Genomic DNA, 55,892 nt, shown 5'->3' with positions numbered 1-55,892 from the left:
GCCAACTGCACGCGCCCACGAGCAGGGCGCCGATCACGATGCCGGTCATCACCATGGTGTTCCTCCCGATCCCACCGGCGCGTTCGGCCGGTACACGGACAAGAGGCGGCGAGCCCCGAAAAGGATTCACCCCACGATCCGGTTCCCGCTGCCCGGCTGGGACACCGGCCCGCTGCTCGACACATGGGACCACGTCGTCCGTACGGGAGACGTGTCCGCGCGGCACCGCTTCTTCGCCCGGGTCGAGGCCGTGGCCCGGCGGGCGGGTCGGGGCGGGGCGCTGGACGCGTGGGGCGAGGACCCGCTGCTGATGGCGGCCGCAGGAGCGCTCCCTCCGCGTGCGTTCACCCGGGGATCGCCCGGACGTCATGTACGCGTCGCCCTTCGTTGCGCGGGGGCGCCGATCATGGCGCTGTCGCCGTGGGCTTCCACCATGCGCGAGGTGCTGCGAAGCACGAAGGAAGTGCCTGGGAAGTACCTGGGAAGTACGAGGGAGTTCTCCTGATGAATCCGCGTCCCCTGCGCCGGCCCGCCGTCGCCGTGGTGCTGCCGCTGTCCACCGTGCTCGCGCTCACCACGGTCGTGGGCACCGCCGACGCGGCGGCTCCCGCCCGGCACCGCCCGGACGGCGCGCGGGTCGTGTCGACGGCGACGCTGCCCGACATCCCGCTCGGCGCCTTCAGCAACCGCATGCTGCCCGGCACCGTCCACAACGACCGGGGGGTCGACCTCGGCGGCATCGGCAGCGACCTGTACCCGGCCGAGCGGCGCGGCGAGTACTGGACGGTCACCGACCGGGGCCCCAACGGGCAGATAGAGGTGGGCAAGGAGAAGCGGCGCACCTTCCCGGTGCCGGGGTTCAACCCGGCCATCGTGAAGATCCGCGCCGTGGGCGGGCGCGTCCAGGTGCTGAAGTCGATTCCGCTGACGACGGCGGGCGGCGCTCCCGTCACCGGGCTGCCGAACCGGGCGGACCGCGACGAGGCCCCGTACAACTACGACGCGTCGAAGCCGCTCACGTACAACCCGAACGGTCTGGACACCGAGGGCCTGGTCCGGGACCGGGACGGCAGCTTCTGGCTGGTCGACGAGTACGGGCCCTCGCTCGTCCACGTCTCCCCGCACGGCCGGGTCCTCGCCCGGCACGTGCCCAAGGGGCTGAAGCTGCCCGGGGCCGGATACCCGGTGGTCGAGTCGCTGCCGTCGGTCTTCCTGAAGCGGAAGCTCAACCGTGGTTTCGAGGGTCTGGCGCTGCTGCCGGGCGGCGATCTGGTCATCGGCTTGCAGAGCCCGCTGCTCAACCCGGGCAAGCAGGCAGGGGAGGAGTCGCGCACGACGCGGCTGCTGCGCTTCTCGCCCAAGAAGGCCAAGGTCACGGCCGAGTACGCGTACCGGTTCGACCCGGTCGGAGTCGTCGAGCCCGGTCAGAAGAAGACGTCCGAGCTGAAGCTCTCCGCGCTGGTGGCGCTCGGCGGCGACCGGCTGCTGGTGCAGGAGCGCACGGACAAGTCCACCCGGCTGCACGAGGTGCGGCTGCGGCCCGGGAACGACATCCTCGGCTCGCGGTGGGACTCCGCCGCGAAGCCCTCGCTGGAGGAGCTTCCCGACCCGGCCGCCGCCGGGGTTCCCGTACTGCGCAAGCGTCTGGTCGTCGACCTGAACACGGTCAAGGGCGTACCCGGCAAGATCGAGGGCATCGCGGTCGAGGGCTCGTCGACGCTCGTCCTGCTCAACGACAACGACTTCGGGATGACGGACGGCCCGAAGGCGTTCAACGCGAAGGGCCGACTTGTCGACAGCGGCATCGAGACCACGCTCGTACGGGTGAGGCTGCCGCACCCGGTGCGCTGACGGGTCCGCGGGCCCACGCCGCGCGGCGTGGAACGACACTGCCGCGCGGCGTAAATCGCTTTCTTCCGCATCATCGGGCACGAGAGGATACGAGGACCTAACCAGGAGAAATCCATGTCTTCGTCCCGTATTCGTCTCGACCACCTCATGCAGCCCGACGACCTCGCCAAGGCCGTCGAGATCGGCCACGTCACGCGCAGGACCCACCCGGACCTGCCGCTGTCGATCTACGCGTACACCCGTTCCTGCCAGTACGAACAGGCATGGACCGACGTGACCTCGCGCTGCCGGGGGCTGGTCGTCGACGACGAGACGGGCGAGGTCGCGGCCCTGCCGCTGCCGAAGTTCTTCAACGCGGCCGAGCACGCGCAGGACCGGCCGTACGCGCCGCCGCTGCCCGACGAGCCCTTCGAGGTGTACGACAAGGTCGACGGCAGCCTCGGCATCGTCTTCCACCACTCGGGCCGCTGGCACGTCGCGTCCAAGGGCTCCTTCACGAGTGAGCAGGCGACCTGGGCGGGCCGCCTGCTCGCGGGCAAGGACACCAGCGGACTCGTCCCGGGGACGACGTACCTGATGGAGATCATCTACCCGGAGAACCGCATCGTCGTGAACTACGGCGACCGGCGCGACCTCGTCCTGCTCGCCGCGTACGGCCCGGACGGCACGGAAGTGCCGCTCGCCGAGGCCGCCGGGGCGTGGGAGCCGATCGGCTCCGTCGTCCGGGTCTGGCCCGCGATGCCCCTCGCCGAACTCCTCGCGCTCAGCGCGTCCAACACGCTGCCCGGCGGCGGGACCTCCACCGGCACCGACGCCGAGGGCTTCGTGATCCGCTTCGCGTCCGGTCTGCGCGCCAAGGTCAAGATCGCGGAGTACGTACGGCTGCACAAGGTCCTCACCGGGGTCACCGAGCGGGACATCTGGCGGGGTTACGGAATCCAGCGCTTCCGGGAAGCGGGCCGCTCGCCGCGCCTGGTCGCGCAGGCCGTCGGTTCCCCCATCGAGGAGGCGACCGGCGGCACCCCGCTGGACGACCTGCTGGAACAGGTGCCGGACGAGTTCGACGCGTGGGTACGGGGAGTGATCACCCGGCTGGAGGAGGCCCTTTCCGAGCGGGAACGGGCCATCGACGCGGCGTATGCGACGATCAGCCACCTCGGCGGAGACCGGGCGGCGTTCGCCCGCGCCGCCCAGGCGCTTCGGGACCGCGCGGTGAAGGCGGCCATGTTCCAGCGTCTGGAGGGGAAGCCGACCGACCTGGTGGTGTGGCGCGCCCTGAAGCCGGTGGCCGCCGACCCGTTCAAGACCGATGAGGACAGCTGAACCATGCCCGAAGCAACTGAGCCCGTGACAGCCGCTCCCGACGCGGCCGTGTCCGACACTCCTGTGCCCGACGCTCCTGTGCCCGACGCGGCTGTGTCCGACGCGCCCGCAGCCCCGCTGCCCGTCGTGCACGTGATGACCGGTCTCCCGGCGTCCGGCAAGACCACCGCCGCCCGCGCCCTCCAGGCCGCGTCCGACGGCGGACTGCGCCGGGTCAACCTGGACGACCTGCGCGCCATGCTCGACCTCCCCGCCACCCGCGCGGGCGACCGCAACCGCGACGCGTCGCCCGAGGGCCGGGCGCGCTCCTGGGCCCGTGAGCAGACCGTGCTCGCCGTCCAGGACGAGGCGGTCCGCGCGGCCGTCGACGCCGGTTTCGACGTGGTCGTGGACAACACGCACCTCACCCCGCACATCCCGAAGCGGCTGAAGGCGGCGGTGGCGGGCCACGCCACCTTCGTGGTGCACGACTTCACCGACGTACAGGTGGAGGAGTGCGTACGACGGGACGCCGCCCGCGCGAACCCGGTCGGCGAAGACGTCATCCGCATCCTCGCCGACAAGCACCTCAAGGCCACCAAGGGCGGCTGGCGGCTCACCGCCGACTGGTTCAACGACCAGGTGGAGGTGGCCCCCTACGTCCCGGACCCGGCCCTGCCCTCCGCCGTGATGTGCGACATCGACGGCACGCTCGCGCTGACCGGCGACCGGGGCCCGTACGACTTCACGCGCTGCGGGCTCGACGTGCTGAACCCGTCCGTGCGGGACGCGCTGCTCGCGTTCCGCCAGACGCACGGCGACGCGCTCATCCTGCTGTCGGGCCGGAGCGAGGAGTTCCGGGAGCAGACAGAGGAGTGGCTGAAGCGCAACGACGTACCGTACGACGAGCTGTGGATGCGCGCCGCCAAGGACCAGCGGCGGGACGACGTCGTCAAGGCCGAGCTCTTCGACGCGCACGTGCGCGAGCGGTTCGCGGTACGGGTGTCGCTGGACGACCGGGACCGGGTGGTGGAGCTGTGGCGCCGGATGGGACTGCCCACCTGGCAGGTGAACTACGGCAAGTTCTGACCGGGGCGGGTTCGGCGTGAGCCTGCGGGCGGGCGCGGCCGGCGTGCGCCCGTAGGCGCGCGCGGCCGGTCTGCTCCTGCGGGCGGGCGCGGCCGGTCAGGCGCTCCAGGGCCGGTGCGAGGTCACAGCATGCGGTCGACCAGCCCGTCGACGTAGTCCGGGGTGAGCTCCATGCCGAACAGGACGCGGATGTACATCGGGGCCAGGACGTGGTCCAGCACGCCCAACGCGTCTGGTGCGGGTTCGCCGCGTTCGCGGGAGCGGTCGAGCATGGACTGGAGTTGCCGGGTCCGTTCGTCGCGCAGGTCGTCTCGCGCCTGGAGGCCCTGCTGACCGTTGCTCGACAGGGCGACGGCCAGGCGCACCAGCAACAGCCCGTCGGGTCCGGTGATCTCACGGGCCACGTTGGCCGCGTAGAGGCGCAGGTCCCCGGCCAGGCTCCCGGTGTCGGGCATCGGCGACCGGGCGTTGAGGCGGGTGAGCGCCACGTCGGTGAGCAGGGTTTCCAGGCCGCCCCACCGACGGTAGATGCTGCTGTCGGCCACGCCCGCGCGGGCTGCGACCTCGCCGACGGTGAAGTTGCCGTAGCCGCGCTCGTTGATCAGGTCGGTGACGGCCCGGTGCACCTCCGCGCCGACGCGGGCGCTGCGCCCGCCGGGCCGCCGGGACGGCTGTCGCTCACTCATTCCCCCACCTTAACGCAGTCAGCACTTGCGTTTACGAGGCGACCCTCCCTACAGTCCCCTAACGCAGTCGCTGACTGCTTTAGCGTGCCCGGTGGCTGACGACGTCGGCCGTGGAGAGGCGCGACCAACGAGGGAGAGGGATCCCCATGGCGGCATCGCCCGCGGCCGTAGGCAGTCCACCGAACCGGGCCGTGCTGCTCGCGGTGACCTGCCTGGGCCAGTTCATGGTCCTGCTCGACAACACGATCGTCGGAGCGGCGTTGCCCGACATGCAGCACCGGCTGCACACGCAACTGACCGGTCTGCAATGGATCGTCGACGCGTACGTCCTGCTGGTCGCCATGCTGCTGCTGTCCGGCGGTGTCTTCGCCGACCGGTTCGGCCGCAAGCGGGTGTACCTGACCGGCGTCGCGGTGTTCACCGTCGCGTCGGTGCTGTGCAGCCTCGCACCCTCGGTCGGCTGGCTGGCCGCCGGGCGGGTGCTCCAGGGCATCGGGGCCGCGGCGCTGAGCCCCGCCTCGCTCGCTCTGCTCGTCGCCGCCCATCCCGAGCCGCGAGAGCGCGTCAAGGCGATCGGACTGTGGGCCGGATTCAGCGGAATCGGTCTGGCAGCGGGCCCCGTGGCCGGTGGCGTGCTGACCGAAGCCTTCGGCTGGCCCGCCATCTTCCTGGTCAACCTGCCCATCGGCGGGTTCCTGCTGCTGGTCGGTCTGCGCGGCCTCGAAGAGTCCCGCAATCCGAGCGCCCCCGCGATCGACGTCCCGGGGACGGTGCTGTCCGTTCTGGGGGTGGGGACGCTGACCTTCGGGCTGATCGAGGGAGGCGCCCGAGGCTGGACGTCACCGGTGATCCTGGGCAGTTTCACCGCCTCGGTGATCCTCCTCGCCGCCTTCGTCGCCGTCGAAGCGCGTCGCCGCGCTCCGATGCTGCCGCTGCGGCTGTTCCGGCAGCGCCTGTTCACCGTGTCCAACACCGCCATGGTCGTGGTGGGGTTCGCACTCATGGGTTCGTCGTTCTTCTTCTCCCAGTTCTTCGTGTACGTCCAGGGCAGCTCGGTCCTGCGCGCGGGCCTGCAGACCCTGCCGGTGTCCGTCGCCATGGTGATCGTCAGCCCGTACGCGGGCCGGCTCGCCGCCCGGTACGGCTTCCGCGTCGTGGTGACCACGGGCCTGGCCCTGGCCGGACTGGGACTGCTGGCGCTCGGTACGGTGCACGCCGACACCGGTTACGGGAACGTGTGGTGGCGGCTGGGGGTCGTCGGCATCGGCTTCGCCCTGACCATGTCTCCCCTGACGGGGGCCGCCATCCAGGCAGTCGACCCGCAGGAAGGCGGCCTCGCGTCAGGCATCAGCAGCACCACCCGGCAGATCGGCGCGGTGCTCGGCGTGGCGGTGCTCGGCGCCGTCGTCCGCACCCGGCAATCCGACGGTGCCTCCTTCGAGACCGGCCTCAACAGCGCCTTCCTCGCCGCTGGCGCGGTCACCGTGGCCACCGCCGTGTTCACCGGCCTGTGGCTGGTGAGGTCCCGGCCAGGGGAAGGCTCCGCGACGCCGCGGCGTTCCACCGATCCAGGTGCGCTCACCACCTCGAACGAGGCGTCAACGATCAGCCGTTGACGGCGACGTGCTCCTTCAGCTCAGCCTGCTTCAGGTCAGTCTCTTTCAGCTCAGCGCGCGCACGACCAGTTCGGTGATGCGGGCCTCGGTGGCGGCGTTCATCTCCGTCACGGCGTACGTGGTGGGCCACAGGGTGTCCTCGTCCAGCCGGGCCTGGTCGCTGAAGCCGATCGTCGCGTAGCGGGACTTGAACTTCGCCGCGCTCTGGAAGAAGCACACCATCTTGCCGTCCTTGCAGTAGGCGGGCATCCCGTACCAGAGCTTGGAGGTCAGGTCCGGAGCGACCTTCTTGAGCAGCTGGTGGAAGGCTTCGGCCAGGACCCGGTCGGTGCCGGCCAGTTCGGCGATCTTCGCGACGACGTCCTGCTCCGCCGCCGCTTCCTTGTCCGCCCGCGAGAGGCGGCGCGACTCCGCCTTCAGCTCACGGGCGTGGTCCTTCATCGCGGCGCGCTCCTCCTCGCTGAACCCGTCGAAGGACTTGGCGGCGGTGGCGGGGCGCTGGGCAGACTTGGTCATGGTGACTCCCGTGGAGGTGAGTTGCGGGGTGCGGTCCCGGCGGTGGTGCCGGGCTCCTCGCTGTGGTCACAGCCTCCCTCGTACCGCCGCCGGGCACCTCCGTGGTGGCCACGGAGAGCACTACGGATTGCCTTCTCCGTGTCTCGGCGTCTCGGCACTTCTCCGCCCCGCCCGCACAACCCTCACCTCGCGGCACGCGTCTCCCGTGTGGTACCGCTACGCACCGGACGCACACGGCGTCCGCCGTGAACGGTGACGGGCCCGTGGGCGAGTCGGGCAGGACGATGCAAGGGGGCAAACTCGGATGGTGGGAATGACGCGTGAGCAGGCGGGCCTGCTGACGCAGTGCGCGGTGGTCTTCGAGCCGGGCGATCCGGCGCGGACCGGGCGGCTGGCGTTCTGGTGCCCCGAAGGCGCCGGAGAACTGCCCGAACTGCCCTTCGGCGAGCACGGCGAGGCGGCTTTCGCCGTACCCGACGGGGCATCGGTGGCCGTACGGAAGTTCCCCGTGGTGTGGCTGACCGTCGACGAGGCGCTGCCCGCCCTCACCACGGCCCGTCGGCGCTACGACGAGGAGACGGCGGGCCGTGCGGTGCGTCCCTCGGCCGCGTTCTGGGGGGCGGCCACCGCTCTCGCGCTGCAACTCGTCGCCCGGGAGCGGCTGCTGCCCGGCGTGTCCGACGGCGGTTACGACGCCTGGCGGGCCGGGCCGCTGGACCTGGACGACGTACGGCAGGTGCGGGCGCTGGCCGCCGCCATGCCCGCCGAGGCGCGTGCCCTGCCGGTTCCGGTTCCGCAGGGCGGACCACTGCTGCTGCCGGACACGGCCGATCTCGTACGGGACTTCCTCGCGGCGGTCGCGGACACGCTGCCGCGCACTCCCTCGGCGGCGACGGCCACCGGCCGCGCGGCCTTCGCCGCCGTCGAGCCGCAGCACGTACCGCAATTGCGGGACTGGGCGAGGGAGTTGTCGGCCGGTCTCGATTCCGGGCTACGGATGGCGCTGCGCGTGGACGTCGCGCAGGTGCGGGACGGGAACGCGCCCGTGCCCGCGCAGGACGGGGGCGAACCCGCGCTGCTCCTCGTCCCCCACCTGTCCAGCCTCGCCGACCCGACCCTCTCCGCCGACGCCGCCGAACTCTTCGCCGGGGCCGACGCCGCCGGGTTCGGGCCGCGCGCCCAGGCCGACACCGTCCTCGCCGTGCGCCGGGCGGCCGAAGTGTGGCCCCCGCTGGCGCGGCTGCTGCCGGTGCCCTCCGCGCTCGCTCTCACCGGCCGCGAGCTCCAGGATCTGCTGGGCGACGCCGCTTCGCGGCTGCGTACGCACGGGGTCGAGGTCCAGTGGCCCGAGGACGCGTCCCGTTCCTTGTCCGTACGGGCGGTCGTCGGCGCGGAGCGTACCCCTCCGTCGGATCTGCGGTCCTTCCTCGGCGGTGGCGGTGGCGGTGACGGCACGGTCGACCTGCGCTGGGCCCTGTCCCTCGACGGCGAACCGCTCACCGAGGAGGAGACCGCCGCCGTCGCCTCCGCCCCTCACCCCCTGGCCCGGTTGCGCGGGCGCTGGGTGCTCGTCGACGCCGACACCGCGCGCAAGGCCCGTGACCGCGACCTCAAGCCGCTCACCGCCATCGAGGCGCTCAGCGTCGCCCTCACCGGGTACACCGACATCGCGGGCACGCAGGTGAAGGTCGCGCCGAGCCCGTGGCTGGACGCGTTGCGGCTGCGCCTCGCCGACCCCGACGGCGGCACCGAACCCCTCCGCCCGCCCGCCGCGCTGAACGCCACCCTGCGCGACTACCAGTTGCGCGGGCTGCGCTGGCTGGACCGCATGACCTCGCTCGGCCTCGGCGGCTGTCTCGCCGACGACATGGGCCTCGGCAAGACGGTCCAGCTGATCGCCCTGCACCTGCTGCGCCAGGAGCACCCGGACAGCAGCGGCCCCACCCTGGTGGTCTGCCCCGCCTCCCTCCTCGGCAACTGGCAGCGCGAGATCAACCGCTTCGCCCCGGGCACCCCCGTGCACCGCTACCACGGCCCGGGCCGCACCCTCCAAGGCTCGGGATTCGTCCTCACCACGTACGGGACGATGCGTCTGGACGCCGGGCTGCTCGCCACGCACGGCTGGGGCATGGTCGTCGCCGACGAGGCCCAGCACGTCAAGAACCCGCACTCCGGCACCGCGCAGGCGCTGCGCGCGATCCCCGCCGACGCGAAGATCGCCCTGTCCGGCACCCCCGTCGAGAACAACCTCTCCGAGCTCTGGTCCCTCCTCGACTGGACCACCCCGGGCCTCCTCGGAAGCCATGCGCACTTCCGCCGCCGGTGGATCGCCGCGATCGAGGCGGAGCGCGCGGAGCGGGCCGAGTTCGGGCCGCCGCCCGGGGAGAGCGGTGCGTACGGTTCGACCGCGCAGCGTCTGGCGGAGCTGGTACGCCCCTTCCTGCTGCGCCGCCGCAAGTCCGACCCGGGCATCGCCCCCGAACTGCCGCCCAAGACCGAGACGGACCGCCCCGTCGCCCTCACCGCCGAGCAGCAGGCGCTGTACGAGAAGCAGGTGCGCGACGTCATGGGGCAGATCCGCTCCAGTGACGGCATCGCGCGCAGCGGCCTCGTGCTGAAGCTCCTCACCGGACTCAAGCAGATCTGCAACCACCCGGCCCAGTTCCTCAAGCAGGAGACTCCTGACCGGCTCGCGGGCCGCTCCGGCAAGCTGGAGCTGCTCGACGAGCTCCTGGACACCATCACCGCCGAGGACGGCGCCGCCCTCGTCTTCACCCAGTACGTCACGATGGCGAAGCTCCTGGAACGCCATCTGCGCGAACGCGGCGTACCGACACTGCTGCTGCACGGCGGGACACCGGTGGCGCGCCGCGAGGAGATGGTGCGGCGCTTCCAGGACGGTGAGGTGCCGGTCTTCCTGCTGTCGTTGAAGGCGGCGGGCACCGGCCTCAACCTGACCCGGGCCGACCACGTCGTGCACTACGACCGCTGGTGGAACCCGGCAGTGGAGGCGCAGGCCACCGACCGCGCGTACCGCATCGGCCAGACCCGGCCCGTGCAGGTCCACCGGATGATCGCCGAGGGCACGGTCGAGGACCGCATCGCCGCCCTGCTCGAAGCCAAGAAGGGCCTCGCGGACGCCGTCCTGGGCGGCGGCGAGCAGGCCCTGTCGAACCTGACCAACGACGAACTGGCCAACCTGGTCGAGCTGAGGACCCTGTGATGAGCCACGCACACGACGACCACGCAGCACCCGACGACCACGCGGCACAGGGCACCGCGGCGCGGGGCTTCGCCGCCTTCGCCGCCCGCAGGGGCGGCCGCACCCGGGCCCAGTCCTGGTGGGGCCAGTCCTGGACCGAGGCGGTCGAAGACACCTCGCTCAGTACCGAGGCTTTGAAGTCCGGCCGCGCCTACGCCCGTTCGGGACGGCTGGGCCCCATCACGGTCAGCCCCGGCCGCATCGCCGCTCAGGCGTACGAGGACGACACGGCCTTCGACACCGTGGTGACCTTCACGGAACTGGACGAGGGCGAGTGGGAGCGCCTGTGGGAGCGGACCGCCGAACGGCCCGCCGTGCTGAACGAGCTGCTGGCCGGTGAGCTGCCGCCCGACCTGCTGGAGGCTTCCGAGGACGCACGGGTACGGATCCTCCCGGGCTACGGGGACCTCGAAGCGGAGTGCGACTGCGACGAGTTCGAGGACCCGTGCTCTCATGCCGCCGCGCTCTGCTACCAGGTGTCCTGGCTCCTGGACGCGGAGCCGTCGCTGCTGCTGCTGATCCGGGGGCGCGGCACGCACGAGGCACGGGAGGAGCTGAAGTCGGTCGTGCTGATGCAGGCGATGACCGGCGCGGCCGAGGAGGAGGGCGAGGGGGACGGCGTACCCGAACCGCTCCCGGACGGCACTCCCGCCCAGGATGCCTACGACCGGGCCCCGGCCTCCCTGCCGCCGCTCCCGCCCCTTCCTGGCCCCTCCGCCCGGCGGTCCGGGCCGTTGTCGGGCGTCGGGGCGGACCCCCTGTCTCCGCTCGTCGCCGGGGCCGCTGCCCGGGCCCGTGAACTCCTCGCCCACGTCCACGGTTTCCGTCCCGAACCGCCCGCGCCGCTCGACACCTGGCAGGACACGGTACGGATCGCGGCCACGCACCCCGACCCGCGGGCCGTGGCACGCCTGCGTGAGGCGTGCGGCGCTCCGGAGCGGCTCGACCGGGCGGCGCGGGCCTGGCAGTTGGGCGGCAGCGGCGGGCTCGACGTACTGGAAGAGTCCTGGACCCCGCCGCACCAGGACCTCGCGCGAGCCCGCACGACGCTCGCCGCGGACTGGGCGGAGGACGAACTGCCCGCGATGGAGCTGGCCGACAACCACGTGACGCTCACCGGCCGGGGCCTCCAGCTCCGGTACGGGCGTGACGGGCGCTGGTACCCCTACCGGCAGCAGGGGACCGAGTGGTGGCCGAGCGCGCCCCCGCAGACCGACCCGGCCGCCGCCCTCGCCGACCTGCTGAACGCCTGACGGCGATCATGACGGGTGCGGGCCGCACCGAGCGGCCCGCACCCATGCCCCCGTACCGAGGACGCCCCCATGCGCACCCTGTACGTCGTCACCCACCCCGAAGCCACGCACCACGTCGAAGGCGTCGTCGGCGGCTGGTACGACTCGCCCCTCACTCCCGCCGGATTCCGCGACGCGGACTCCATCGCCCGGGAGCTGCGGTCCCGTGTCCCCTCAGGCACGGAGGTGGAGCTGTACTCCTCCGACCTGCGACGCACCCGGCAGACAGCCGATGCGGTGGCCGCGATGTTTCACGTGAAACCTCACCTGGACCCCCGCCTGCGGGAGAAGTCCTACGGGGAGGCGGGCGGCCGACCGCAGGAATGGCTGGACCGGAGCTTCGTCCCGCCGCCCGCCGTCGGGGAGCGCATGGACCACGACGAGGGCGTGCCCGGTGCCGAGACCAAGGGCGCGTGGGCGCAACGCCTCTACGAGGCCACGGACGCCATCCTGGCCAGCCCCTGCGAGCACCAGATCGTCGTCACGCACGGCGGCTCCATCACCTTCGTCGTGGCGTCCTGGCTCAGGATTCCGCTCGCGTCGGCGGACTACGTCAGCTTCCGCGCACCGTCCGGCAGCATCACCGTGCTCCGCGAGGACGACTACTTCCACAACCGCCAGCTCACCAGCCTGGGCGAAACCGGCCATCTCTCCCCCGGCGCATAGGGCGTAGAACGGGGCGAACAGGGCTGCGAGACAACCTGATCGCGATCCGGAACATCTCCTCTCACAAGTCCGCACCGAGCCGGTGCGGGACGGTGAACGAGGAGCTGACCCCCAGCATGGCTCGACGTCCCAACCGACCCACCCGCCTTCGTGGCCTGCTCAGGCGCCCCCGCCCGGGCAGTCGCCGTGTCGACTACCCCCGCCGGGGGAAGACCGGTTGGCGGCGCTGGGTGCCCTCCTGGCGGCAGACGGGGAGTGGGGCACTGCTCGGACTCGCCGTGTTGGCCGGTTTGTTCGGCGTCGTGTACGCATCGGTCGACATACCGGACGAGAACGCCGAGGCGCGTCAGCAGGGCACCGTCTACTACTGGGCGGACGGCAGCCAGATGGTGAGCGTGGGCACGGTCAACCGGCAGAACGTCACGCTCGCCGAGATACCCGACGCGATGGAGCACGCGGTCATCGCCGCCGAGAACGAGACCTTCTACGACGACTCCGGGGTGTCCCTGAAGGGAATCGCCCGCGCCGCCGTCAGCATCGTCAAGGGCGGTGACACGCAGGGCGGTTCCACCATCACGCAGCAGTACGTGAAGAACACGTACCTCAGCCAGGAGCAGACGGCGACACGCAAGCTGCGGGAGTTCGTCATCTCGCTGAAGCTCAGCAACGAGCGGAGCAAGGAGGAGATCCTCCAGGGGTATCTGAACACCAGTTGGTTCGGGCGCGGCGCCAACGGCATCCAGGCCGCGGCCCAGGCGTACTACGGCGTCCCCGCCAAGGACCTCGACCCCAGCCAGGCCGCGCTGCTCGCGGCGCTGCTCAAGGGGGCGGAGGAGTACGACCCGGCGGGCGGCGGCGGCAACCACGCACGCGCCGTGGAACGTTGGAAGTGGATCCTGGACCGGCAGGTGGAGACCGGGACGATGACGCAGGCCGAGCGGAACACGTACCTGGAGTTCCCCGAGCCCCGCAAGACGGCCAAACCGACCAGCCTCGGCGGCCAGACGGGCTACCTCGTCGACATCGCCAACAAGTACATCAAGAAGCGTTCCGGCCTCACCGACAAGGACCTCGCCCGGGGCGGCTACAAGGTGCACACCACCTTCGACAAGGCCAAGGTGCACCTCCTGGAGAAGTCCGTGCGGACGGTACGGGAACGCGACCTGGACCCCGGCAAGCGCGAGGAGGACAAGCACGTCGAGATCGGCGCGGCCTCCGTGCGCGCCGACGGGGCCGTGGTCGCCGTGTACGGCGGGGCCGACGCGATCACCCGCTTCACCAACAACGCGGACACGGCGGGCGTCCCGGTCGGCTCCGCCTTCAAGCCCTTCGTGGCGGCGGCGGGCCTCCAGCACGGCGACGGGATCACCATGGACAGCGGCTACGACGCGCAGGGCCGTCTGGTCATGATCCCCGCGGGCGGTGGTGCCGTGACCCCGCCGGGCGTCACCCCCGGCGGTGCCGGCGCCTCGGGGCCGACGACCCTGCGCGACGCGCTGGTCGCGTCCGGGAACGCCACCTTCGTGCAGCTCGGCAAGCAGGTCGGGCTGAAGAAGGTGAAGGAGTTCGCGGTCAAGGCGGGGCTGCACGAAGCGAGCCTGGCCCGCCTGGACAAGTCCTTCGTGCTCGGTACGTCCACGCCGAGCGCGGTCAGGATGGCCGACGCGTACACCGCCTTCACCAACGAGGGCATGCGCTCCGACCCGTACTCGGTGACGGAGATGACCAGGGACGGCGAGCCGGTCGAGGACTTCGAGAAGCCCGTTGCGCAGCGCGTGATGAACGCCGAGGTGGCGCGGGAGGTGAACAACACCCTGAGCGTGGTGGCCTGGACGAAGCTGGCGCAGAACCAGCTCTTCAACTCCTCGGGCGGGTTCGCCGCCCCCGGCAACCTCTCGGCGGGGGCGACGGGCCCGAACGACCGGATGCGGTCGGCCTGGTTCATCGGGCACTCCCAGGGGCTGACGACGGCCGTCACCATGTTCCGCACCAAGCCCGACGCCCCCCAGTTGCTGGGGATGCAGGGTGTGGGCGGACCCGGCTCGCAGCACGGCACCGTCTTCCCGGTGCGGATCTGGAGCGCGTACGCCACGGGGAAGTGACCAGCGGCTCCGCTTCCGGTCCGGCTCCACGCGGCCTCCGCCCGGTCCACCTCCGAGGTAGTGCCGGCTCCGCCTCCCTTCCCCCGGCTGCCGGGCTACCGTGCTCCCATGCATCCCACGACGGCCTGGCAGGCCATGGCTCAGCGCCCCGTGAGCTTTCTGACCTCGGTCTGGCCCTGGCGGTCGCTGGCCTATCTGGCCGGAGGTGTCCTCTTCGGGGCGGCCGTCGTCGTGGTCTTCGGTCTGGTACTCGCGGCCGGGCTCGCGCTGCTCCTGGTGCTGGTGGGCGTCGTGGTGCTCGCGGGGCTGGTCCTGGCCTCGACCTGGGTGGCTTCGATGGAACGCCGACGGCTGCGCCTGGTGGACCTCGACCACGTGCCCGACCCGCACCGCCGTCCGGACGCCCCCGGCCTCAGGGCCCGGGTGCGGCACCGGCTCACGGAGCAGGTGACCTGGCGGGAGCTGGCGTTCACGCTGATCTCGGCCACCGCCCTGTGGTGGCTGGACCTGCTGGTGCTGGGCTTCTCCTTCGGGCTGCCCGCGCTGTTCTTCGAGGCGACGGACGCGACCACCTGGCCCTGGACGGTCTTCGGCGCGCTCATCCTGCTGGCGTCTCCGTACACGGTGACCTCCTGGGCGGGCGCGCGGGCCGCCATGACCCGTACCTTCCTCGCCCCCCGCGACCAGGAACTCAGGGAGGAACTCCGGGAGGTACGCGCCTCGCAGGCCCGCTTCCTGGAATCCTTCGACGCGGAACGCATACGCATCGAGCGCGACCTGCACGACGGCGCCCAACAGCATCTCGTCTCCCTCGGCATGACCCTGGGGATGCTCCGCCTCGACACCCCCGCCGACTCCCCGCAGTCCGGCCTGCTCACCGAGGCCGAGACGCAGCTCGCCACCGCGCACCGGGAGTTGCGAGCCCTCATCCGCGGCCTCAACCCGCCCGTCCTCGCCGACCACGGCCTCGTCGCCGCCATCGAGGACTACGCGGGGCGCTTCCCGATCCCGGTGACCGTCGACCTCGCTTTTCCCGAACGGCTGCCCAGGAAGCTGGAGTCGACCCTGTACTACCTGATCAACGAGGCCATGACGAACATCGCCAAGCACAGCGGCGCCACGACCGCATCCGTCCAAGGCCGTTACCATTCCGACGTGTTGATCCTCGACATCACCGACGACGGCCACGGCGGCGTGGACCCCGAGGCGGGCACCGGAGTCACCGGGCTCGCCGACCGGGTCGGCGCGCTCCAGGGCCGGATGCGGGTGTCGAGTCCGGTCGGTGGTCCCACCCTGCTGCACGTGGAGGTCCCTTGTCGCTTCGCCTGATCGTGGCGGAAGACGCCGTTCTGCTGCGCGAGGGCCTGGTCGGCCTGTTGCAGCGGGTCGGGCACGAGGTGGTGGCGTCGGTCGGCGACGCCGACGCCCTGGTCGCGGCCGTGCGCGCCGACCGGCCGGACCTCGTCGTCACCGACGTACGGATGCCTCCGACGCTGACGGACGACGGCCTCAGGGCGGCGGTGGCGCTGCGCGAGGAGTACCCCGGCCTCCCCGTTCTCGTACTGAGCCAGTACGTGGAACGGTCGTACGCGCTGGGTCTGTTGGACTCGGGCGGCGGCACGGGCGTCGGCTATCTCCTCAAGGAGCGGGTGGGCGCGGTCGCCGACTTCATGGGTGCCGTCGACCGGATCGCCGCCGGGGGCACGGTCGTCGACCCCGAGGTCATCCAGCAGCTCGTACGGTTGCGTCAGGACCCCCTGGAACGGCTCAGCCCCCGCGAGCGCGAGGTACTCGGCCTGGTCGCGGAGGGCCGCTCCAACGCCACGCTCGCCTCGCAGCTCTTCATCAGCGAGGCGGCCGTGAACAAGCACATCGGCAACATCTTCACCAAGCTCGACCTCCCGGCGAACACCGAGGGCCACCGGCGGGTGCTGGCGGTCCTGGCGTTCCTCCGGGCCTGACGCGGTCACCGCCTTCCGGGGTTACCGCCTTCCAGGGGTACTGCCTCGCAGGGGTACTGCCTCGCAGGGTCACCGCCTTCCCGGGTCACCGCCTTCCGTGAGCCCCGCTCTTCCCCGGCCCCGGGCGGAACGGCCACCACAGGGCGCGCCCGAGCAGCGCGGCGAGCGCGGGGACCAGTACCAGCGACAGGACGAGCGCGGAGAGCAGGATGCCGAGCGTCATCGCGAAGGCGATCTGGGCGTTGCCCGGGGTGGTGGCGAGCGTGGCGAAGGAGCCCGCCAGCACCATTCCGGCCGTCGCGACGGCGGGCGTCGTGTGCCGCACGGCGCGGGCGACGGCGGCGCGGGCCGGGCCCGGCTGCCGCATCTCCTCCCGTATCCGGTCGGCGATCAGGATGTTGTAGTCGGTGCCGAGGGCCACGACGAACAGGAACAGCACCAGCGGCAGCGTGAAGTCGACACCCGGCTCGCCGAGCGCGCGCTGGAAGAGCAGGGTGGCCGCGCCGAGGGTGGCGGCGAACCCGAGCCCGACGGACAGCATCAGGACCACCGGGGCGAGCAGGCTCCGCAGGAGCAGCAGCAGGATCAGGGTGATCAGCGCGGCGGCGACCGGGAACACGATCCTCAGGTCCTTGTCGACGGCGGTCGCCACGTCCGCGAAGATCGCTGCCGTGCCGCCCACGCGGGCCGTCGTCCCGTCGGGCGCGTGCCGTGCGGCCGTGTCCCGGATCGGGCCCGAGGCCAGGTCGCGGGCCTGCTGGCTCTGCGGGTCCGCGGTCGGGTAGAGGTCGATGCGGGCGGCGCGGCGGTCCTCGCTGAGAACGGTCGGCGCGGTCTTGCCGACGCCTTCGACCTGGGTGAGCGCACGGACGAGGCCGCCGAGCTGTCCGGTGGTGAGGGTGCCGCCGCCGTCGGCGGTGACGAACACGGTGGTGGGGTCGGACACTCCGGCGGGGAGGGCGCGCGCGATCTCCGCGGCGGTGGCCGAGGCGGCGGTCTGTCCGCCGGAGGCGTCCCGGCCATAGTCCATGCGCATGCCGACCAGGCCCGCTGCCAGCGCGCCGAGCAGGGCGATCGAGGCGGCGAGCATCAGCAGCGGACGTCGGGTGACCAGTTCCCCGAAGCGGGCGGAACGGCCGCGCTCGTCCGGGGTGCGTTCCAGGGCCTTGGACGGCCAGAACATCTTGCGTCCGGCCGCCGCGAGGAGCGCGGGCATCAGGGTGAGGCTGCCGAGCAGCATCACCAGGACGGCGACGGCGATGGCCGGTCCCATCGAGCGGAACTGTCCGAAGGTGGCCAGACCCAGCGTCGCGAACGCGGCCACGATGGTGAGCGCCGCCGAGGTGATCGCGGTGCCGACCCGCCCGGAGACCTGTGCGGCTGCCTCGCGGGGTGACTGCCCGGGCCGCTCGCGCAGGTGCTCGCGGAAGCGGAACAGCAGGAAGAGGAGGTAGTCGATGCCGATGCCGAGCAGGACGACGTTGATCAGTCCCGGGGTGCCCGCGTCGAGTTTGCGCCCCGAGAGCAGCGCGGTCCCTGCGACGGCGCCCGCCGCGACGCCTCCGATCATGGCGACCGCGAGCAGCGGCAGCAGGGCGGCCAGCGCGCTGCGGAAGGCCAGGACGTTCAGCAGGACGATGAGCACCGTGACGAGGATTCCGCCGACGGTCGTGGCGACCTCGTGCTCGTCGGTGGTGTCGACGACCTCGGCGAGGCTGCCGGTGAATCCGGTGCGCATCCCCGCCTCGGCGAACCGCGTCCGGGCGTCGTCGCGGAAGGTGCGGTAGACGCCCTGCACGCCGGTGTCCGAAGGGCTGCCCATGAGCTGGGCGGACAGCAGCTGGAAGCTCCGGTCGGGCGCGGTCATCGCCGGGGCGACGGCGGGCGTCTGGGAGCGGTCGGGGACCAGGAACCTGGGGACGTCGTCCTCGACGGGCATGATCACCCGGCGCTGGCCCAGCTTCGCCGACTCGGCCGCGATCCGCTCGTGGTCGGCCACCCCGAGGGCCTTGCCGTCCTCGCGGGCGACGAGCACGGTCACGGTGGTGGCGTCGGGGTTCTCCCCGAACTTCTCCTGCGCGAGGTGCAGCGCCGCCGCCGAGTCGTACGTACGCGGAAGGAAGTCCCCGGTCTGGTGCTGGGTGACGCGGGACATCAGGGTCGGGGTCAGGGCGCTCAGTGCGACCCCGAGCAGCACCCACAGGACGATGACCTTCCAGGGGTTACGGGTGGAGTATCCGGTCAGGGCGCGGATCAAGAGGTCCTCCGGCGGACGGGCTCGCGGGCGGTCGGCGGACGGGGGTTCCCGGCCTGTCTCCAGACCATCAGCCGGGCGGCCCGTGATCGTCGTGACGGCGGACGATCCGGTACGGGGCCCTGGGGCCTGCCCCCGACCTGGACCAGGACCGTGGTCCTGGTCCAGGTCAGGGGCCTGGGGACCGGAGGTTCGTGGCGGCTCGTGCTGTGCAACCCTGTGCCGGGGGCCCGGGAGCCGAGAGGCCGGACGCAGGGAGTACGGACATGGCCAGGAACCGGGGCGAAGACCAGGTCGAGAACGAGGACCAGGTCCAGGTCCAGGTCGAGAACGAGGACCAGGTCCGGGACACGGACACGGACACGGACCAGGTTCAGGACAAGGACCGGGTCCAGGACGCCGAACCGCCCTGGACCCGCAACGACGCCCTCGTGACCGGCGGGGCCTGCGTCATGAACCTGCTCAGTTACGTGTTCTTCGACGACCCCGGCACCACCCACGACGTGAACGCGGCCGGGTTCCTGCTCGTCGCCGTCGGGGCGCTGCCGCTGCTGGCCCGCCGCCGCCACCCGGTCGCCGCGTTCGCCGCCGTGCTGGCGCTCGACGCGACGGCCGCCGTGACCGTCCCGCTGCCCCACCACTTCGGTGCCGTCCTGGTGGTCGCGCTGTACTCGGTCGCCCGGGCCCGCCCCGGCCGCGTCACGGCGCTCGCGGCCCTCGCGACGGTGGCGGTGACGCTGCTCAGCCAGAGCGGCGGGCGGCTGCCGCCGTGGCAGCACGCCGTCTCCCCGCCCCTGACCACCCTGATCGTCGTCGGCACCGCACTGGTGGTGAACCGCTGGCAACGGGAGGTGGCGGCCAACCGGCAGCTCCTCGCCGACCGGGCCGTGGCCGAGGAACGACGCCGCATCGCACGGGAGTTGCACGACATCGTGGCCCACCACATCACCACCATGCAGCTGATGGCGGGCGGTGCGCGCGCCAATCTCGCCCGGCCCGACGTGGCCAGGGACGCCCTGGTCACCCTGGAGTCCTCGGGGCGGCTCGCGCTGCGCGAGATGCGCCAGCTCCTCGACGTACTACGGGCCGACGACGAGCCGGAGACCGGGCCTTCGCTGCCGCAGCCCGGCGTCGACGACCTCGACCGGCTGGTCACCGAGTCCCGGAACGCGGGGCTCCCGACCACGTTCGCCGTCGAAGGGCCGCCCCGTCCGCTGCCGCCGACCGTCGGCCTGACGGTGTTCCGGGTGGTGCAGGAGGCCCTCACCAACACCCGTAAGCACGCGGGGGCTTCGCAGGCGTCCGTACGGCTGACGTACGACCGGGAGAAGATCGCCGTGGAGGTACGGGACGACGGCCGGGGCACGCCCGCGCACGAGGACGCGCCCGCGCCGCACCGGGGCGGCTACGGCCTGGTCGGGATGCGCGAGCGCGTCGCCCTGCACGGCGGCACCCTCACGGCGGGCCCGCGGGCCGCCGGGGGGTTCGCCGTGGTCGCCGAACTCCCCCTGACCGACTGACCCGTTCACCCCGCACGAGAAGGCAGGCCCCCGATGACCGACCCCCTGGCCGCATCCCCCGCCGCATCCCCGGGTGGGCCTCCGGCCGGACCCTCGCGCCCCATCAAGGTCCTGATCGTGGACGACCAGCCGCTGGTCCGCCGAGGTCTCTCGCTGATCCTCTCCCCCGACCCGGCGTTCGAGGTGGTGGGCGAGGCCGAGGACGGCGCGCGGGCCGTCGCGCTCGCCCGCGAACTGGGGCCCGACGTCGTGGTCATGGACATCCGGATGCCCGTACTCGACGGGGTCGGCGCGACCGAACAGCTCGCCGCGACCGTACCCGGCTGCCGTGTCCTGGCGCTCAGCACCTTCGACATGGACGAGTACGTGGTGGGGGCGCTGCGCGCCGGGGCCTACGGGTTCCTGCCCAAGGACAGCTCCCCGGAGGACCTGGCCTCGGCCATCCGCACCGTCCACACGGGCGAGGCGGTCGTCGCGCCGCGTCTGCTCACGCGGCTGATCTCCACGTACGTACGCCATCCCCGCAGCACGCCGCCGCCCCTCACCGGAAGAACCGAACTCACGCCCCGCGAGGTCGAGGTGTGGCACCTGATGGCCACCGGTCTGGACAACACGGAGATCTCCCGCGCCCTGGACCTCAGCCTGTCCACCGTCAAGAACTACATCACCAGCATCTTCGACAAGCTGGCCGTCCGCGACCGCGCCCAGGCGGTCATCGCCGCGTACGAATCGGGCCTGGTCACCGCCGCCCGTACGGGAGACGGTGACGGGGCGCCAGAACGGCGGTGATCCATCGGGGGGTGGGGTCAGGGCGCGGGCACGGGCCCACCCGGACGGAACCGTTCCACGCCCACGCTGTGCCGCACCTTGAGCGGCCGCACGATCACGGCGACCCGCTCCTCCCCGGGCATCGTCCACCCGAACCGTCGCGGCGCAGGTCCTCCTCCTTCACCCGGCCCACCAAGGTGTTGAAGGACAGCTCGCCGTCCCCGCAGTCGACCTTCGAGGCTAACAACGGTGGTCCTCGGGAACGGGCCGGGTGGACCGGCGTGCGAGGTGGACGGTGAGGTCGGCGTCGACGGCGACGGTGGCGGGCAGGACGCTCGCGATCCGGCGGAACACCTGCTCCCGGTCCTGGTCGGGCAGGACGAGGTAGGCCGAGACCGTCGAGAGGTGGCCCAGGTACGCGGCGGCGCTCATCGTCGGGCGGCGCTCGATCACCGTCTGGCGCACCTCGGTGAACCACTCCGACTCCTGGAGCTCCGTCCCCGGCCACTGCATGCCGGATCCCGACGGGGACCCGCCCGGCATCCGAATCTCCGAACTCGCCAGGTACGGGGCCTGCGCCGCGCGTACGGCTTCGTCGACGGCCGGATCGGCGAGGTTGACCGGACTCCCGAAGGACGCGAACACACCGCCCGGCTCCAGGAGTGCGGCCATGCGTGACCACCGCCCCTTCGGGCTCGTCCAGTGCAGCGCCGCCGCCGCGTAGACGAGGTCGTACCGTGTGTCGGTCCGTACGTCCTCGAAGGCGGCGTGCACCGTCCTGACGTCCGCCGGTACGTGCTTGCGCAGCTCGGCGAGCATCTGGGCGTCGGGCTCGGTCGCGGTGACCGCGACGCCGTGCCGCGCGAACAGCCGGGTCGCCTTGCCCGTGCCCGCGCCGATCTCCAGAGCGGTGCGGACCGGCCGTCCCGCGTAGGCCGTCACCAGGTCGAACAGCTCCGTGGGGTACCCCGGCCTGAACCGTTCGTACGCGTCCGCGACGGCGCCGAAGCTCTGTGCGCGATCCGTATCGTCAGTGGTCATGCCGGAAACCTTGGCACGGTCTTGGTCGCTCGTGCCCGCCCATTTCCGGTGGAAGGGCGTGTGCCGCAGGGTGTCGGTGAGTTCGGACGCGGTGTGGTGGTCGAGTTCGCCGGTCAAGATCAGTACCGCGGTGGACGATTGCGGGCAGTATCCCCATGCGCGCGCCGACGCACCGGGTGTCCATCACGAGAGGGCCCCGTTCCCGCCCGGCGGAGGCTCCTTCGAGTGACGCGACGGCCGTGTGCGCCCCGCCGCCGCACCACGGGTGCTTGGCTGGGGTTCATGACCTTCCCGCGAACGCCCGTCGCCCTTGCCCTCGCCCGTATCGCCGCCGTACTGCCGCTGCTCCTCGCCCCGGCCCTGTTCACGGCGGCAGGCCCGGCACACGCCTCACCTCCGGCGTCCGGGGCCTTCGGCGTGGGCCCGTGCGACGGCGTCGAAACGCCTCCGGGCCACGTCTGCGTCCCGGCCCCCAAGCAGTGCTTCGCCGCCCCGTGCCCGCAGTACGCGGTCGTCCAGGCCACCGAGGGGGGCGAAGGGCTGGTGGGTTGAACGGAAGCGGAGCCCCCTGACCGGTGGCTCCGCTTCGTGTCGCGCGCCGGGGCGGCTCAGCGGCCCCGGCCCAGCTCCGCCCGGAACAGGCGGTGGACGTTGCCGCCCAGAACCGCGCGGATGTGGTCCTCCGGCAGGCCCCGCTTCAGCAACATCGCCGTCAGGTAGGGGAGTTCGGCGGGCCCGTCGAGTCCGGGGAGGGAGGCGTCCAGGGGGACGCCCGTGGCGTCGCTGTCGCAGCAGGGCGGTACGACGTCGGCGATGACCTCGCGCAGGAAGTCCGGGCCGATGCCCACGTGATCGATGCCGACCAGGTCGATGACGTACTCGATGTGGTCGACGATCCGCTCGATGGTCTGCTGCTCGGGGTCGGCGGAGAGGAAGTGCGGGACGAAGTTGACGCAGACCACGCCGCCGGTCGCGGCGACGCCCCGGATCTGGTCGTCGGTGAGGTTGCGGTGGTGGTCGCACAGGGCGCGGACGCCCGAGTGGGAGGCGAGGAGGGGGCGGGTGGCGAGTTCGAGGACGTGGGCGACGCAGCTCGCACCGAGGTGGGAGATGTCGAAGACGACGCCCAGGCGCTCCAGTTCGCGCAGGGCCTCCACCCCGGCGGCCGTCAGCCTGCTGCCGGTGGCGTCCTCGCCGCTGCCGTCGGCGAGCGGGGTGCGGCCCCAGTGGGCGATGGAGGCTACGCGTACGCCGAGGCGGTGGAGCGTACGGAAGAGTTCCACGTCGGCGTCGACCCCCGGTGCGCTCTCCAGGGCGAGGACGAGGGCGATGCGGTCCTCGGCGAGGGCGGCGTCGATGTCGTCGCCGTCCAGACAGAGCCGTACGTGGTCGGGGTTGCCCTCGGCGAGGGCGTGCGCGGCCTCGATCATGCGCAGGGTGCGGCGCAGGGCTACCTCGGGGCGGAACTGGTCGTCCACGAAGACGGGGAGGACCTGTATGTTCACGCCGCCTTCCTGGAGTTGGGGGAGCCAGCGCTCGCGGAAGAACTCCGCCCAGCGGTGCGGGGGCCGCTCCACCACGGACATGAGCAGGTCGTTGTGGGTGTCGGCGACCACCGCGTGGCCGTGCAGATCTGCGCTCACTGGCAACTCCTCCGAGGAAAGGTGCCGTTGATGATAGGCGGGGCGGGGGAGGCGCGGTTTGGCCTGGCGGACCACGATGGGCGGAGCTTTTGGTGCAGTCCGACAACGACGCGACCCGCGCACTGTGAACTCGGCTGAACCTCGACCCACATGGCGGGGCGGGGCCTCGTCCGGCGCGTACGCCTCGACGTGTACGTCGATCGCCCCGGAGCGGGCCAGGTCGAGCACCTCGTTCAGCTCGGAGTGCGAACCCCAGTACGGGGCGCGGATGGCCGCGTCGTACGGGACGACGCCGAACCCGACCGGGGCCGCGCCCCCGGAACCGGGCGGCCGTTCCTGACGGGGCCCGCCCGGTTACGGCTTACGGCCGGTCCACGCCACCAGCTTCTCGATGTCCGGGGCGTCCGCGGGAACCTCCACCACCGGGCCGAACGGCACAGGGCCGCCCCTCGGCTCGGCGGGCAGACCGCGCTGGATGGCCTTCGCGCTGAGGGCCACGACCTCGGGGTCCCACGCCGGGTGCTGGCCGGTAGCGGTCGCCAGGTCCCAGGTGTGGACGGTGAATTCACCGCTCCAGACCACCAGCGCCGCCGCTCCGGGAAGGGTGCCGAACGGCAGAGTCAGCGAGCGCCCGAGTATCGCCGGGTCCGCCCAGGCGGCCCGGGCCTCACGGACGGCCTCCTCCCAGACCTTCGCGACCCCGTCGTCCGCGATGTCCTCGACGACGGGGGGTACGGACATGACGTCGCCGCCGTTGCCCGCGAGCGTGATCCGGCGCAGGACGGCGAGGAGGTGCCGGGAGAGCTTCCCGACGGTGTAGTCGTCACAGGGGGTCGGCGCGTCGAACTGGTCGGGGCGTACGGCGGCCAGGGTCTGTCCGGCCAGGGCGACGGCCTTCCACAGGGTCTCGCGGGGGTCGGCGGCGGAGGCGGGCTGCTGAGCGTTCTCGTGTTCGGTCATGAGGACATTCTTGGCGGAGAAGTGGCCATCTCCTGGCCAGTTTGCCGGGAAGAATGGCCCCTATGAGAGACCACGCGCGCCGACCGAAGGCGAACACGGCATGAAGGCGGGCCGACGATGAGGGCCGACCGGCTGGTGGCGACCCTGCTGTTCCTCCAGACCCGGCCGCGCGTCACCGTGGCCGAGGTGGCGGCGGAGCTCGAAGTGTCCGAGCGCACCGCCCGCCGGGATCTGGAGGCCCTGGCCACCGCCGGGGTCCCCGTCTACTCCACGCGCGGCCGGGGCGGTGGCTGGTCCCTGGTCGGCGGGGCCCGTACGGATCTCAGCGGGCTCACCGCAGAGGAGATCCGGCCCCTGTTCCTGCTCGCGGGCCCTGCCGCGACGTCACCCGAACTCCGCACGGCGCTGCGGAAGTTGGTGCGGGCGCTACCCGCGCCCCTGCGGTCGGCCGCCGAGGCCGCCGCGCAGGCCAACGTGCTCGACGCCACCGACTGGGCACGCACCGCCGTCACCACCGACGGGCCCACGCTGGCCGCGCTCCAGCGGGCCGTGGTGGACGGCACCCAGGTCCGGCTGGGGTACGCGAGTCCCGGCAAGCCCGCGTCGGAGCGCACGGTCCATCCGCTGGGCCTGGCCTCCAAGGCGGGCACCGACTACCTGGTGGCCGGCACGGCGGACGGCCTGCGGACCTTCCGGCTCAGCCGGGTCGTCTCCGTCGAGCCGACCGGCGACCTCGTCGTACGGCCGGAGGGCTTCGACCTCGCCACGGCCTGGCGGTCGCTGGCCGGAGCCATGGAGGACCGGATGCACGCGGCGACGGTGCGCGCGCTCGCCGAACCCAGCGCGCTGCCCACCCTGGAACGCCTCATGGGCGCACGGTTGCGGACCACCGGGAAAGGCGCGGACGGCCGCCACGAGATCGAGGTCGACGGGCCGACGCCCGGGGTCGTCGCCTCGCAGCTGGCCGGTCTCGGAGCGCGCGTCGAGATCCTGGAACCGCCGGAGGCCCGTGCGCGACTGGCCGAGCTGGCGGGGGAGCTGGCGCGGATGTACGGCGATCCGGTCACCACGCCCGCCTGACAGCCCGTCACATCCGTTGCGCACCCGCCTTGATGGCCTCGCGGATACGGACGTACGTACCGCAGCGGCAGATGTTGCGGATGCCGTCCAGGTCCGCCTCCGAGATCTCGCGGCCCTCCTCCCGGACCCGGCGGACCAGGGCGACGGCGGCCATGATCTGGCCCGGCTGGCAGTAGCCGCACTGAGCGACGTCCTGGTCGAGCCATGCCTCCTGCATGGGGTGGAGGTCCGCGCCGACGGTGTCGGGGAGGCCCTCGATGGTGGTGACCTCGTCGGTGGGGCGCAGGGCCTTGACGGGGATCGCGCAGGGGTTGGCGGCCTTGCCGTTGAGGTGACTCGTACACGCCTTGCAGACGTTGATGCCGCAGCCGTACTTGGGGCCCGTGATGCCGAGGAGGTCGCGCAGCACCCACAGCAGGCGTTCGTCGTCGGCCGCATCGACAGTGACCTGCTCGCCGTTGACGCGGAAGGTGTGTTCAGGCACGGGGCTCACTTCTTTCAGCAGACAGTGCGAAGACAACAGGCGATGCGCAGAGCGGACGTGACTCAGAGGACATGGTTCAGCCCGTCCGTCGGGGACGCGGGCACGGGCGGCACCGTCGGCTTCGGCTCGAAGGACAGGGTGCCGTGGTTGATCGGGAAGACCGTCGGCATGCTGCCGGTGGCCCGCCCGTACGCGCAGGCGACCGCAGCCGCCGACGCGGCGACGGCCAACTCTCCTGCCCCGCCGGGCTTTTCACTCGTCGGAGGCATCACGACGACCTTGAACTCGGGCGGGGTGTTCCACTGCCGGGTGTAGAAGTAGTTGTCCCAGCTCGCTTCGAGGAAGTGCCCGTCGCGCAGGTGCAGCGACGCCGTCAGGGTCTGGGCGATGCCGTCCATGATCCCGCCCATCATCTGGGCCTCCAGTCCGCGCGGGTTGACGGCGAGGCCCGCGTCGACCGCGCAGACGACCTTGGTGACGCGCGGCCCGGCCACTCCGTCCCGTACCGGACGGCCGACGGTCTCGGGGCGGCAGTCCAGCTCGACGAGCACCGCGCACACCGAGTGGTACTCGTTGTGCAGTGCGATGCCCTGCGCGGTGCCCTCGGGCATCTCGCGCCCCCACTCCCCCACTTCGGCGGCCTTGTCGAGCACCGCACGGACGCGCTCGTCGCGCAGGAAGTCGCGGCGGAACCGCAGCGGGTCCTTGCCCATCTTCGAGGCGAGCGCGTCCACGATCAGCTCCCGGGCGCACACCACGTCGGGCGAGTAAACCCCTCTCATGCTCCCGGTGTTGAAGCCCTTGTCGGTCTCCGCGAGCAGCCTGCTGTACACGCCGAACTGGTACGGCATCGACTGCGACAGCTGGAAGAAGGTCTCGGAGAACCCGATGTCGCCGACCGGCAGCTTCGCGGCGAACGCGGTGATCACCTCGCCGAGCCCGTGCCCGAGGTCGGTGGCCACGCTGGTGTGCCGCTGCTTGTAGCCGAGTACGGAGTTGCCCAGGTACGCGGCGCGCACGCGCGAGGTGGCCATCGGGTGCGCGCGGCCCTGCCGGGAGTCGTCGGCCCGGTGCCACATCAGCTTGACCGGCTTGCCGAACTCCTTGGATATCTCGGCCGCTTCGAGCGCCGCGTCGAAGAACAGCCTGCGCCCGAAGGAGCCGCCGCTCTCCGTGACGTGCACGGTGACCTTGTCGCGCGGCAGCCCGATCCGTTTCGCGATGGCCTGCTGCGCGACGATCGGCGACTTGAGCCCGGACCAGATCTCGGCCCGGTCGGGGCGTACGTCGGCGATGGCGCAGTTGGTCTCCAGGGCGCTGTTGCTGCGGAAGTGGAAGGTGAAGGTGGCCTCCACGGTCGGGGTCACGGCGGGCAGCCCGAGCCAGATCTCGGCGTCCTTCAGTTCCTTGCGCACGGTCTCGTCGGACTTGCCCTCGGCGGTGCCGGGCTTCCACGACACCTTCAGTGCGCGTACGGCGTCGATGCACTGGCCGAAGGTCCTGGCCCGTACGGCGACACCCGTCGACACGACAGCCACATCCGTCACACCGGGCAGGGCGCGTACGGCGTCGAGGTTGGCCACGGCACCCGGCTTGCCGTTGAGCGTCGGCGGGCGGCACACCATGGTCGGCAGGGCGTCCGGAACCTGGAGGTCCATGGCGAACTTCTTGCGCCCGGTGACCGCTTCGAGCGCGTCGATCCGGCTCCGCGGCGTACCGATGACGCTGAATTCGCCGCGCTCCTTCAGCGTCACGGCCACCTTGCGGTCCTCGCCGCTCGCGGCCTTCTCGGCGAGCGCGCCGATCCCGATGGTCCTGCCGAGCGGCCCGGTGACGACCCCGGCCTTGAGGGTCAGCTCACCGACCGCCGCGCCGAGCGCGACCGCCGCCGCTTCCAGCAGCCGTCCACGGGCGACGGCGGCGGCCACCCGGACCGGGGTGAAGGTCGAGATCGTCGTGTTCGAGGCACCGGTGAACTGGTTGAACAGCAGCTCGGGCCGGGCGTCGGCCAGCGTGACCTTCACCTTCTCCAGCGGTACGTCCATCTCCTCGGCGATCAGCATCGCCGTCGAGGTGGTGATGCCCTGCCCGACCTCGGCGCGCGGGAGCGCGAAGGAGACCGTGCCGTCCGTGTTGACCACGATCGTGATGCGGTTCGCCGTGGGGAGCGAGGCGACGGTCAGCAGGTCGTTGAGGTCGAGGATGTCGGTGATGTCGAGGGAGGGAACCGCCTTGGCGCCTACTCCTGCCCCTGCTCCTGCCCCTGCCTCGGCCGAGGCCGCGACCGCCGGTCCGGTGCCCGCCCCCAGTTCCGCGGCGACCGCGAGGGTGGGTGCGGCGAGGACGTACCCGAGGAAGCGGCGCCGACCGATGCCCGGCCGGGACGAACCATCCTCTTCTCCCCCATGCACGCCCAATTCGCCTGCACCCAACGCCATCTGATGCCCCCTCAGTAACTTACGACCCGGTCCCTGAGTGTGCACCGTCGGCCCGCGACGATCAAGGCGGTCGGATCGGTCACGCAGTACCCGCCCCGGTGGGCAGCGCCCGCTTCATGACCTTCCCCATGTCGTTGCGCGGCAGCGCTTCCAGGATGCGTACGGCCCGGGGCCTCTTGTACGCGGCGAGCTGCCCCGCGACGTGGTCCGCGAGCTCCTGCCGCGTCGGCGGGGCGGCCGGGTCCGCGGCCACGATCCACGCCACGACGATCTCGCCGAGGTCGGCGTCCGGCTCCCCGGTGACGGCCGCGTCGGCGACGGCGGGATGCTCAAGGAGCACGTTCTCGATCTCCCCCGCGCCGATCTTGTAGCCACCGCTCTTGATCAGGTCGGTGGACTTGCGGCCCACGATGCGCACGGACCCGTCCGCGTCGAGCGTGGCCATGTCGCCGGTACGGAACCAGTCGCCGTCGAAGGCCGCCGCCGTGGCCTCCGGCCTGCCCAGGTACTCGGTGAACAGCTGCGGACCCTTCACCTGGATCTCCCCGAGCGTCTCCCCGTCGCGCACGTCGACGGGCCGCCCCTCCTCGTCCACGAGCCGCAGTTCGACGCCGCGGAGAGGGGTGCCGACGCTGCCGGGCTGCGGCGGGCCGCCCGGCCGGACGCTCGTGTTCATCAGGGTCTCGGTCATTCCGTACCGCTCGACGACCTGCTGTCCGGTGGCGGAGGTGATCGCCTCGTGGTCACGGCGGGAGAGCGCGGCCGACCCGGAGACGAGGAGGCGGGCCCCGGAGAGGGCGGCGCGCAGGTCCGGGTCGCCGGGGAGTGCCCGGGCGATGCGGTGGTACATGGTCGGCACGCCGAAGAGCATGGTCGCGCCCTTCGCCAGCTCCGTACCGGCGGCCTCGGGGCTGAACCGCCCGAGGTGCCGCAGGCTTCCCCCGCGACGCAGCGGCCCCAGCACCCCGAGCACCAGCCCGTGCACGTGGAACAGCGGCAGCCCGTGCACGAGCACGTCCTCATCCGTCCACTGCCAGGCGTCGGCGAGCGCGTCCAGGGTGGTGCCGATCGCGCGTCGGGGCAGGATCGCGCCCTTCGGAGGCCCGGTGGTGCCGGAGGTGTAGACGACGAGGGCGGGCGCGTCGCCCTCGGGCTCGCCGGGCAGGTCCGGGGTCGGACCCGCTGCTGCCGTCTCCGTCATCGGATGTACGACGGGGAGCCCGGCCAGCGCCTCGGGGAGGGTGTCGCCGGGGGCGGCGAGGACGAGTTGGGGCGCGCTGTCGGTGACGACGTGGGCGAGTTCGCGGGAGCCGCTGTTCGGGTTGAGCGGGACGAGGGGCACTCCGGCGAGGAGCGCGGCGACGGCGCCGACGGCGGACTCCAGGGTGGGCGTGGCCCAGAGCGCGACGCGCCGGGCCCCGGCGATCCGTACGGCGGTGGCCTCGGCGGCTGACCTGAGCGAGGCGTAGTCCAGCGAACGGTCACCGAACTGGAGGGCGGGCGCGTGGCCCGCCTCCGCCAGTGCTGCCGGTTCCAGGGCGGGGAAGAGCACGGTCACGAATGTCTCCTGTTGAGGGGGCTGACGGGACGGCTGTTCCCGATGTCTATCAGGGCCCCCATCGCCTCGACGTACGAACCCCGAACGTCAGGGCCCCTATGCGTCGCCGGGAGGGCACGGACGGGTGGAGGGGGCAGCGAAACGGCGCTGGCGGAACCGACCCGTGCGCCACACTCGTGCTCCGTACGGCACCAGAACGATCACGAGCACGACGGCCGGGGCTCACGGCCCCCGGTCACGGCGGAGCGGAGCACACGTGACAGCACCCACACCGGGCGGCAGCCTGCCCCCGCCACGGCGGGGCACCCCTCATCGGCAGAAGGGGAGCGAGACCTTCGGGCTCGTCGCCCTCATGGCCTTCGGCCTCCTGGTGGTGGCCGGGGCCGTCGCCCTCGTCGTCTGGGGCTTCCGCGCGATGGTCGACCAGCAGCGGGCGGCACCGTACGGGGACGTCCCCGTGGTGAAGCTGACGGACCGCATCCCCTTTGACGACGGGCTGCCGCCCCGCCGGAAGGAGCCGGAGGACGCGAAGGAGCCGAAGGGCTCGGAGGGCATGGACAGGGTGAGGTCCGAGATCCGCGACGGCTTCCTGCCGATGCTCGGCCGTCCGACCGCCGAAGTGGTGATCGACTGTGGCAAGGCCACACTCGGCTCGTCCCCCTTCGAGTGCACCGCGCGCGAGCTGGCCCCCGTGGGGCGCGAGGCACTGACCGCCCGCTACACCGTCGTCATCTCGGACCTGCGAGCGTCCCGCGTCGATCACACGATGGTGGAGACCACCTGGCAGCAGGACGTCCGCCCGAAGAAGGCGCCGGTGCTGCGGAATGCCGTCTACCGGAAGGCGTTCCGCCAGCTCACCGAGGTCCATGAGAACAGTCAGGCGGCGTGCGATCCGGGGATTCCCGAACTGATGCTGCTCGCACCCGGCACCCGCACCACGTACCGCTGCTACGTCAGGCACAAGCACTGGTGGACGACCTACCGCGTTGACATCGGCAAGCGGGGACAGGTCGATCTCACCGCTCTGACCGACGAGGAGGTCACGTCGTGGCCCTCGCCGCCTCCTTCGCCGAAATAGGTGTTCGCCGAAGGAGGCGTTCGCGGGAAGAGGTGCACTCCGGCCGAAGTGCGTGCCGTCACGGAGCGCTGCGCCGTACGCATTCCGCGACCGTGCGGCGCAGGCTGCCCGTCTCCTTCAGGAGGGCACGCTGCACCTCCGCGCCCGTTCCGGTCTTCAGCAGTTGGGACGCGGCGCTACGGGCGTCCTCGGCGTCACCGGCGTCCTCCAGCGCCGGGCCCACATGGGCGAGCAGGGCGTTCACGACGTCGGCGGCGGGCTCCGGGTGCAGGGTCTCGGGGTGGACCAGGCGGTCGGTGAGTCCCGAGCGGGCGGCGCGCCACTGGGCGAGTCGCAGGGCGGCGACGCCGTGCGGGGCGGGTGGTTCGCCCGCTCGGTGGGCGCGGGCGGCCGTTTCGACCAGGCCGCGTGCCAGGGTGGCGAGGAGGACGGTCGTGGAGGCGTCGAGGCAGACGTCCGCCACCCGGATCTCCACGGTGGGGTAGTTGTGGGAGAGGCGGGCGTCGAAGTAGACCATGCCCTCGTCCTTCAGGACTCCGGTCTCCAGGAGGTCCGCCACCTGGCGGTGGTAGCCCTCGGCGGAGCCGAAGACTTCGACGGGGCCCGCGGAAGGCCAGCGGCCCCAGACGCGGTTGCGGTAACTGCTGTAGCCGGTGTCGGAGCCTTGCCAGAAGGGTGAGTTGGCGCTCATCGCGGTGAGGACGGGCAGCCAGGGCCGGATGCGGTCGAGGACCTGCACACCCTCCTCGTCGGACTCCACCGAGACGTGGACGTGGCAGCCGCAGGTCAGTTGCTCCTGCACCGGCATGCCGAACTGCTTCTCGATCCAGCGGTGGCGTTCACCGGAGTTGAGGGACGGGCTGACGGTGAGCGGGGAAGTGGCGAGGGCCACGGCTGCGGCTCCCACCTCCTCCGCGCGCCGCCCGGCCTCCTCGCGCCAGCGCCTGATCTCCGCACCCAGGTCGGCCATCGAGAATCGGGGACGGGTCGCGAACTCCAGCTGTTCGCCGTGGAGTTCCTTCTCGAACACGCCCTCCTCCGCCGGGTCTTCGGCCGGTACGGCCAACACGGCCGAGGACACCGCCCGGGATTCGCCCGACTCGGGATCGACGAGGAGGAGCTCCTCCTCCACTCCCACACTGCGCACTACGCGGCCCTCCAGATCTCGCTGCACCGCACCGGGTGGGCGGCGGAAGCGTTCGAGCCCTGCGGACCGGTGTCCACGGCACGGGCACGCAGTCACCGGTTCCCGGCCCGCCGCCCGGCATGCCTCCCGGCCTCCGCACACCACACGTACGGGCGGGCATGCGGGTGCAGCGGGGTGGTGTCACGCCACCAGGGTTATGGAAAAGCCCGCTTGACTTACCGTCAGCAGCATCACGGGGTGGTCAGCGCGTGCCCCCGGTACGCGCTCGGCAGCGCCGCGCCGACGAACGCCGGAACCGCCGGGAAGGCGGGCTGACGTGATGCCGGGCCTGACGTGATGCCGGGCCTGACGGGGGCCTGAGTGCCGCCGCCCGTTCAGGCGGGCTGTGACGTCGCGGCGATGTCCGCCGCGGCCCGTACGAAAGCGCGGACGCTCTGCGTGTCGTTCCCCTCCAGCCAGACCGGCCCCCGCTCGATCGGTCCCGCGTCGTGCAGGGGCACATAGGCCACGTCCGGCCGGGGGTAGTAGCGCCGGGAGTGTTCTCCGACCGGCAGAACGCCCTTGCCCAGCGCGACCAGCGTGAGCATCTCGGAGAAGGACCCGCCGGACGGCCCTTTCGGAATCGGCCTGCCCGAAGGGGTGTGGTCCGGCGTGCGATCCCGCTTGAACCTCACCGAAGTCACCTCCGGGTACTGCACCACGGGGTGTTCCGCGAGCACTTCGAGGGACACCGACTCCTCGCCCGCGAGCGGATGCCCGGCCGCGACGGCGAGCACGCGCCTCTCGGTCAGCAGCACCGGCCCACAGGCCATTCCGTCGAACGGGTACGAGGCGACGAGCACGTCGATCGAGCCGTCCAGCAGGCTCGCCCGGGAGTTGGACAGCTGGACCTCCCGCACCTCGACCTCGCAGTCGGGGTGACGCTCGCTGAACAAGCCCACCACCTTCAGCAGTGGGGGTGCCGTCCACTCGCCAAGGAACGCGACCCGCAACTGTCCGCTGACACCACGGCTGGCCTCGGTGGCCCTTCGCAGCGCCTCCTCCATTCCGGCGACCAAGGGGACCAGGTCGTCGGCCAACTGCCGCCCGGTCTTCGTGAGTCGAACCGTTCTGCTGGTCCGCTCGAACAGCGAGCCGCCGACCCGCCGCTCAAGCTTCTTGATCACCTGACTGACCCGCCCGGTCGTGACGCACAACCGCTCGGCGGTGCGGCCGAAGTGCAGTTCCTCGGCAAGCGTCAGGAACGTCTCGACCTCCACCCGCTCCAGCATGATCCCCCATCCGTCGAATCGGGCATTCGTTGAATCTGGCTCAACGATCGTATGCCGATCCTGCCTTGATGGCGGACTCTCCCCGGAGGATCGTTAACAGCACCCACCCGGACTCCTCACCGAAGGAAACCCCATGAACAACAGCCTGCTGCGCGTGAAGGCATTCGACCACCTCGTCCTCAACGTCGAGGATGTCGAGCGGTCCCTGGCCTTCTACACCGGGATCCTCGGTCTGGAACCGGTACGCGTCGAACAGTGGCGAGCGGGCGAGGTGCCGTTCCCGTCGGTCAGGGTCACCGGCGACACCATCATCGACCTGTTCAGCCGTCCCCGGGGAAAGTCCAACGTCGACCACATCTGCCTCACCGTGGAACCGCTGGACTGGGAGGAGGTCATCGCGTCCGGGGTCTTCACCGTCCTCGAAGGTCCCGTCGGCCGCTTCGGCGCACGGGGCAACGCCACCTCCGTCTACGTCCAGGACCCGGACGGCAACACCGTGGAACTCCGCTGGTACCCGCAGGACGCCGTGGCTCCGGAATAAGAGATGGCCAGGTCAGCGGCCTGCTCCTATCCTCGGCCCATGACCGCTTCTGCGCCCCGCAGCTACCCCGTCGCCCCTGCGTACCCGGCCAAGCCATCGCCCGGCGACCGCATCGCGATCGTCTCCCCGTCCTCCGGCCTCCCCGGTCTCTACCCGCTCCCCTACGAACTCGGGCTGGACCGCCTCCGCGAGGAGTTCGGGCTGGAGCCGGTAGAGTACCTCGCCACCCGGAGGATGGGCTCGACGCCCCGGGAACGGGCCGACGACCTGCACGCCGCGTTCGCCGACCCGACGGTCAAGGCGGTGATGGCGTCGATCGGCGGCGACGACCAGATCACCGTACTGCCGCTGCTGGACCGGGAGTTGATCCGCGCCAACCCGAAGCCCTTCTTCGGCTTCAGCGACAACACGAACCTCCTCCTCGCCCTCCGCAACCTGGGAGTCGTCACCTACCACGGCGCCTCCGTCATGTGCGAGCTCGGCCGCCCGCACACCATGAACCCCCGCACCGCCGACTCGCTGCGCGCCGCCCTCTTCACCCACGGCCCGTACGAACTCACGCCCGCCGACCACTTCGGCGACGTCAACGGCGACTGGGCGGACCCGGCCACCTTCGACAGCGAGCCGCCGATGCGGCCGGGCGGCGGCTGGACCTGGCACGGTCCCGAGCGCGTGGTCGAGGGCCGGACCTGGGGCGGCAGCCTCGAAGTCCTCTCCTGGATGCTGATGGCCGACCGCGAGATCGAGCACGACCCGGCCGCGTACGAGGGCGGCGTCCTCTTCCTGGAGACCTCCGAGGAACTCCCCTCCGCCGACCACGTCTTCCAGATCCTGCGCAACATGGGCGAACGCGGCCTGCTCGCCCGCTTCCCCGCCCTGCTGATGGGCCGCCCGAAGACCTGGTCGCTCGACCGTCGCAACTCCCGCCAGGAGCAGGAGAGTTACGCGACCGACCAGCGCGAAGCGGTACTGCGCGCCCTCGCCGCGTACGCCCCGGACACGGTCGCCGTCTTCGACGTGGACCTCGGCCACACGGACCCGCAGCTCGTGATCCCCTACGGCGGCGAGGTGCGCGTGGACGGCGTCGAGCGGCGCATCACGGTGACGTACTAGGGAGCGTATTTGGTTGTGATCAAGGGGTGGTTCGTGTGAGGTCCTTGATCCAGATCATCGAGGCGCGAAGGTGGAGGCCGGCGAGGTAGCTCTCGGGAGTCTTGTCGTAGCGGGTGGCGATGCCTCGCCACGCCTTCAGTCTGTTGATCGCGCGCTCGACGGTGTTCCGCTCCTTGTAGAGGTCGGCGTCGTGGCCGACGGGTCGGCCGCCTCCGGAGCCCTTCTTCTTCCGGTTGGCGGCCTGGTCCTTCTTCTCCGGAATGACCGCCTTGATGCGGCGTTTGCGCAGGTGGGCACGGTTGCCGCGGGACGAATACGCCTTGTCCCCGGCGACCGCGTCCGGCCGGGTGCGGGGACGGCCGACGGGCCCGCGCACCCGCACCTTGTTCAGGACGGGGATGAACTGCGGGCTGTCCGCCGCCTGGCCCGCGGTCAGGATGAACGCCAGTGGGCGGCACTTGCGATCGGCAGCGAGGTGGATCTTGCTGGTCTGCCCGCCTCTGGAGCGTCCGAGGAGGGCGGCCTTCAGCCGGAGTCTGCGCCGACGCCGGATGCGTCTTCGTTCTTCCCGCGCGGGATCCCTTTCGGCCTCCTGCCCGCTTTGTCCTTCGAGGCCACCCCCTTTGACCTGGCCTTCTCCTCCTCTGCGGCGGCCTTCTCCAGTGCGGTGACGACATCCTCGTCGAGGTGCATCCCGGCCGCGTCATGGTGGGCCCGGACGGTGGTGGAGTCGATGCTCACCAGGGACAGGTCCCCCTCACCGCGCTTCGCGGCCTCCGCGATCAGGCCCTCCAGCAGGGCCTCGAAGACCCCGGCGTCGCGCCACTGCCGGAAGCGATTGTGGACAGTCGACCAGGCGCCGAACTCCGTCGGCATCTCCCGCCACTGCCCGCCCGTCTTGAACCGCCAGATCACTCCCTCGAACTGCTGCCGCAGCCGCTCGGGGTACGGGCCGTACTCGCCGATCGGCAGGTACGGCTCAATGAACTCCCACTCCACGTCGGTCAGTTGTATTCGCGTCACGTCAGCCGGTCTATCGGACCGAGCCGTGCCACGAAGGCACATCCCACAGATTGATCACGACCCGATACGCGACCTAGGGGTGACGTGCGAGAGCGGTGACGCGGGACGGGGCACGCCGCCGAGCGGTACACCGAAAGGATGACGCGTCCCGGTCACGTCCATCCGTCACGAGTCCATCCGTCACGAGCAGCACGACGTCGATCAGCGGTACGCACAGCAGCAGCACCGCGTTCGCGCACCGGTACCGGAGGGCGGCCCTGCCGGAGCGGCCCCGGCCGTACGGGCGGGCGGCGGTCGTCGACGCCTGGACGTCCTGGCTCACCTTCTTGCTGGCGTACGCGATCAGCGCCGGTCTGGTGCTGTCGGTGGGCGGGCTCGACCGGGGCGCGCCCCTGCTGATCTGGCTCAACCCGCTGGGCAAGGTGCTCGTGTACAGCCTGATCTGGCCGGTGGCGGCGACCGCGTGGCCCCCGAAGGCACCGACAGGAGCACCGACGCCGCAGAAGTGACGTGTGCGACCCCTGCGATACGACTACTCACCGTCACGGGTGATCTTCCGCGTATCCGGGATCGTCGTGTGGAAGCCTGCGACCGCAGCTTCGTTCACCGCACACGACATTTCGGGGGCCCGCCCACATGCGTTTGTCCGCCGCCCTGGTCGCCGCCGTACCCTCCGCGACCGCGCAGCCCACCGGCCACTCCCCCTGCCAGGCAGGCTGAGCCGCCCGCCGTGCCCAGGTCACGACGGGTCCGACTGACCTTCACCGCATGCCTGTTGACCGTACTGGTCACCGGCTGCGGCACACCGGCCCAGCGGGTGGGACTGAGTCCCGACGACACCGTGAAGGCCGCCCAGCAGTTGCTCACCGACCGTTGCCTCACCGACCAGGGCCTCACCCCGCCCCGGCCCGGCACCGCGCCTCCGCCGCCCGACCGGGCCCGCCGGATCTCCGACGCGCTCTTCGGGACCGGCCGGGCCGAACTCTCCCTCACCCTGCCCAGCGGCCAGGTGATCAGCCAGCACTCCGACGGCTGTCTGGCCGCCGCCCAACGCCGGTTGTACGGCGATCAGCGGCGCTGGTTCCTGGTCTCGACCCGTGTCAACAACCTGCGCCCCGCGCCGCCCACCACGGACCGCACCTCCGACGGGAAGCTCCGCGAGGACCACCGGAGGCTCCGCGAGGACGCCTTCGCCCGCGCCCGGACCCTGCTCACCGAGGCGGCTCGGAACCGTACCTGAGCCCCCACCACCTCCAGAAAGGCACGTCCATGCAGCACACCAAACGTCTGGTCACCGTCCTCACCGCCGCCCTGTTCGCCGCGGGCGGCGTCCTCGCCGCCCCGGCCTCCGCCGCCCCCTGCGCCAGCGGCTCCTTCTGCGTCTGGCCGGACGCGGACTTCCGCGGCACGGTCTTCTCCTCCTCCGGCGACGACGAGTGGTGGGAGGCGTGGATCGCGGACAACGACTCCTCATGGGCCAACCACGGGATCTCGGGCCCCGGCGTCAAGGACCACGTCGTCGTCTACGAGGACGCCATCCAGTGGCCGTCCACCGGCGGCGACCGCACCATCTGCCTGGCCCCCGGGCAGGAGGTCGCGCACAACGCGAACGCCAACGACCGAGGGGACTCACACAGGTGGGCCATGCAGTGCTGACCGGCCGAGCACCGATACCGTACGGCCCGAGCCCTCCGGCGCACCTCCGGCGGGCCCGGGCCGTACTGCTTCACCGCATCCCTCGCCCTCTCCTCATCCCTCGCTTTCTCCTCATCCCTCGCCCTCTCCTCACCCCTCGCCGCGGACCACCCGGACGGTGCCGAGGCCCGGGTCCGTCGCGTCGGGGACGTTCATGCCCGCGTCGACACCGGTACGGAGGTAGGCGAGGACGGGCTCGGTGAGGCGTTCGCCGGGGAGGACGACGGGGATCCCGGGCGGGTACGGCGTCATCATCTCGGCAGCGACGCGGCCCACCGCTCCGGCGAGCGGGACGTCCTCGGTGCGGGCGAAGAAGGCGTCCCGGGGCAGTACCGCCTGTCCCATCCGCAGGTCTTCCGGTGCGGGCACCTCGACCCGTACGCCCCCGGTCAGTTCGTCGCGGTGGTCGGCGAGGGAGCGGAGCGCGTCGAGGAGGCGGGCGACGGTGGTGGCGTCGTCGGCGTGCGTGATCTGGGCGCTGATCCGGCGGTGGTCGAAGAGGTGCAGGTCGATGTGGTGGTGTTCGCGCAGCCAGTCGGCGGCGCGGTAGCCCGAGACTCCGAGTTCGCTGAGGTCGATGACCATGGGCAGCGGGTCGAGGTCGGCGGCGGCGTCCTGGCCGCAGAAGTCGGCGGCGTCGTTGACGTGCATGCCGTCGATGGCCTCGACGGACTCCCGTGCGGTGGCGGCGACTTCGAGGGCGTGCGTCATGAGGCGTTCCCCGTGCAGGACCATCTGACGCCGCCAGCCGTCGATGCCCGCGTACAGGAGGACGGAGGGGCTGGTGGTGCCGAGGAGGTCGGCGCGCAGGGCGAGCGCGGCGGGGTCGACGAGGTCGCCCTGGAGGTGGAAGACCGAGCCCTGTTCGAGGCCGCTGCCCATCTTGTGGATGCTGGTGACGCAGATGTCGGCCCCGGCGTCCATCGCCCAGGACGGCAGGTCGGGGTGGAAGGGCAGGTGGGCGCCCCACGCCTCGTCGACGATCAGCGGGCGGGAGCGGCGGTGGCACACCTCGGCGAGCGCCCGCAGGTCGGCTGCGGCCCCGTACGGGGTGGGGCTGGTGACGAGGGCGCCCTTGGCGTCGGGGTGCGCGGCGAACGCCTTCTCGTACGCCTCGGGGGACGGCGGGTGGGCGAGGTGGCGGGTGCGGTCCCACTGTGGGTCGATCCAGACCGGCTCGATGCCGCAGAGGATCAGGCCCGCGACGACGGACTTGTGGGCGTCCCGGCTGACCAGCAGCTTTTCGTGCGGCGCGGCGACGGTCAGCATGGCCGCCTTGACGGAGAGGGAGCTGCCGCAGGTGGAGAAGAAGGTGTGGTCGGCGTGGACGGCGTCGGCCATCAGCTCCTCGGCGCGCTCCAGCACCCGGCCCCGGGTGCGCCGCTCGTCGAGGCCGCCGCTGGCCAGGACGTCGCCGAGGAAGACCGCGTCGCCCAGGACCTTGCGCACTTCCGGGTCGGCGCCGCGTGCCTGTTTGTGGCCCGGCGGAGTGAAGGCCAGCTCGTCGCGGTCGTGGTAGGCGGCGAGGGCTTCGAGTACGGGGGCTTCGGCGTGGTCGAGGGACATCGGGTCTCACTTCCGTGGGGTGCTGTGTCGCGGGGTGTCGCGGCGGGGCCGGTACCGGGTCCCGTACCCGGGGGCGAACCCGGTACCGGGTCCCGTACCGAACCCCTACTGGGTCCCGTACCCCGGCGACCCGCCACTTCCTCGCCTTCGCCCGCCGCCGTCCGGGTGATCCGGTCGCGCCGGAGCCGAACCGGGGGCGCGCTCCGGGACGCAGGGCCAGGTTTGGTGGGGGACGAGACCGGCTACACGCACTCAATGGCGCAAGCGGATTCCGCTGCTGACGTACGTGACCCGCCCGAAGAACTGCCGCCGACGCCAAGGAGCGAAGGACCCTCATGAACGCCTCCACACCCTCCCCCGCCCCCTCCTCCCCCGACCTGGTGCAAGTGGTCCTGAGCGACTGCGCGGCCGACGACGCGACCGCCGTCCTGGGCGCGCTGGGCTCCGGGTTCGCCCCCGGCCGCCCCTCGGACAGCCCCGGGCGGAGTCCGGACACCGGCTCCGACACCTGGACGGAGTCCTTCGCTGCCGCCGAGCCCCCGGCTTCGCTGTCCGGTACGGAACTGAAGGGGGGCGTCACCGCCGAGCTCCAGGGCGCCCCGGTGGCCGTCGGCCGGGTCCGCGAGGCCCTCGCTTCCGCCTTCGCGGTCGAGGAGCGGGGTTCGGCCTCGGGCGACCAGGAGGTGGACCTCCAGCTCCGCCTGACGACACGGGCCGCGTGACGCACGTACGGACGCGACCTCGCCCCTCCCACGACTCACCCACACGGAAAGAGGATCGAGCCATGCCCCGAGGATCGAACGCCAAGCGCGAGAGGCAGTACGAGCACATCAAGGAGAGCGCCGAGAAGCGCGGCGAGAGCGAGAAGCGCGCCGAGGAGATCGCGGCCCGCACCGTGAACAAGGAGCGGGCCAGGAGCGGCGAGTCCAAGACTGCGAGCAAGACCTCGACCCAGGACATCTCGTCGTCCCGGCGGGGCGGCCTGAACTCCCACAAGGGCTCCCAGGGCCCGACCCGCGATCAGCTCTACGAGGAGGCCAAGTCCCGCAACATCAAGGGCCGTTCGAAGATGACGAAGGCCCAGCTGTCCAAGGCCCTGGGCCACTGACCTCCCGCCGCAGCCCTGCCCCCGAAGGGAAGAACACATGACCCGCGCGGCGCTCTTCGACGTCGACGGCACCCTCGCCGACACCAATCACCTCCATGTGGTCACCTGGTGGGAGGCTTTCCGCCAGGCCGGGCACGAGGTTCCGACGCACGACATCCACCACGCGATCGGCCTCGGTTCGGCGGACCTGATCGCGCATCTGCTGGGCGACGACCACGACCCGGACGAGGTCGAGTCGCTGAGTGACGCGCACTCCACCCTGTACGGGACGTACTTCGACCGCCTCCTCGCGCTGTCCGGGGCGCGCGAACTCCTGCACACCCTGCACTCGCGGGGCTGGCGCATCGTCCTGGCGACCTCGGCCGGCGGGCCCGAGCTGAAGGCGCTCCGCCGCGCGATCGACGCGGACGACGTGATCGCGGGCATCGCGAGCGCGGACGACGTGGAGCAGGGCAAGCCCGCCCCCGACCCGGTGCACCGCGCCCTGGAGATCGCCGGATGCGAGGCCGGGGACGCGGTGTTCGTCGGCGACACGGTGTGGGACATGCGGGCGGGCACGAGGGCGGGGGTGCACACGGTGGCCCTGCTCTCGGGCGGAATCCCGCGCGCGGACCTGGTGGAGGCGGGAGCGGCCGAAGTCTACGGGGGACCGGCGGAACTGCTCGCCGAGCTGGACGGAAGCGTGGTGGAACGGATGGAACACCGGACCTGACGGGCCCGGGGACCGGGGCCCGGACCCGTCCACGAACGCCTCGGGACCGGGTTCGGGCGAGACGCCCTTCCAACGGGTCAGTGGGTGAAGGCGCCCGCCGAGGCCGCGAGTACGGCGGTTCTGGCGGCCCGGTCCGGGAGGTGGGGGTCCGGGGCGGAGCGCAGCAGGACCAGGTGGTGGTAGAGCGGGGCGGTGGCGGCGACGAGGAGGGCGCGGGCGTCGGTGGCCGGCGGGAGTTCGCCCCGTACGACCGCCCGCTCGACGACCGCCTCGCACTGCACGTACCGCTCCTCCCAGAAGTCGCGCAGAGCGTCCGCCGCCTGGGCGGAGCGGAAGGAGACGGCGATCAGGGCTGCGGCGATGGACGGCTGCTCGGTGAGGGAGGTCTGCACCTCGTGGTTCAGCGCGGCCAGGTCGCCGAGGAGGGTGCCGGTGTCGGCGGGCCGCCAGTCGTCCTCCGCGCCGAGGCTCAGGACATCGGCGAGCAGTCCGCCGACGTCCTGCCAGCGACGGTAGACCGTGGTGCGGTGCACACCCGCGCGGTCGGCGACCGCGTCCACCGTGAACCCGTCGTAGCCGTGCTCGACCAACTGGGCGCGGACCGCGTCGAGGACGAGCGCACGGGTGCGGGCGGTACGGCCGCCGGGGCGGCGGGCGGGCTCCGCCGGAGTGCTGTGCTCCGGTGCGGACGAGACGGATGCGATGTCTGTTGCGCGGTCTGCTGCGATGTCTGTTGCGCGACGGGGAGGCTCCATGTCATCATCTTAACGCAACTGTTGTCGCACTAATGGAGTCGTCGATGCTCATCCGAAGCGTTCCCCAGACCCCGCGGTCCGTACGTCGTCCCGTACCGGCCGCTCCGTCACCGCATGCTTCGGAGTCCCTCCATGCCTACGCAGATCACCGCTCTCTCCGTCACTAAGTCCTTCAACGGCCGTACCGTCCTTGACGCGGTGACGTGCTCGCTCGCACCCGGCGAACGCACCGGGATCATCGGCGAGAACGGCTCCGGCAAGACCACCCTGCTCCGCCTGTTCGCGGGCGTCGAGCAGCCCGACGAGGGCGAGGTCGTCGTCCGGGCGGAGGGCGGCATCGGCTACCTCTCCCAGGACGAGCAGCTTCCGCCGCTGGCCACGGTCCAGGACGTCATCGACCGCACGCTGGAGGAACTCCGTTCCCTGGAGGCCCGGTTGCGCCGGCTGGAAGCCGCGATGGCCGACGGTGACGAGACCGCAATGGCCGCCTACGGAGCGGCGCTGACCGCCTTCGAACTGCGCGGCGGCTACGACGCCGACGCCCGCGTCGAACGCGCCCTGCACGGTCTCGGCCTGGGCCTGCTCGCCCGAGACCGTACGGCGGGCACCCTGTCCGGCGGCGAACAGGTCCGCCTCCGCCTGGCCTCGCTCCTGGCCGCCGACCCCGAGGTCCTCCTCCTCGACGAGCCCACGAACCACCTCGACGCGGACGCCCTGCACTGGCTGGAGGAGCATCTGCGCGCCCGGCGCGGCACGACGGTCGCGGTCTCGCACGACCGGGTCTTCCTGGAGCGCGTCTCCACGACGCTGCTGGAGGTCGACGCGGACCACCGCAGTGTGGTCCGTTACGGCAACGGCTACTCCGGCTATCTGGCGGAGAAGGCGGCGGCCCGGGTCCGGTGGGTGCGGGCGCACGCACGGTGGCAGGCCGACGTCGACGACGCGCGCGTCTCCCTGGCGACCACCGCGCACCAGGTGGTGCCGGGCCGCGCCATGAAGGACCGCAACAAGATGGCGTACGGCATGGCGGGCAACCGGGTGCAGCAGTCGGAGGCCAGCAGGGTGCGGCAGGCGGAGGAGCGCTTGCGGCGGCTGCTCGCGGACCCGGTGCCGAGGCCGCCGGAACCGCTGCGTTTCGCGCCCGTGCTGCGGTCGGACGGTGTGGAGGGGGTCGTCGTGGAGGCCGAGGGGGTCGGCGTCTCGGGCCGCCTCGCCCCCACGGACCTCAAGCTCGCCGTGGGGGAACGGCTGCTGGTGACCGGTCCCAACGGGGCGGGCAAGACGACGCTGTTGAGGGTCCTGGCGGGTGAACAGCCTCTGACCTCAGGGGCGTTGTCGCGCCGTGGCCGGATCGGGTACCTCCCGCAGGAGCCGCGCTTCAACCGGCCGGAACTGACGCTGCTCGCCGCCTTCGCCCACGGTCGGCCCGGCATGCCGGACGAACACGCGGAGCGGCTGATGGCGCTGGGGCTGTTCGGCGAGGAGCTGTTCGGCGTGCCGGTGAGAAAGCTGTCGACGGGCCAGCGGCAGAGGCTGGCGCTGGCCCGTCTGGTCACCGCACCGCTGGACGTCCTCCTGCTGGACGAACCGACGAATCACCTCTCCCCCGCGCTGGTGGAGGAGCTGGAGACGGCACTCGCGGCGTACGACGGGGCGCTGGTGATCGTCAGCCACGACCGGAAGGTGCGGGAGCGGTGGGAGGGCGCCTGGCTGGAGCTCCGCTGAGGGGAACAGGGGGGGCGGGACCGCCGCCCAAGGGGCCTGGCGAGGCCGGGGTTCAGCGCGTACGCCACTCCGCCGCGAGGAGTTCGTAGGAGCGGACGCGGGCCGCATGGTCGTGGGTGATGGTCGTGATGAGGAGCTCGTCCGCCCCCGTCGCCTCCTGAAGGCGGGCCAAGTCGTCCGCGACCCCACCCGGAGTGCCGACGAAGCGCGTCTCCACCCGGTCCCGGACCAGCCCCCGGTCCCCCTCCACCCAGACATGGGCACGGGCCTCGTCCGGCGTCGGATACGCGATCGCCCCCTCGGCCGTACGAATGCTGCGGACCCAGAGGTCGTACCCCGTGGCCAGCTCGCGCGCCGTGCCCTCGTCCTCGGCGACCACCACGTCCGCCGACACGGTGACGTACGGCTTGTGGAGGGCCTCGGACGGCTGGAACGCGGCCCGGTACCCCTCCGCGGCCTCCAGCACCGTACCCGGGCTGACGTGGTAGTTCGCGGCGAAGCGCAGCCCGTTGCGCCCGGCGACCTCGGCGCTCTGGCCGCCGCTGCTGCCGAGTATCCAGAGCTGGAGGTCGGCGCCTTCGCCCGGCACGGCACGCGCCTCGACGCCGTCGGCGGAGCGGTAGGTACCGGCCAGCAGCGCGAGGATGTCGTCGACCTGCTCGCCGTAGTCCTGCGACTCGGCGTGCGGCTGCTGGAGCAGGGCACGCTGGAGGGCGACCCTGGGCGAGCCGATGAGGTGCTCGAAGGAGAAGCGGGGCGGGATGCGCAGCCCGTTCGGGGTGCGGCCGTCGACGACGGGGGTCGTGGTGGGCGCCGGGGAGGTGGAGGCGGGCGGGCGGCCGCCGGAGCGCCCGAGCCCCAGGTCGAGCCGGCCGGGATGCAGCGCGTCGATCAGGCCGAACTCTTCGACCGTGGACAGGGCGGTGCGGTGGCCGAGCTGGACCGCGCCGGAGCCGAGGCGGATGGTGGAGGTCGCGGCGGCGGTCAGGGCGAGGACGACGGCGGGAGAGGTTCCGGCGACGCCCGGGTTGAGGTGGTGTTCGGCGAACCAGTAGCGGGCGTAACCGAAGCGCTCGGTCTGCCGGGCCAGGTCGATGGAGCGGTGCAGGGCCTCGGCGGCGGTGGAACCGGACACGATCGGCACCAGGTCGAGGACTCCGAGCGGGGTGGCGGGCATGGGTCGTACTCCTCAGGGGTGGGCGGGCACGGAATCGGGCACGGGGACGGACCCGGGAGCGGGCTTGGACACGGGCGTGAGGTCCGCCCCGCCAACCGGCTCCCCCAGCACCGGCCCCCACGCGAACGGCGGATCCGGGATCTCCCGCCGCAGCACCGGCGCGACGTCCGACTGGAAGAGGGCCAGCGAGTCCTTGTGCTGACGGTCCGTCAATCCCGCCGCATCGGCGTGCAGATGGAGCACCGTGTGCCCGAACTGCTCGTGGTAGCGGTGCACCTTCTCGATGATCTGCTGCGGGCTGCCGACGAGCGCCGAACTGCGCTCGACGAAGTCCTCCAGGGTCGTGAACACCGGGTTCAGGCCCTGCCGCCGCTGCACGGCCAGGTTCCCCTCGAAGACCGGCCGGTACGCGGCCAGAGCCTCCTGCGAGGTGCGGGCGGCGTGGAAGCCCGCGCTGCCCGCGCCGACCGCGATCCGGGCCGGGTCGTGCCCGTAGTGCTCCCAGCGCTCGCGGTAGTACCGGATCAACTCGGCATACGGCTCTATGGGGTTGGTGACGTTGGCGGAGAAGAGCGGGTCGCCGTACCGGGCGGCGAGGTCGACGGACTCCTTGCTGGTCGCGCTGCCGTGCCAGACCCGTACCGGCTGCTGGTACGGCCTCGGCCACACCTCCGCCTCCTTCAGCGGCGGCCGGAACCGGGTGTCGGCGGTGACCTTGTCCTCCCTCCAGATTCTCCGGAACACCTCGTAGCTCTCGGCGTTGCGCTCCCACTGGTCCTCTGTGGTGACCTGGAAGAGGTCGCGCTGCGCGGTGCCGTTGCCCTTCCCCACGATCAACTCAAGCCGCCCGCCCGAGAGATGGTCGAGGGTGGCGTAGTCCTCGTACGCGCGCACGGGGTCCAGGAGGCTGAGCGTGGTGACGGCGGTGAACAGCCGGATGCGGGAGGTGAGGGCGGCGATGTGGCTGAGGACGACGGTCGGCGAGGAGGAGATGAAGGGCCGCTCGTGCCGCTCCCCCACCCCGAACCCGTCGAACCCCAACTCCTCGGCGAGCAGCGCGTTGTCGAGCACCTCGCGGAAGCGCTCGTGCGTGGACTTCCGCACCCCCGTCACCGGGTTCGGGGCATGCACGATCAACGTAATCGCGAGGAACTTCACGACGCCACCCGCTCGTTGCGGCTCTCCGCGTCGGGGTGGTGGATCCCCAGGTGGTCGCGCAGGGTCGTCCCCGCGTACTCCGTACGGAAGACGCCGCGCTCCTGGAGCAGCGGAACCACCTTGTCCGCGAAGGGAGCCAGCCCCCCGGGAGTGATGTGCGGGACGAGGATGAAGCCGTCGGAGGCGTCGGCCTGGACGAGTTCGTCGATCTCGGCGGCGACGGTTTCGGGCGTGCCGACGAAGGACTGTCGGTTGCCGGTCTCGATGACGAGGTCACGGATGGACCAGTTGTTGGCCTCGGCCTTCTCACGCCACTCGCGGACGATCGCGAGCGGGTCGCGGTACATGCGGACCTGGGCGCGCCCCCGGGCGACGGTGTGTTCCCCGAGATCCGGCTCGACGTCCGGCAGCGGACCGTCCGGATCGTACGAGGACAGGTCCCGGTTCCAGACGAATTCGAGGTGCTTGAGGGCGGTGGCTCCGCTGACCTGGAGGCGACGGACCTCGCGGGCGGTCTCCTGCGCCTCGGCCTCGGTGTCGCCGAGCACGAAGGTGGCGGCGGGCAGGATGAGGAGCTGGTCGCGGTCCCGGCCGTACCGTACGAGACGGTCCTTGACGTCCCGGTAGAACGCCTGCCCCTCCTTGAGCGTGGCATGGCGGCTGAAGATGGCGTCGGCGCTCGACGCGGCGAACTCGCGCCCCTCCTCCGAGTCCCCCGCCTGGAAGATCACCGGCCGTCCCTGCGGACTGCGCGGGACGTTGAACTGCCCCTGGATGTCGAAGTGTTGCCCCCGGTGCTCGAAGGCCCCGGCCTTGGCTTCGCGCAGGAAGTGCCCCGTCTCCTGGTCGGCGAGGATCTCGTCCCCGTGCCACGAGTCGAACAGCTCGTGAGCGGTGGCGAGGAACTCCTTCGCCCGCGAGTACCGCTCCTCCTGCGGCAGGAAGCCTCCCCGCCGGAAGTTCTCGCCGGTGAAGGCGTCCCAGGAGGTGACCACGTTCCAGGCGGCGCGTCCGGCGGAGAGGTGGTCGAGGGAGGCGAACTGGCGGGCCACCTCGTAGGGCTCGTTGAAGGTGGAGTTGATGGTGCCGGTCAGACCGAGGCGGTCGGTGACGGCGGCGAGCGCGGCGAGGACGGTGAAGGTGTCGGGACGCCCGACTACGTCCAAGTCGTATATCTTCCCGCCCTGTTCACGCAGCCGCAGCCCTTCCGCGAGGAAGAGGAAGTCGAACTTCGCACGCTCGGCGATCTGCGCGAACTCCACGAAGGAGCTGAACTCGATGTGGCTTCCGGCCGAGGGGTCGCTCCACACGGTGGTGTTGTTGACACCGGGGAAGTGGGCCGCGAGGTGGATCTGCTTGAGCGGTTTGCTCATGATCGGGTCCTTCGTGTACGAGGAGAGTCTTGTACGAGGAGAGTGGCGAAGAGGAGGGTGGCGCCGCGCTCAGGCGCTCGCGGTGGCGTAGCGGCTGGCGGGGCGGGGCAGCCCGAGAAGCCCGCGCAGGGTGTCCGCTTCGTACGAGGTCCGGAAGGCCGCACGGCGCTGGAGCTCGGGCACCAGGCTCCGGGTGATGGCGGGGAGGTCGTCGGCCACGACGGCGGGCCGCAGCCGGAACCCCGTCAGCCCTGGCGCCTGCAACTCCTGGAGCAGGTCGGCGAGTTCGGCGGGCGTACCGGCGAAGATCCGGGCATCGCTGGTGTACGGCTCACCGGCGAGCGCGTCCAGCCGCTCCCGCCGGGCCCGGGCGGCGCCCGGCTCGTCGTCCAGGAACACCACCAGGTCCCCGAACACGTGCAGGGTGTCGTCGGCGCGCCCGGCGGCGGCCTGCTCGGCACGGATCTCCGCGAGGACGGCTCGGGCCTGGTCGGCGTCGTGCGGGGTGACGTAACCGACGTCGGCGGAACGCGCGATGAGCCGGTACGGGATGCTCGCGTGGCCCAGCGCGGTGACGATCGGCTGCCCCTGGGGCGGCCGGGGCGTGATGGAGGGTCCCTTGACGCTGAAGTGCTCGCCCTCGAAGTCGACGTAGTGGAGCTTGTCGCGGTCGACGAAACGGCCGGTGGCGACGTCCCGGATCTCGGCGTCGTCCTCCCAGCTGTCCCAGAGACGACGCACGGCCTCGACGTAGTCGGCGGCTTCGTCGAAGAGGCCGCGTACGGCCTCCTGACCTGCGGGGCTGTTGTAGTCGCCGTCCGGGAGGGGATCGATCTTACGGCGGCCGAAGTGGGCGGCCTCGTGGGGCTTGGCGCTGATCTGCACACGGACGCCCGCACGGCCGGTGCTCACGTAGTCGAGGGTGGCGAGGGCCTTGGAGAGGTGGAAGGGCTCGGTGTGGGTGGTGATCGCGGTCGGAACGATGCCGATGTGGCGGGTGCGGGGGGCGATGCGGGCGGCGACGAGGACGGCGTCGAGGCGGCCGCGGACCTGGTCGGTGCGGTCGTCGGGATCGGTGAGGTGGGAGGACTGGAGGCCGAGGCCGTCCTCGATGGTGACGAAGTCGAGGAGGCCGTGCTCGGCTTCGGTGATCAGGTCTTGCCAGTAGGGGGCGGTGAGGAGGGCGTGGGGGCGGGCGTTCTCGGTGCGCCAGGAGGCGGGGTGCCAGCCGGTGCCGTCGAGGGCGACGGCGAGGTGGAGGGGGGCCGGGGTGGTCATGGTGGGCCTCTCTTCGAGGGGCGGGCGGTGTCGGAGGTGGGACGGGGCGGCTCTCCCGTCAGGGGCGCGGAGCTGTGTCACTGCGCGGCTCCTTCAGGGACGCGGGCACTCCCTGCTCGCTGGGGCTGCGGAGCATGCCCTCAGGGGGGCTGCGGAGCATGCCCTGAGGGGCGCGGGGAACTGCGCGACCAGCCAACGACGCACCCGCACGTGTACGGGACAGCCGCGCGGCGAGCGCTTTAGGTGAAGGGGCGGGTCTGGGGAGGCCCGCCGCAGGCGCACCGGGGTGCGGCGCACCTGATGGCGGAGGTAACAGCAGGCGGCACCGGGGCGGGCCCGGAGCGAGGGGGCCGCCCCCTTGCCCGCCCGTTCCGCCCCCGGGGGGCGGCCCCGCCGCCCAAGGGGGCGAGGCGGAAGCGGAGGGCGGAGCCCAAAGGGGGCGAGGCAGGGCGGAGCCAAAGGGGGCGAGGCGGAGCCCAAGGGGTTGAGGGAGGCGGAGCCCAAGGGGGCTGGGCGGGGGCGGAGCCCAAGGGGTCCAGGGAAGCGGAGGCCAAGGGGGTGGGGGAAGCCGTCCACGGGGGCTAGGTGGACGGGGTGCGGACGAGGAGGAAGCGGACGTGTCTGCGAAGGGTGAAGCCGAGGGATTCGTAGAGTCGGATCGCCTGGGTGTTGTGCGCCCCCGTGTGGAGAAAGGGAGTGTCCCCCCGCTCCCTGATGCCCGCCGCCACCGCCCGAACCAACCGGGTCGCCACCCCTCTCCCCCGGTAATCCGGATGCGTGCAGACCGCACTGATCTCCGTCCAGCCCGGCAGCCGGAGCCGCTCGCCCGCCAGGGCGATCAGCCGCCCGTTCTCGTCGCGGAGGCCGAGGTAGGCCCCCAGCTCGACCGTTCGGGGAAGGAAGGGCCCGGGCTGGGTGAGGGCGACGAGTTCGAGCACCTCGGGGACGTCGGCGGCCCCGATCCGTACCGCTTCCGGCGCGTGTTCGGCGCGCAGCGCGGTGTCGACCAGCTGCACCCCCTCGATGCTCTGCTCGATCCCCCACCCGTCGGGCACCTCCAGCACCCCGCTCACGGGGGTGACGGTGTCGGGGGTCCCGACGAGCCGGGCCAGGTCCTCCCAGGCACGCGGATCGGCGGGGTCCTCCAGGGCCGTGAACGGCGAGACGCCCGACGGGTAGCGGGCCGCCCGCCCGAACCGCTCGGCGAAGTGAGCGTGCGGCCCGGTCAACGCGGCCCACGCGGCGTTGTCCAGTACGTGGGAGGAGGTGACAGTGGTGGTCGACATGGCGCTATCCGATCTCCGTAAACGATGACGAACAATCACGAACGAGCACGAACGAGCACGCGGCCGCGTCAGGAGTTGTCGAGCGGCAGACCGGGCGGGTCGATCCGCGACGTGGTGAGCGCCTCGTTGGAGAGGTTCCAGGCGGCGAGCGTCTTGGGGTACTGGCCGTTCTTGATCAGGTGGTTGATCGCCTCGGCGAGCGGCCCGGCCAGCCCGCTCCCCTTCTTCGCGGTGGCCGCGATGAGCCCCTGGAGGGTCCCCCCTGCCCCCGAGAAGGAGCCCGCGCTGCGCGTCGGCTTCGGGGACTTCGCCGTCGACGCGACGTGGTACGAAACGGCCGGGTTCGGCCCGAAGTAGGCGTCGATCTTCCCGCTGGACAGCGCCAGGAACGTGGCGTTGAGGTCCTGGAAGTACTTGACGTTGAGCTGCTTGCCCTCCTTGGCCAGCTTCGCCTTCCACTCCAGGATGATCTTCTCCTGGTTGGTGCCGTTGCTGACGGCGACGGTGCGGCCCGCGAGGTTGCGGTAGTCGTCGTTGAAGTTCCAGGTGCTGCTCTTCTGGACCTCGAAGCTGAGGTTGTCCTTGCGGTACGAGGCGAACTCGTACTTCTTCTTGCGCTCCTCCGTGACGGTGATGTTGGAGACGGCCACGTCGACCTTGCCGCTGTCGACGCCGACGAACATGTTCTCCCAGGTCGAGTTCTTGATCTCGACCTCGACGCCGAGGACCGCGCCGATCAGCCGGGAGAGGTCCGGTTCGACTCCCGTGAGGGTCTTCTGGTCCTCGCCGACGAAGGACAGCGGCGGGAACCCGGCGGGCAGAGCGCCCACCCCCACCGCCAGCTTGCCGCTGTCCGCGATCTTCTTGGGCAGCTTGGCACTGATCGACTTCACCTCGTCCACCTTGATCTCGGTCTCCTTGGCGGCACCGTTGGAGAGGCGGCCGACGGTGAGGGTTCCGGCCTCGGCGTTGTCGGTCTTGGTCGCGGCGCCGCTGTCGCCGCCGCAGGCGGCGAGGGAGACCGCCAGGGCGGCGACGGCCGCGGTGGCGGTGGCACCTCGGAGGAACGTGCTGCGGAGGCTGGGGGTGCGCATGGCTGTCCTTGTCGGGATCGAGTTGCGTGACGTTGCGTGACGTTGCGCGAAAGGGAGAGGGCGGGGAGGAGAAGGAGAGGAACGGGCCGGCACGTCAGAGCACCTTGCTCAGGAAGTCCCTGGTCCTGTCGTGCTCCGGGTGGTCCAACACCTGCGCGGGCGGCCCCTGTTCGACGATGCGCCCGGCGTCCATGAAGACCACCCGGTCGGCGATCTCCCGGGCGAAGCCGATCTCGTGGGTGACGATGACGAGGGTGACGCCGCTGCGGGCGAGGTCCTTGATGACCTCCAGCACCTCGCCGACCAGCTCCGGGTCGAGCGCCGAGGTCGGCTCGTCGAAGAGGATGACTCCGGGCCGCAGGGCGAGGGCGCGGGCGATGGCTACCCGCTGCTGCTGGCCGCCGGACAGTTGCCGGGGGTACGCCGCCGCCTTGTCGGCGAGCCCCACCCGGGTGAGCAGGTCGCGGGCGAGCGCCTGGGCCTCGGGTTTGCTGAGCTTGCCGGTCGCCACCGGGGCCGCGGCCACGTTGTCGAGGACGGTCAGGTGGGGGAAGAGGTTGAAGTTCTGGAAGACGAAGCCGATGCGGCTGCGCTGGGCCAGGATGACCCGCTCGCTCAGCTCCTTGAGCCGTTCGCCGTGCCGCCGCACCCCGATGGGTTCACCGTTCAGGCTGACGTGCCCTGCCTCGGGCTTCTCCAGGTGGTTGATCACTCTCAGCAGGGTGGACTTCCCCGACCCGGAGGGCCCGAGGACGACCGTGACCTCTCCGGGACGTACGGTCAACTCGACTCCGTCCAGCACGTGTTGGGCTCCGAACCACTTGTGAACCCCGTGCACTTCGACGGCGACGGCGACGGCACGCGCCTCAGCCGCATCCGAGGCGTTCGCCGCATCCGAGGCGTTCGCCGTATCCGTGGTGCTCATTTCGCGGTCTCCCTCCGGGCACGCGCCCGCAGTTCGGTCAGGCCGGTCCGCACCTTCTGGAGCGGGGTCGGCGGCAGCGTGCGCAGTGCGCCGCGCGAGTAGTGGCGTTCGACGTAGAACTGGATGACGGAGACGACGCTCGTCAGGATCAGGTACCAGACGGTGGCGACCAGGAGCAGCGGAACGATGTCGCCGGGGTTGGTGCTACCCATGCTCTGCACCGAGCCGAACAGGTCGAGCAGCGAGACGTAGAAGACCAGCGAGGTGGCTTTGACCAGGCCGATCAGCTGGTTGACGTAGTTCGGAACGATGGAGCGCAGGGCCTGCGGGAAGACGATGCGGGCGAACTGGTAGCGCTTGGGCAGACCCAGAGCGGACGCCGCCTCCTGCTGGCCCTGGTCGACCGAGAGCAGCCCGCCGCGGACGACTTCGGCGGCGTACGCGGCCTCGTTGAGGCTGAGCCCGACCACGGCGACGACCATGTCGGTGGCGAGACGGGACTCGTCGAAGGTGAAGAAGGCGGGGCCGAACGGCACGCCCACGCTGAGCGTCTGGTAGAGCGCGCTGAAGTTGTAGAGGAACAGTAGGACGACGATCAGCGGCACCGACCGGAAGAGCCAGGTGTACACCCAGCTGACCGTGCGCAGCACGGGGCTCTGCGAAAGCCTGGCGACGGCCAGCACCACACCCCCGATGAGCCCCAACACCGCGCTGTAGGCGGTGACTTCGAGGGTGATGAGCAGCCCGTCGAGGATGGTGGGGCGCAGGAACCAGTACTGGAAGCGGTCCCACTGGTAGAAGGGATTGGTGATCAGGCCGTGCACGAACTGTGCGGCGAGGACCAGGACGATCGCCGTGGCGATCCAGCGTCCCGGCCGCCGCAGCGGCAGCACGCGCTGTGCCTTCGGGGGCGTCGTCGCGGCCGAGGCCCGCGACGGTTTCGGGGGCTCGGGGGGCTGAGAGGGGGCTGTCGGGCCCGGGGCGGGCGAGTCGGGACGGGGGATCGTCTCGGCGGACGCTGCCGTGCCGGAGGACACAGCGACACCGGGAGAGTCACTCATGGAGGGCTCCAGCGGATTCGGACCCAGGGTGCCGGACCGCACGGCCGCACGACGGGCGGCCGCCGGACCGGGGCACGGCTCGACGGGGCACGGCGTACGGGTGCGTACGGAGGCGGGGGCCGGGAGAGAGAGGAGAGGGAGGGAGGGAGGGAGAACCGTGAAGCCCGGAGCCCGGAGTCCAGCTCCCGACGTCCACGCTCGGGTCCGAACCGTCCTGCGGGAGGACGGTCAGCCCCGGCTGCTCCACTGACGATCAGTCAGAATGCCGACCGCGCAATGCAGTCGTACATGACGATTCGTCAGCAGTCGCCCAAGGCGCGACACGTGGCCGTACACAGTGCGCTGTTGACGCGCAGGAGATCGACGGAGCGGTCCGCGCACAGCGGGACGCGGCCGTGGGAGCGCCATACGGCCAACCCCTCAGCTGCGTCCATCTCGCCCACCGTCACCATTCCGCCCCCGAGGGGCTTCGCTTCCGTCGATGCGCCGCAACTTAGCCACGGCCGGAAACGAAAGTCAACGGCGGCGCCCAGCAGGTGAGATGGCCAGAACGGCCTCCTTGACGGGCTCCGGGGGACCCACTGACACTGGCGGCCGGACGGTCACGATTGTCAGCGCCTCCCGGGCGGAATCGCGGCGTGGCAAGCGTGGTTCCGCGTAGCGCGGGCCCGGATGTGGACGGGTGAACATGCCCAGGAACGGATTGACGAGGCGGCTGCACATCGACCTGCTGCGTGTCTCCAGCGCGTATTAGTGCTCTCGGGCGGGTCCGAGAGTTCACATGTCCGATACGCGACGACACACGGGGACACGTTCGTCCCCAGGGAGAGCCATGCCCGAGACCGTTTCCCGCAGTTCCCGTTCCTGTACGACTGCCTGTACGCCCTCCCGTGCGACGGTCACCACTCCTCCGCCCGCGCCCGCCCCACTCGTACGCGGTCGGATCGGCGTCGACCGCGCGGGCGGCTTCTACCCCGCACCGCACCGCTACGAGCTGTTCCTGAACGAGGGGTGCCCGGACTCGCAGCAGCTGTCGGTCACCGTCGCCCTGCTCGGCCTGGAGCGCTCCGTGCACGTCACCACACTGTCCGCTTCCCCCGCCGAGGCTCCCGAAGCGTACGCCGCACTGCTCAGCGCGTACGAGGCCACGGTGCACCCCTTCGCGGGCCCGCCGACCGCGCCCGCGCTGGTCGACCGGTGGAGCGGTCGTCTGGTCAGCAACCACACCCCGGACATCCTCGACGACCTGGCGGGGCCGCTGTCGGAACCGGCCTCCTGAACGAGTCCTTCCACCGGGCGACCAGGCCGTGGACTCAGGGACATGCGAAGGCGACGCTCACGCATGTTCTCCGCCCCCGCCGCCCTGTTGACTGACCGGCATGACGAAGAAGCGCACGGCACACACAGCACAAGGAACGGCTCTCGGGGCGGCGACCGTGGCGTCCGGCCTGGTGGCGGGCGTCTGGTACGCGTTCGCCTGTGGAGTGATGCCCGCTCTGGCGCGTACCGAGGACCGTGTCTACGTGGAGGTCATGCAGCAGATCAACGTCGTGATCGAGAACCCGGTGTTCTTCGCGGGGTTCTTCGGGGCGCTGATCCTGATCGCGGTGTGCGCCTGGCAGCAGCGCGGGAAGCCCGCCGGGCGGTGGGTGCTCGCCGCCCTCGTGCTGTACGTGCTGGTGGTCGGTGTGACCTCCGGGGCGAACGTGCCCCTCAACAACGAGCTCGCCGCCGCCGGGGCCCCGGCCGGGATCGCCGATCCGGGGGCCGTGCGCGAACGCTTCGAGGACCCCTGGGTGCTGTGGAACATCGTCCGCGGTGTCCTCGGCACCGCGGCCGTGTACTGCCTGTGGCACGCCACCACCCGCCTGCGCGCCGCACGCCCGGACTCGGCGGCCCTTCCGCACGCCCGGACCACCCGCATCTGAGTACCCGGCACCGTGCGTCTGAGTATCCGCACCGATCCCGCGCCGGGCCGCTGCCGGTGGAATACGGTCATGACCTCAACAACCGCACCGGCCGCCGACGCCCCCGCCGCGCACCGCCCGCACCTGCGCCACGTGACCGTCGCCGGTTCCGCGCTCGCGGTGGCGTTGGTCCCGTTGGTGGTCGGGGTCCTGGTGGCCAAGGGGATGGCCGCCGACCCGCACTCCTCGGTCAACGCCCTGATCACCGGCGGCGGCCAGCGCGCCGGGCTCCCCCGCTCGGAGTGGAGACGCCGCCGTCACGCCACGGTGCACCGGATCAGGACGGCCCGCCGGGGCGCCGCCCGGTGCTGCGCGCACGTCTGCGGGCGGCGTGGCCGGTCGGTCTGAGGGGCGAGGGGCGCAGCCCGCTGCTCAGCCGCCGCTGACGAGGACGGCCCGGAGGGGTTCGGCGGTGGCGCTCACCTCACTCCTCCGGAACCGGCCGACGGGACCGCAATCCAGTGGCGGACTCGACTGCCACCAGTGAGGATCCCCCCATGCACCCCTTCCTGGAGACCGGCCGGCTCGTCCTGCGGGCGTTCACCGAGGCCGACGCCGACGAGCTGTTCGCGCTGGACAACGACCCCGAGGTCATGCGCTTCATCAACGGCGGCAGTCCGACCACCCTCGACTCGATCCGGACCCGGACCCTGCCCCGGCTCCTCCACGAGTACCCGGGCTTCGGAACCCGGGGCTACTGGGCCACGGAGGAGCGGGCCACCGGAACCTTCCTCGGCTGGTTCGAGTTCT

General features: G+C 71.6%; 52 protein-coding genes and 1 pseudogene (2 of these 53 cut by a window edge). 30 read left to right on the top strand and 23 right to left on the bottom strand.

What is annotated here, in order from left to right; translation table 11 throughout:
• From OG897_RS28180 to OG897_RS28165, 4 genes are all read left to right on the top strand, one after another.
• On the top strand, positions 1-505 hold the 3' portion of the coding sequence (locus OG897_RS28180; protein ID WP_266662541.1) for a hypothetical protein. Its footprint begins 2 nt before the window's first position; only the last 505 of its 507 coding nucleotides appear in the window; the start codon is cut by the window's left edge — 1 of its three bases falls inside, at position 1; it ends in the stop codon at positions 503-505.
• Complete coding sequence (locus tag OG897_RS28175; RefSeq protein ID WP_266660997.1) at positions 505-1,851, top strand: esterase-like activity of phytase family protein; 1,347 nt, start codon at positions 505-507, stop codon at positions 1,849-1,851. Before OG897_RS28180 ends, OG897_RS28175 begins: the two co-directional genes overlap by 1 nt.
• Positions 1,852-1,965: 114 nt before the next feature.
• Complete coding sequence (locus OG897_RS28170; protein WP_266660995.1) at positions 1,966-3,174, top strand: RNA ligase; 1,209 nt, start codon at positions 1,966-1,968, stop codon at positions 3,172-3,174.
• 3 nt (positions 3,175-3,177) lie between these two features.
• The gene (locus OG897_RS28165; RefSeq protein WP_266660993.1) at positions 3,178-4,242 is read left to right on the top strand and encodes an AAA family ATPase; all 1,065 of its coding nucleotides are present in this window, start codon (positions 3,178-3,180) and stop codon (positions 4,240-4,242) included.
• 122 nt (positions 4,243-4,364) lie between these two features.
• Here OG897_RS28165 and OG897_RS28160 read toward each other — a convergent pair whose 3' ends face one another.
• Positions 4,365-4,928 (bottom strand): TetR/AcrR family transcriptional regulator, encoded by a 564-nt coding sequence (locus OG897_RS28160; RefSeq protein ID WP_266660991.1) that lies wholly within the window; start codon positions 4,926-4,928, stop codon positions 4,365-4,367.
• A 146-nt stretch (positions 4,929-5,074) separates the two neighbouring features.
• Between OG897_RS28160 and OG897_RS28155 the strand changes: the two genes are divergently transcribed.
• Positions 5,075-6,544: an MFS transporter gene (locus OG897_RS28155; RefSeq protein ID WP_266660989.1), complete on the top strand. Its 1,470-nt coding sequence runs from the start codon at positions 5,075-5,077 to the stop codon at positions 6,542-6,544.
• A gap of 45 nt (positions 6,545-6,589) precedes the next feature.
• Here the strand turns inward: OG897_RS28155 and OG897_RS28150 are convergent, their stop codons facing one another.
• Positions 6,590-7,060 carry an iron chaperone gene (locus OG897_RS28150; protein WP_266660987.1) on the bottom strand — a complete coding sequence of 157 codons (471 nt, stop codon included), beginning with the start codon at positions 7,058-7,060 and terminating at the stop codon, positions 6,590-6,592.
• Positions 7,061-7,364: 304 nt separating this feature from the next.
• Here OG897_RS28150 and OG897_RS28145 point away from each other — a divergent pair, with 304 nt between their 5' ends.
• From OG897_RS28145 to OG897_RS28120, 6 genes are all read left to right on the top strand, one after another.
• Positions 7,365-10,283: a DEAD/DEAH box helicase gene (locus OG897_RS28145; RefSeq protein WP_266660985.1), complete on the top strand. Its 2,919-nt coding sequence runs from the start codon at positions 7,365-7,367 to the stop codon at positions 10,281-10,283.
• Positions 10,283-11,575 carry an SWIM zinc finger family protein gene (locus OG897_RS28140; RefSeq protein WP_266660983.1) on the top strand — a complete coding sequence of 431 codons (1,293 nt, stop codon included), beginning with the start codon at positions 10,283-10,285 and terminating at the stop codon, positions 11,573-11,575. Before OG897_RS28145 ends, OG897_RS28140 begins: the two co-directional genes overlap by 1 nt.
• 69 nt (positions 11,576-11,644) lie before the next feature.
• Positions 11,645-12,280 carry a histidine phosphatase family protein gene (locus OG897_RS28135; protein ID WP_266660981.1) on the top strand — a complete coding sequence of 212 codons (636 nt, stop codon included), beginning with the start codon at positions 11,645-11,647 and terminating at the stop codon, positions 12,278-12,280.
• Between the two features lie 116 nt (positions 12,281-12,396).
• Positions 12,397-14,382 (top strand): transglycosylase domain-containing protein, encoded by a 1,986-nt coding sequence (locus OG897_RS28130; protein WP_266660979.1) that lies wholly within the window; start codon positions 12,397-12,399, stop codon positions 14,380-14,382.
• 108 nt (positions 14,383-14,490) lie between these two features.
• Positions 14,491-15,711 carry a sensor domain-containing protein gene (locus OG897_RS28125; RefSeq protein WP_266660977.1) on the top strand — a complete coding sequence of 407 codons (1,221 nt, stop codon included), beginning with the start codon at positions 14,491-14,493 and terminating at the stop codon, positions 15,709-15,711.
• Positions 15,711-16,343: a response regulator transcription factor gene (locus OG897_RS28120; RefSeq protein ID WP_323188124.1), complete on the top strand. Its 633-nt coding sequence runs from the start codon at positions 15,711-15,713 to the stop codon at positions 16,341-16,343. The genes OG897_RS28125 and OG897_RS28120 overlap by 1 nt, the downstream gene beginning before the upstream one ends.
• 85 nt (positions 16,344-16,428) lie before the next feature.
• Here the strand turns inward: OG897_RS28120 and OG897_RS28115 are convergent, their stop codons facing one another.
• A complete protein-coding gene (locus OG897_RS28115) occupies positions 16,429-18,600 on the bottom strand; it encodes an MMPL family transporter (RefSeq protein ID WP_266660973.1) in 2,172 nt (723 codons plus the stop codon).
• A gap of 263 nt (positions 18,601-18,863) precedes the next feature.
• Between OG897_RS28115 and OG897_RS28110 the strand changes: the two genes are divergently transcribed.
• Positions 18,864-20,117, top strand: coding sequence for a sensor histidine kinase (locus OG897_RS28110; RefSeq protein ID WP_266660972.1), 1,254 nt, complete (start codon positions 18,864-18,866; stop codon positions 20,115-20,117).
• A gap of 33 nt (positions 20,118-20,150) precedes the next feature.
• Positions 20,151-20,906 carry a response regulator transcription factor gene (locus OG897_RS28105; RefSeq protein WP_266660971.1) on the top strand — a complete coding sequence of 252 codons (756 nt, stop codon included), beginning with the start codon at positions 20,151-20,153 and terminating at the stop codon, positions 20,904-20,906.
• Positions 20,907-21,125: 219 nt separating this feature from the next.
• On the opposite strand, the gene OG897_RS28100 is transcribed toward OG897_RS28105, so the two are convergent.
• A complete protein-coding gene (locus OG897_RS28100; protein WP_266660970.1) occupies positions 21,126-21,926 on the bottom strand; it encodes a trans-aconitate 2-methyltransferase in 801 nt (266 codons plus the stop codon).
• Between the two features lie 282 nt (positions 21,927-22,208).
• On the opposite strand from OG897_RS28100, the gene OG897_RS28095 reads away from it, so the two are divergent.
• Positions 22,209-22,478, top strand: coding sequence for a hypothetical protein (locus tag OG897_RS28095; protein WP_266660969.1), 270 nt, complete (start codon positions 22,209-22,211; stop codon positions 22,476-22,478).
• Between the two features lie 56 nt (positions 22,479-22,534).
• On the opposite strand, the gene OG897_RS28090 is transcribed toward OG897_RS28095, so the two are convergent.
• Together OG897_RS28090 and OG897_RS28085 are read right to left on the bottom strand one after the other, a co-directional pair.
• Positions 22,535-23,569 carry a dipeptidase gene (locus tag OG897_RS28090; protein WP_266660967.1) on the bottom strand — a complete coding sequence of 345 codons (1,035 nt, stop codon included), beginning with the start codon at positions 23,567-23,569 and terminating at the stop codon, positions 22,535-22,537.
• A 354-nt stretch (positions 23,570-23,923) separates the two neighbouring features.
• Positions 23,924-24,529 carry a TIGR03086 family metal-binding protein gene (locus OG897_RS28085; RefSeq protein ID WP_266660965.1) on the bottom strand — a complete coding sequence of 202 codons (606 nt, stop codon included), beginning with the start codon at positions 24,527-24,529 and terminating at the stop codon, positions 23,924-23,926.
• Between the two features lie 117 nt (positions 24,530-24,646).
• Here OG897_RS28085 and OG897_RS28080 point away from each other — a divergent pair, with 117 nt between their 5' ends.
• Positions 24,647-25,609, top strand: coding sequence for a YafY family protein (locus tag OG897_RS28080; protein ID WP_266660963.1), 963 nt, complete (start codon positions 24,647-24,649; stop codon positions 25,607-25,609).
• A 7-nt stretch (positions 25,610-25,616) separates the two neighbouring features.
• Here the strand turns inward: OG897_RS28080 and OG897_RS28075 are convergent, their stop codons facing one another.
• The 3 genes from OG897_RS28075 to OG897_RS28065 all read right to left on the bottom strand — a co-directional run bounded on the left by OG897_RS28075 (position 25,617) and on the right by OG897_RS28065 (position 30,089).
• The gene (locus OG897_RS28075) at positions 25,617-26,093 is read right to left on the bottom strand and encodes a (2Fe-2S)-binding protein (RefSeq protein ID WP_266660961.1); all 477 of its coding nucleotides are present in this window, start codon (positions 26,091-26,093) and stop codon (positions 25,617-25,619) included.
• Positions 26,094-26,155: 62 nt separating this feature from the next.
• Positions 26,156-28,531: a molybdopterin cofactor-binding domain-containing protein gene (locus OG897_RS28070; protein ID WP_266660959.1), complete on the bottom strand. Its 2,376-nt coding sequence runs from the start codon at positions 28,529-28,531 to the stop codon at positions 26,156-26,158.
• A gap of 79 nt (positions 28,532-28,610) precedes the next feature.
• A complete protein-coding gene (locus OG897_RS28065) occupies positions 28,611-30,089 on the bottom strand; it encodes an acyl-CoA synthetase (protein WP_266660957.1) in 1,479 nt (492 codons plus the stop codon).
• A 256-nt stretch (positions 30,090-30,345) separates the two neighbouring features.
• Between OG897_RS28065 and OG897_RS28060 the strand changes: the two genes are divergently transcribed.
• Complete coding sequence (locus OG897_RS28060) at positions 30,346-31,167, top strand: hypothetical protein (RefSeq protein WP_266660955.1); 822 nt, start codon at positions 30,346-30,348, stop codon at positions 31,165-31,167.
• A gap of 58 nt (positions 31,168-31,225) precedes the next feature.
• Here OG897_RS28060 and OG897_RS28055 read toward each other — a convergent pair whose 3' ends face one another.
• Together OG897_RS28055 and OG897_RS28050 are read right to left on the bottom strand one after the other, a co-directional pair.
• Positions 31,226-32,314 (bottom strand): glutamate--cysteine ligase, encoded by a 1,089-nt coding sequence (locus OG897_RS28055; RefSeq protein ID WP_266660953.1) that lies wholly within the window; start codon positions 32,312-32,314, stop codon positions 31,226-31,228.
• A 374-nt stretch (positions 32,315-32,688) separates the two neighbouring features.
• Positions 32,689-33,585, bottom strand: a complete 897-nt coding sequence (locus OG897_RS28050; protein ID WP_266660951.1) for a LysR family transcriptional regulator — start codon at positions 33,583-33,585, stop codon at positions 32,689-32,691.
• A 133-nt stretch (positions 33,586-33,718) separates the two neighbouring features.
• Between OG897_RS28050 and OG897_RS28045 the strand changes: the two genes are divergently transcribed.
• Complete coding sequence (locus OG897_RS28045; protein WP_266660949.1) at positions 33,719-34,126, top strand: VOC family protein; 408 nt, start codon at positions 33,719-33,721, stop codon at positions 34,124-34,126.
• 39 nt (positions 34,127-34,165) lie between these two features.
• Positions 34,166-35,239, top strand: coding sequence for a S66 peptidase family protein (locus OG897_RS28040; RefSeq protein WP_266660947.1), 1,074 nt, complete (start codon positions 34,166-34,168; stop codon positions 35,237-35,239).
• A gap of 19 nt (positions 35,240-35,258) precedes the next feature.
• Here OG897_RS28040 and OG897_RS28035 read toward each other — a convergent pair.
• Both OG897_RS28035 and OG897_RS28030 read right to left on the bottom strand, forming a co-directional pair.
• Positions 35,259-36,262: pseudogene (locus tag OG897_RS28035) on the bottom strand (IS5 family transposase).
• Positions 36,263-36,335: 73 nt separating this feature from the next.
• Entirely contained in the window at positions 36,336-36,584 is a 249-nt protein-coding gene (locus tag OG897_RS28030) for a hypothetical protein (RefSeq protein WP_266660945.1), read from the bottom strand.
• Positions 36,585-36,588: 4 nt separating this feature from the next.
• Here OG897_RS28030 and OG897_RS28025 point away from each other — a divergent pair, with 4 nt between their 5' ends.
• From OG897_RS28025 to OG897_RS28015, 3 genes are all read left to right on the top strand, one after another.
• Positions 36,589-36,771: a hypothetical protein gene (locus OG897_RS28025; RefSeq protein ID WP_266660943.1), complete on the top strand. Its 183-nt coding sequence runs from the start codon at positions 36,589-36,591 to the stop codon at positions 36,769-36,771.
• Positions 36,772-36,992: 221 nt separating this feature from the next.
• Positions 36,993-37,502 carry a hypothetical protein gene (locus OG897_RS28020; RefSeq protein WP_323188112.1) on the top strand — a complete coding sequence of 170 codons (510 nt, stop codon included), beginning with the start codon at positions 36,993-36,995 and terminating at the stop codon, positions 37,500-37,502.
• Between the two features lie 29 nt (positions 37,503-37,531).
• Entirely contained in the window at positions 37,532-37,918 is a 387-nt protein-coding gene (locus tag OG897_RS28015) for a peptidase inhibitor family I36 protein (RefSeq protein ID WP_266660941.1), read from the top strand.
• A gap of 129 nt (positions 37,919-38,047) precedes the next feature.
• Here OG897_RS28015 and OG897_RS28010 read toward each other — a convergent pair whose 3' ends face one another.
• On the bottom strand, positions 38,048-39,523 hold the full coding sequence (locus OG897_RS28010; RefSeq protein WP_266660939.1) for an aminotransferase class I/II-fold pyridoxal phosphate-dependent enzyme: 1,476 nt from the start codon (positions 39,521-39,523) through the stop codon (positions 38,048-38,050).
• A 335-nt stretch (positions 39,524-39,858) separates the two neighbouring features.
• On the opposite strand from OG897_RS28010, the gene OG897_RS28005 reads away from it, so the two are divergent.
• From OG897_RS28005 to OG897_RS27995, 3 genes are all read left to right on the top strand, one after another.
• A complete protein-coding gene (locus OG897_RS28005) occupies positions 39,859-40,245 on the top strand; it encodes a hypothetical protein (protein WP_266660937.1) in 387 nt (128 codons plus the stop codon).
• Positions 40,246-40,307: 62 nt separating this feature from the next.
• Entirely contained in the window at positions 40,308-40,631 is a 324-nt protein-coding gene (locus OG897_RS28000; protein ID WP_266660936.1) for a plasmid stabilization protein, read from the top strand.
• Between the two features lie 37 nt (positions 40,632-40,668).
• On the top strand, positions 40,669-41,343 hold the full coding sequence (locus OG897_RS27995; protein ID WP_266660934.1) for an HAD family hydrolase: 675 nt from the start codon (positions 40,669-40,671) through the stop codon (positions 41,341-41,343).
• A 77-nt stretch (positions 41,344-41,420) separates the two neighbouring features.
• Here the strand turns inward: OG897_RS27995 and OG897_RS27990 are convergent, their stop codons facing one another.
• On the bottom strand, positions 41,421-42,047 hold the full coding sequence (locus tag OG897_RS27990; RefSeq protein WP_266662465.1) for a TetR/AcrR family transcriptional regulator: 627 nt from the start codon (positions 42,045-42,047) through the stop codon (positions 41,421-41,423).
• A gap of 183 nt (positions 42,048-42,230) precedes the next feature.
• Here OG897_RS27990 and abc-f point away from each other — a divergent pair, with 183 nt between their 5' ends.
• Positions 42,231-43,823 (top strand): ribosomal protection-like ABC-F family protein, encoded by a 1,593-nt coding sequence (gene abc-f / locus OG897_RS27985; protein ID WP_266660932.1) that lies wholly within the window; start codon positions 42,231-42,233, stop codon positions 43,821-43,823.
• Between the two features lie 52 nt (positions 43,824-43,875).
• Here abc-f and OG897_RS27980 read toward each other — a convergent pair whose 3' ends face one another.
• The 8 genes from OG897_RS27980 to OG897_RS27945 all read right to left on the bottom strand — a co-directional run bounded on the left by OG897_RS27980 (position 43,876) and on the right by OG897_RS27945 (position 53,175).
• Positions 43,876-45,000, bottom strand: a complete 1,125-nt coding sequence (locus OG897_RS27980; RefSeq protein ID WP_266660930.1) for an LLM class flavin-dependent oxidoreductase — start codon at positions 44,998-45,000, stop codon at positions 43,876-43,878.
• Positions 45,001-45,012: 12 nt separating this feature from the next.
• On the bottom strand, positions 45,013-46,158 hold the full coding sequence (locus tag OG897_RS27975; protein ID WP_266660928.1) for an LLM class flavin-dependent oxidoreductase: 1,146 nt from the start codon (positions 46,156-46,158) through the stop codon (positions 45,013-45,015).
• Complete coding sequence (locus tag OG897_RS27970; RefSeq protein WP_266660926.1) at positions 46,155-47,531, bottom strand: NtaA/DmoA family FMN-dependent monooxygenase; 1,377 nt, start codon at positions 47,529-47,531, stop codon at positions 46,155-46,157. Before OG897_RS27970 ends, OG897_RS27975 begins: the two co-directional genes overlap by 4 nt.
• Before the next feature lie 69 nt (positions 47,532-47,600).
• Positions 47,601-48,809 (bottom strand): LLM class flavin-dependent oxidoreductase, encoded by a 1,209-nt coding sequence (locus OG897_RS27965; RefSeq protein ID WP_266660924.1) that lies wholly within the window; start codon positions 48,807-48,809, stop codon positions 47,601-47,603.
• Positions 48,810-49,390: 581 nt separating this feature from the next.
• A complete protein-coding gene (locus tag OG897_RS27960; RefSeq protein ID WP_266660922.1) occupies positions 49,391-50,095 on the bottom strand; it encodes a GNAT family N-acetyltransferase in 705 nt (234 codons plus the stop codon).
• 68 nt (positions 50,096-50,163) lie between these two features.
• Positions 50,164-51,189, bottom strand: coding sequence for an ABC transporter substrate-binding protein (locus OG897_RS27955; RefSeq protein WP_266660920.1), 1,026 nt, complete (start codon positions 51,187-51,189; stop codon positions 50,164-50,166).
• A gap of 94 nt (positions 51,190-51,283) precedes the next feature.
• Positions 51,284-52,114 (bottom strand): amino acid ABC transporter ATP-binding protein, encoded by an 831-nt coding sequence (locus OG897_RS27950; RefSeq protein WP_266660918.1) that lies wholly within the window; start codon positions 52,112-52,114, stop codon positions 51,284-51,286.
• A complete protein-coding gene (locus OG897_RS27945; protein ID WP_266660916.1) occupies positions 52,111-53,175 on the bottom strand; it encodes an amino acid ABC transporter permease in 1,065 nt (354 codons plus the stop codon). The genes OG897_RS27950 and OG897_RS27945 overlap by 4 nt, the downstream gene beginning before the upstream one ends.
• A 688-nt stretch (positions 53,176-53,863) precedes the next feature.
• Between OG897_RS27945 and OG897_RS41060 the strand changes: the two genes are divergently transcribed.
• The 5 genes from OG897_RS41060 to OG897_RS27925 form a co-directional block, all read left to right on the top strand.
• Positions 53,864-53,929, top strand: a complete 66-nt coding sequence (locus OG897_RS41060) for a putative leader peptide (protein WP_351121255.1) — start codon at positions 53,864-53,866, stop codon at positions 53,927-53,929.
• Positions 53,930-54,007: 78 nt separating this feature from the next.
• Complete coding sequence (locus tag OG897_RS27940) at positions 54,008-54,454, top strand: hypothetical protein (protein ID WP_266660914.1); 447 nt, start codon at positions 54,008-54,010, stop codon at positions 54,452-54,454.
• A 100-nt stretch (positions 54,455-54,554) separates the two neighbouring features.
• Positions 54,555-55,103, top strand: coding sequence for a DUF1772 domain-containing protein (locus OG897_RS27935; RefSeq protein ID WP_266660912.1), 549 nt, complete (start codon positions 54,555-54,557; stop codon positions 55,101-55,103).
• Between the two features lie 69 nt (positions 55,104-55,172).
• Positions 55,173-55,490 carry a hypothetical protein gene (locus tag OG897_RS27930; RefSeq protein ID WP_266660910.1) on the top strand — a complete coding sequence of 106 codons (318 nt, stop codon included), beginning with the start codon at positions 55,173-55,175 and terminating at the stop codon, positions 55,488-55,490.
• A 149-nt stretch (positions 55,491-55,639) separates the two neighbouring features.
• Positions 55,640-55,892, top strand: the 5' end (the start) of a protein-coding gene (locus OG897_RS27925) for a GNAT family N-acetyltransferase (protein ID WP_266660908.1). The gene runs 308 nt beyond the window's last position; the window shows 253 of its 561 coding nt (coding positions 1-253); the start codon lies at positions 55,640-55,642; its stop codon lies beyond the right edge, outside the window.

The organism is Streptomyces sp. NBC_00237 (assembly GCF_026342435.1).
Taxonomy (GTDB): Bacteria; Actinomycetota; Actinomycetes; order Streptomycetales; family Streptomycetaceae; genus Streptomyces.
Note: the sequence above shows the minus strand (reverse complement) of the source record. Positions and strands in the feature narration are given on the sequence as shown.

Excerpts from the sequence above, each read along its gene's own strand:
- OG897_RS28095 (WP_266660969.1), top strand. The coding sequence starts at position 22,209 with ATGACCTTCCCGCGAACGCCCGTCGCCCTTGCCCTCGCCCGTATCGCC.
- OG897_RS28145 (WP_266660985.1), top strand. The coding sequence starts at position 7,365 with ATGGTGGGAATGACGCGTGAGCAGGCGGGCCTGCTGACGCAGTGCGCG.
- OG897_RS28015 (WP_266660941.1), top strand. The coding sequence starts at position 37,532 with ATGCAGCACACCAAACGTCTGGTCACCGTCCTCACCGCCGCCCTGTTC.
- OG897_RS28110 (WP_266660972.1), top strand. The coding sequence starts at position 18,864 with ATGGCCAGGAACCGGGGCGAAGACCAGGTCGAGAACGAGGACCAGGTC.
- OG897_RS27995 (WP_266660934.1), top strand. The coding sequence starts at position 40,669 with ATGACCCGCGCGGCGCTCTTCGACGTCGACGGCACCCTCGCCGACACC.
- OG897_RS27955 (WP_266660920.1), bottom strand. The coding sequence starts at position 51,189 with ATGCGCACCCCCAGCCTCCGCAGCACGTTCCTCCGAGGTGCCACCGCC.
- OG897_RS28005 (WP_266660937.1), top strand. The coding sequence starts at position 39,859 with ATGAACGCCTCCACACCCTCCCCCGCCCCCTCCTCCCCCGACCTGGTG.
- OG897_RS28135 (WP_266660981.1), top strand. The coding sequence starts at position 11,645 with ATGCGCACCCTGTACGTCGTCACCCACCCCGAAGCCACGCACCACGTC.
- OG897_RS28070 (WP_266660959.1), bottom strand. The coding sequence starts at position 28,531 with ATGGCGTTGGGTGCAGGCGAATTGGGCGTGCATGGGGGAGAAGAGGAT.
- OG897_RS27930 (WP_266660910.1), top strand. The coding sequence starts at position 55,173 with ATGACCTCAACAACCGCACCGGCCGCCGACGCCCCCGCCGCGCACCGC.
- OG897_RS28050 (WP_266660951.1), bottom strand. The coding sequence starts at position 33,585 with ATGCTGGAGCGGGTGGAGGTCGAGACGTTCCTGACGCTTGCCGAGGAA.
- OG897_RS28140 (WP_266660983.1), top strand. The coding sequence starts at position 10,283 with ATGAGCCACGCACACGACGACCACGCAGCACCCGACGACCACGCGGCA.
- OG897_RS27980 (WP_266660930.1), bottom strand. The coding sequence starts at position 45,000 with ATGCCCGCCACCCCGCTCGGAGTCCTCGACCTGGTGCCGATCGTGTCC.
- OG897_RS28045 (WP_266660949.1), top strand. The coding sequence starts at position 33,719 with ATGAACAACAGCCTGCTGCGCGTGAAGGCATTCGACCACCTCGTCCTC.
- OG897_RS28000 (WP_266660936.1), top strand. The coding sequence starts at position 40,308 with ATGCCCCGAGGATCGAACGCCAAGCGCGAGAGGCAGTACGAGCACATC.
- OG897_RS28155 (WP_266660989.1), top strand. The coding sequence starts at position 5,075 with ATGGCGGCATCGCCCGCGGCCGTAGGCAGTCCACCGAACCGGGCCGTG.
- OG897_RS27945 (WP_266660916.1), bottom strand. The coding sequence starts at position 53,175 with ATGAGTGACTCTCCCGGTGTCGCTGTGTCCTCCGGCACGGCAGCGTCC.
- OG897_RS28100 (WP_266660970.1), bottom strand. The coding sequence starts at position 21,926 with ATGACCACTGACGATACGGATCGCGCACAGAGCTTCGGCGCCGTCGCG.
- OG897_RS27970 (WP_266660926.1), bottom strand. The coding sequence starts at position 47,531 with ATGAGCAAACCGCTCAAGCAGATCCACCTCGCGGCCCACTTCCCCGGT.
- OG897_RS28150 (WP_266660987.1), bottom strand. The coding sequence starts at position 7,060 with ATGACCAAGTCTGCCCAGCGCCCCGCCACCGCCGCCAAGTCCTTCGAC.
- OG897_RS28040 (WP_266660947.1), top strand. The coding sequence starts at position 34,166 with ATGACCGCTTCTGCGCCCCGCAGCTACCCCGTCGCCCCTGCGTACCCG.
- OG897_RS27935 (WP_266660912.1), top strand. The coding sequence starts at position 54,555 with ATGACGAAGAAGCGCACGGCACACACAGCACAAGGAACGGCTCTCGGG.
- OG897_RS28010 (WP_266660939.1), bottom strand. The coding sequence starts at position 39,523 with ATGTCCCTCGACCACGCCGAAGCCCCCGTACTCGAAGCCCTCGCCGCC.
- OG897_RS28130 (WP_266660979.1), top strand. The coding sequence starts at position 12,397 with ATGGCTCGACGTCCCAACCGACCCACCCGCCTTCGTGGCCTGCTCAGG.
- OG897_RS27940 (WP_266660914.1), top strand. The coding sequence starts at position 54,008 with ATGCCCGAGACCGTTTCCCGCAGTTCCCGTTCCTGTACGACTGCCTGT.
- OG897_RS28080 (WP_266660963.1), top strand. The coding sequence starts at position 24,647 with ATGAGGGCCGACCGGCTGGTGGCGACCCTGCTGTTCCTCCAGACCCGG.
- OG897_RS27950 (WP_266660918.1), bottom strand. The coding sequence starts at position 52,114 with ATGAGCACCACGGATACGGCGAACGCCTCGGATGCGGCGAACGCCTCG.
- OG897_RS28170 (WP_266660995.1), top strand. The coding sequence starts at position 1,966 with ATGTCTTCGTCCCGTATTCGTCTCGACCACCTCATGCAGCCCGACGAC.
- OG897_RS28175 (WP_266660997.1), top strand. The coding sequence starts at position 505 with ATGAATCCGCGTCCCCTGCGCCGGCCCGCCGTCGCCGTGGTGCTGCCG.
- OG897_RS28160 (WP_266660991.1), bottom strand. The coding sequence starts at position 4,928 with ATGAGTGAGCGACAGCCGTCCCGGCGGCCCGGCGGGCGCAGCGCCCGC.
- OG897_RS27960 (WP_266660922.1), bottom strand. The coding sequence starts at position 50,095 with ATGTCGACCACCACTGTCACCTCCTCCCACGTACTGGACAACGCCGCG.
- abc-f (WP_266660932.1), top strand. The coding sequence starts at position 42,231 with ATGCCTACGCAGATCACCGCTCTCTCCGTCACTAAGTCCTTCAACGGC.
- OG897_RS28165 (WP_266660993.1), top strand. The coding sequence starts at position 3,178 with ATGCCCGAAGCAACTGAGCCCGTGACAGCCGCTCCCGACGCGGCCGTG.
- OG897_RS28085 (WP_266660965.1), bottom strand. The coding sequence starts at position 24,529 with ATGACCGAACACGAGAACGCTCAGCAGCCCGCCTCCGCCGCCGACCCC.
- OG897_RS28105 (WP_266660971.1), top strand. The coding sequence starts at position 20,151 with ATGACCGACCCCCTGGCCGCATCCCCCGCCGCATCCCCGGGTGGGCCT.
- OG897_RS27965 (WP_266660924.1), bottom strand. The coding sequence starts at position 48,809 with ATGACCACCCCGGCCCCCCTCCACCTCGCCGTCGCCCTCGACGGCACC.
- OG897_RS28125 (WP_266660977.1), top strand. The coding sequence starts at position 14,491 with ATGCATCCCACGACGGCCTGGCAGGCCATGGCTCAGCGCCCCGTGAGC.